This window comes from Nostoc sp. DedQUE04 (assembly GCF_034530995.1).
Classification (GTDB): Bacteria; Cyanobacteriota; Cyanobacteriia; order Cyanobacteriales; family Nostocaceae; genus Nostoc.
On the sequence record NZ_JAVRCA010000055.1, the window covers coordinates 1 to 56,757 of the forward strand.

The 56,757-nt window shown below is 41.7% G+C and carries 53 protein-coding genes and 4 pseudogenes; 26 read left to right on the forward strand and 31 right to left on the reverse strand.

Annotated features, from left to right (window positions below):
* Positions 1-64: 64 nt before the first annotated feature.
* The 4 genes from RM049_RS28820 to ctpB form a co-directional block, all read right to left on the reverse strand.
* A complete protein-coding gene (locus RM049_RS28820) occupies positions 65-760 on the reverse strand; it encodes a response regulator transcription factor (RefSeq protein ID WP_322671518.1) in 696 nt (231 codons plus the stop codon).
* Between the two features lie 362 nt (positions 761-1,122).
* Positions 1,123-3,009 carry a putative bifunctional diguanylate cyclase/phosphodiesterase gene (locus RM049_RS28825; protein WP_322671519.1) on the reverse strand — a complete coding sequence of 629 codons (1,887 nt, stop codon included), beginning with the start codon at positions 3,007-3,009 and terminating at the stop codon, positions 1,123-1,125.
* 657 nt (positions 3,010-3,666) lie between these two features.
* Positions 3,667-4,656 carry a glycosyltransferase gene (locus tag RM049_RS28830; RefSeq protein ID WP_322706615.1) on the reverse strand — a complete coding sequence of 330 codons (990 nt, stop codon included), beginning with the start codon at positions 4,654-4,656 and terminating at the stop codon, positions 3,667-3,669.
* 148 nt (positions 4,657-4,804) lie between these two features.
* Positions 4,805-6,145 carry a carboxyl-terminal processing protease CtpB gene (gene ctpB / locus RM049_RS28835; RefSeq protein WP_322706616.1) on the reverse strand — a complete coding sequence of 447 codons (1,341 nt, stop codon included), beginning with the start codon at positions 6,143-6,145 and terminating at the stop codon, positions 4,805-4,807.
* 312 nt (positions 6,146-6,457) lie between these two features.
* Here ctpB and RM049_RS28840 point away from each other — a divergent pair, with 312 nt between their 5' ends.
* A complete protein-coding gene (locus RM049_RS28840; protein ID WP_322690863.1) occupies positions 6,458-7,156 on the forward strand; it encodes a YdcF family protein in 699 nt (232 codons plus the stop codon).
* Positions 7,157-7,161: 5 nt separating this feature from the next.
* On the opposite strand, the pseudogene RM049_RS28845 reads toward RM049_RS28840, so the two are convergent.
* Both RM049_RS28845 and RM049_RS28850 read right to left on the reverse strand, forming a co-directional pair.
* A pseudogene (locus RM049_RS28845) lies at positions 7,162-7,383 on the reverse strand (Txe/YoeB family addiction module toxin); the annotation flags it as partial.
* A gap of 83 nt (positions 7,384-7,466) precedes the next feature.
* Positions 7,467-7,709, reverse strand: coding sequence for a type II toxin-antitoxin system Phd/YefM family antitoxin (locus RM049_RS28850; RefSeq protein ID WP_409883614.1), 243 nt, complete (start codon positions 7,707-7,709; stop codon positions 7,467-7,469).
* 101 nt (positions 7,710-7,810) lie between these two features.
* Between RM049_RS28850 and RM049_RS28855 the strand changes: the two genes are divergently transcribed.
* Positions 7,811-8,104, forward strand: coding sequence for a type II toxin-antitoxin system RelE/ParE family toxin (locus RM049_RS28855; RefSeq protein WP_322706618.1), 294 nt, complete (start codon positions 7,811-7,813; stop codon positions 8,102-8,104).
* A 13-nt stretch (positions 8,105-8,117) separates the two neighbouring features.
* Positions 8,118-8,423, forward strand: coding sequence for a HigA family addiction module antitoxin (locus tag RM049_RS28860; RefSeq protein WP_322706619.1), 306 nt, complete (start codon positions 8,118-8,120; stop codon positions 8,421-8,423).
* 131 nt (positions 8,424-8,554) lie between these two features.
* Here the strand turns inward: RM049_RS28860 and RM049_RS28865 are convergent, their stop codons facing one another.
* On the reverse strand, positions 8,555-9,757 hold the full coding sequence (locus tag RM049_RS28865; protein ID WP_322706620.1) for a 3-dehydroquinate synthase: 1,203 nt from the start codon (positions 9,755-9,757) through the stop codon (positions 8,555-8,557).
* Positions 9,758-10,230: 473 nt separating this feature from the next.
* On the opposite strand from RM049_RS28865, the gene RM049_RS28870 reads away from it, so the two are divergent.
* The 9 genes and pseudogenes from RM049_RS28870 to RM049_RS28910 all read left to right on the forward strand — a co-directional run bounded on the left by RM049_RS28870 (position 10,231) and on the right by RM049_RS28910 (position 20,053).
* Positions 10,231-11,094 (forward strand): EboA family metabolite traffic protein, encoded by an 864-nt coding sequence (locus tag RM049_RS28870; protein WP_322706621.1) that lies wholly within the window; start codon positions 10,231-10,233, stop codon positions 11,092-11,094.
* The gene (locus RM049_RS28875) at positions 11,091-12,197 is read left to right on the forward strand and encodes a TatD family hydrolase (protein ID WP_322706622.1); all 1,107 of its coding nucleotides are present in this window, start codon (positions 11,091-11,093) and stop codon (positions 12,195-12,197) included. Before RM049_RS28870 ends, RM049_RS28875 begins: the two co-directional genes overlap by 4 nt.
* Before the next feature lie 88 nt (positions 12,198-12,285).
* Positions 12,286-13,218, forward strand: coding sequence for a UbiA-like protein EboC (gene eboC, locus RM049_RS28880; protein ID WP_322706623.1), 933 nt, complete (start codon positions 12,286-12,288; stop codon positions 13,216-13,218).
* Positions 13,219-13,367: 149 nt separating this feature from the next.
* Positions 13,368-14,594, forward strand: a complete 1,227-nt coding sequence (gene eboE / locus RM049_RS28885) for a metabolite traffic protein EboE (RefSeq protein ID WP_322706624.1) — start codon at positions 13,368-13,370, stop codon at positions 14,592-14,594.
* Positions 14,595-14,715: 121 nt separating this feature from the next.
* Positions 14,716-16,089: an alkaline phosphatase family protein gene (locus RM049_RS28890; protein WP_322706625.1), complete on the forward strand. Its 1,374-nt coding sequence runs from the start codon at positions 14,716-14,718 to the stop codon at positions 16,087-16,089.
* Between the two features lie 354 nt (positions 16,090-16,443).
* On the forward strand, positions 16,444-17,937 hold the full coding sequence (locus RM049_RS28895) for a catalase (protein ID WP_322706626.1): 1,494 nt from the start codon (positions 16,444-16,446) through the stop codon (positions 17,935-17,937).
* A 465-nt stretch (positions 17,938-18,402) separates the two neighbouring features.
* Complete coding sequence (locus tag RM049_RS28900; protein ID WP_322690851.1) at positions 18,403-18,828, forward strand: hypothetical protein; 426 nt, start codon at positions 18,403-18,405, stop codon at positions 18,826-18,828.
* Between the two features lie 197 nt (positions 18,829-19,025).
* Positions 19,026-19,270: pseudogene (locus RM049_RS28905) on the forward strand (DUF433 domain-containing protein).
* Between the two features lie 231 nt (positions 19,271-19,501).
* Positions 19,502-20,053, forward strand: a complete 552-nt coding sequence (locus RM049_RS28910; protein WP_322706627.1) for an opioid growth factor receptor-related protein — start codon at positions 19,502-19,504, stop codon at positions 20,051-20,053.
* Between the two features lie 142 nt (positions 20,054-20,195).
* Here RM049_RS28910 and crtR read toward each other — a convergent pair whose 3' ends face one another.
* Positions 20,196-21,095, reverse strand: a complete 900-nt coding sequence (gene crtR, locus RM049_RS28915) for a beta-carotene hydroxylase (RefSeq protein WP_322706628.1) — start codon at positions 21,093-21,095, stop codon at positions 20,196-20,198.
* Between the two features lie 372 nt (positions 21,096-21,467).
* Here crtR and pyk point away from each other — a divergent pair, with 372 nt between their 5' ends.
* Positions 21,468-23,237: a pyruvate kinase gene (pyk, locus tag RM049_RS28920; protein WP_322706629.1), complete on the forward strand. Its 1,770-nt coding sequence runs from the start codon at positions 21,468-21,470 to the stop codon at positions 23,235-23,237.
* A gap of 131 nt (positions 23,238-23,368) precedes the next feature.
* On the opposite strand, the gene RM049_RS28925 is transcribed toward pyk, so the two are convergent.
* Positions 23,369-25,150, reverse strand: coding sequence for a M61 family metallopeptidase (locus tag RM049_RS28925; protein ID WP_322706630.1), 1,782 nt, complete (start codon positions 25,148-25,150; stop codon positions 23,369-23,371).
* 426 nt (positions 25,151-25,576) lie between these two features.
* Here RM049_RS28925 and RM049_RS28930 point away from each other — a divergent pair, with 426 nt between their 5' ends.
* Both RM049_RS28930 and RM049_RS28935 read left to right on the forward strand, forming a co-directional pair.
* Positions 25,577-26,578, forward strand: a complete 1,002-nt coding sequence (locus tag RM049_RS28930) for a MoxR family ATPase (RefSeq protein ID WP_322706631.1) — start codon at positions 25,577-25,579, stop codon at positions 26,576-26,578.
* Positions 26,575-27,849, forward strand: coding sequence for a DUF2201 family putative metallopeptidase (locus RM049_RS28935; protein ID WP_322706632.1), 1,275 nt, complete (start codon positions 26,575-26,577; stop codon positions 27,847-27,849). The genes RM049_RS28930 and RM049_RS28935 overlap by 4 nt, the downstream gene beginning before the upstream one ends.
* A gap of 7 nt (positions 27,850-27,856) precedes the next feature.
* Here RM049_RS28935 and RM049_RS28940 read toward each other — a convergent pair whose 3' ends face one another.
* The 7 genes from RM049_RS28940 to RM049_RS28970 all read right to left on the reverse strand — a co-directional run bounded on the left by RM049_RS28940 (position 27,857) and on the right by RM049_RS28970 (position 37,947).
* The gene (locus RM049_RS28940; RefSeq protein ID WP_322706633.1) at positions 27,857-30,136 is read right to left on the reverse strand and encodes a pentapeptide repeat-containing protein; all 2,280 of its coding nucleotides are present in this window, start codon (positions 30,134-30,136) and stop codon (positions 27,857-27,859) included.
* Positions 30,137-30,281: 145 nt separating this feature from the next.
* Entirely contained in the window at positions 30,282-32,396 is a 2,115-nt protein-coding gene (locus RM049_RS28945; protein ID WP_322706634.1) for a hypothetical protein, read from the reverse strand.
* Positions 32,397-32,505: 109 nt separating this feature from the next.
* Entirely contained in the window at positions 32,506-33,189 is a 684-nt protein-coding gene (locus RM049_RS28950) for a Crp/Fnr family transcriptional regulator (protein WP_322671542.1), read from the reverse strand.
* A 189-nt stretch (positions 33,190-33,378) separates the two neighbouring features.
* Positions 33,379-34,647, reverse strand: a complete 1,269-nt coding sequence (locus tag RM049_RS28955; RefSeq protein ID WP_322706635.1) for a pilus assembly protein PilB — start codon at positions 34,645-34,647, stop codon at positions 33,379-33,381.
* 260 nt (positions 34,648-34,907) lie between these two features.
* Complete coding sequence (locus tag RM049_RS28960; RefSeq protein WP_322671544.1) at positions 34,908-36,095, reverse strand: HetZ-related protein 2; 1,188 nt, start codon at positions 36,093-36,095, stop codon at positions 34,908-34,910.
* A 1,111-nt stretch (positions 36,096-37,206) separates the two neighbouring features.
* Positions 37,207-37,554, reverse strand: coding sequence for a carbon dioxide-concentrating mechanism protein CcmK (locus tag RM049_RS28965; protein WP_322676799.1), 348 nt, complete (start codon positions 37,552-37,554; stop codon positions 37,207-37,209).
* Positions 37,555-37,635: 81 nt separating this feature from the next.
* Positions 37,636-37,947, reverse strand: coding sequence for a BMC domain-containing protein (locus RM049_RS28970; protein ID WP_322690840.1), 312 nt, complete (start codon positions 37,945-37,947; stop codon positions 37,636-37,638).
* 391 nt (positions 37,948-38,338) lie between these two features.
* Between RM049_RS28970 and RM049_RS28975 the strand changes: the two genes are divergently transcribed.
* Positions 38,339-39,232, forward strand: a complete 894-nt coding sequence (locus RM049_RS28975) for an alpha/beta hydrolase (protein ID WP_322706636.1) — start codon at positions 38,339-38,341, stop codon at positions 39,230-39,232.
* Positions 39,233-39,592: 360 nt separating this feature from the next.
* On the opposite strand, the gene RM049_RS28980 is transcribed toward RM049_RS28975, so the two are convergent.
* From RM049_RS28980 to RM049_RS28990, 3 genes are read right to left on the reverse strand one after another with little or no spacing between them, the layout of a single operon-like run.
* Positions 39,593-39,982: a tautomerase family protein gene (locus RM049_RS28980; protein ID WP_322671547.1), complete on the reverse strand. Its 390-nt coding sequence runs from the start codon at positions 39,980-39,982 to the stop codon at positions 39,593-39,595.
* Positions 39,983-40,010: 28 nt separating this feature from the next.
* Positions 40,011-40,652 (reverse strand): hypothetical protein, encoded by a 642-nt coding sequence (locus tag RM049_RS28985; RefSeq protein ID WP_322706637.1) that lies wholly within the window; start codon positions 40,650-40,652, stop codon positions 40,011-40,013.
* A 2-nt stretch (positions 40,653-40,654) separates the two neighbouring features.
* Complete coding sequence (locus RM049_RS28990) at positions 40,655-41,287, reverse strand: ParA family protein (RefSeq protein ID WP_322671549.1); 633 nt, start codon at positions 41,285-41,287, stop codon at positions 40,655-40,657.
* On the opposite strand from RM049_RS28990, the gene RM049_RS28995 reads away from it, so the two are divergent.
* From RM049_RS28995 to RM049_RS29010, 4 genes are all read left to right on the forward strand, one after another.
* Entirely contained in the window at positions 41,274-41,522 is a 249-nt protein-coding gene (locus tag RM049_RS28995) for a hypothetical protein (protein WP_322706638.1), read from the forward strand. The genes RM049_RS28990 and RM049_RS28995 overlap by 14 nt on opposite strands.
* 52 nt (positions 41,523-41,574) lie before the next feature.
* Positions 41,575-42,957 carry a cytochrome P450 gene (locus RM049_RS29000; protein WP_322706639.1) on the forward strand — a complete coding sequence of 461 codons (1,383 nt, stop codon included), beginning with the start codon at positions 41,575-41,577 and terminating at the stop codon, positions 42,955-42,957.
* A gap of 117 nt (positions 42,958-43,074) precedes the next feature.
* Positions 43,075-43,377: a type II toxin-antitoxin system HigB family toxin gene (locus tag RM049_RS29005; protein WP_322706640.1), complete on the forward strand. Its 303-nt coding sequence runs from the start codon at positions 43,075-43,077 to the stop codon at positions 43,375-43,377.
* Positions 43,378-43,570: 193 nt separating this feature from the next.
* Positions 43,571-43,978 (forward strand): transcriptional regulator, encoded by a 408-nt coding sequence (locus RM049_RS29010; protein ID WP_322706641.1) that lies wholly within the window; start codon positions 43,571-43,573, stop codon positions 43,976-43,978.
* Positions 43,979-44,177: 199 nt separating this feature from the next.
* Here the strand turns inward: RM049_RS29010 and RM049_RS29015 are convergent, their stop codons facing one another.
* Together RM049_RS29015 and RM049_RS29020 are read right to left on the reverse strand one after the other, a co-directional pair.
* Positions 44,178-44,852: a PD-(D/E)XK nuclease family protein gene (locus RM049_RS29015; protein ID WP_322706642.1), complete on the reverse strand. Its 675-nt coding sequence runs from the start codon at positions 44,850-44,852 to the stop codon at positions 44,178-44,180.
* A gap of 96 nt (positions 44,853-44,948) precedes the next feature.
* Positions 44,949-45,167, reverse strand: coding sequence for a hypothetical protein (locus tag RM049_RS29020; protein WP_322690835.1), 219 nt, complete (start codon positions 45,165-45,167; stop codon positions 44,949-44,951).
* Between the two features lie 218 nt (positions 45,168-45,385).
* Here RM049_RS29020 and RM049_RS29025 point away from each other — a divergent pair, with 218 nt between their 5' ends.
* Positions 45,386-45,820 carry a hypothetical protein gene (locus RM049_RS29025; protein WP_322706643.1) on the forward strand — a complete coding sequence of 145 codons (435 nt, stop codon included), beginning with the start codon at positions 45,386-45,388 and terminating at the stop codon, positions 45,818-45,820.
* Positions 45,821-45,880: 60 nt separating this feature from the next.
* On the forward strand, positions 45,881-48,472 hold the full coding sequence (locus RM049_RS29030; RefSeq protein WP_322706644.1) for a tetratricopeptide repeat protein: 2,592 nt from the start codon (positions 45,881-45,883) through the stop codon (positions 48,470-48,472).
* Positions 48,473-48,546: 74 nt separating this feature from the next.
* Here RM049_RS29030 and RM049_RS29035 read toward each other — a convergent pair whose 3' ends face one another.
* On the reverse strand, positions 48,547-48,675 hold the full coding sequence (locus RM049_RS29035; RefSeq protein WP_322706645.1) for a hypothetical protein: 129 nt from the start codon (positions 48,673-48,675) through the stop codon (positions 48,547-48,549).
* Positions 48,676-48,901: 226 nt separating this feature from the next.
* On the opposite strand from RM049_RS29035, the gene RM049_RS29040 reads away from it, so the two are divergent.
* Both RM049_RS29040 and RM049_RS29045 read left to right on the forward strand, forming a co-directional pair.
* Complete coding sequence (locus RM049_RS29040; RefSeq protein WP_322706646.1) at positions 48,902-49,156, forward strand: hypothetical protein; 255 nt, start codon at positions 48,902-48,904, stop codon at positions 49,154-49,156.
* The gene (locus RM049_RS29045) at positions 49,144-49,278 is read left to right on the forward strand and encodes a hypothetical protein (protein ID WP_322706647.1); all 135 of its coding nucleotides are present in this window, start codon (positions 49,144-49,146) and stop codon (positions 49,276-49,278) included. The genes RM049_RS29040 and RM049_RS29045 overlap by 13 nt, the downstream gene beginning before the upstream one ends.
* A gap of 24 nt (positions 49,279-49,302) precedes the next feature.
* Here the strand turns inward: RM049_RS29045 and RM049_RS29050 are convergent.
* From RM049_RS29050 to RM049_RS29085, 8 genes and pseudogenes are all read right to left on the reverse strand, one after another.
* Positions 49,303-49,692, reverse strand: a pseudogene (locus RM049_RS29050) (PIN domain-containing protein).
* Positions 49,679-49,924 carry an AbrB/MazE/SpoVT family DNA-binding domain-containing protein gene (locus RM049_RS29055; protein WP_069069158.1) on the reverse strand — a complete coding sequence of 82 codons (246 nt, stop codon included), beginning with the start codon at positions 49,922-49,924 and terminating at the stop codon, positions 49,679-49,681. The pseudogene RM049_RS29050 and the gene RM049_RS29055 overlap by 14 nt, the downstream one beginning before the upstream one ends.
* 122 nt (positions 49,925-50,046) lie before the next feature.
* A complete protein-coding gene (locus RM049_RS29060) occupies positions 50,047-50,475 on the reverse strand; it encodes a hypothetical protein (protein ID WP_322706648.1) in 429 nt (142 codons plus the stop codon).
* A 38-nt stretch (positions 50,476-50,513) separates the two neighbouring features.
* Positions 50,514-52,322 carry an ABC transporter ATP-binding protein gene (locus RM049_RS29065; RefSeq protein WP_322706649.1) on the reverse strand — a complete coding sequence of 603 codons (1,809 nt, stop codon included), beginning with the start codon at positions 52,320-52,322 and terminating at the stop codon, positions 50,514-50,516.
* A gap of 365 nt (positions 52,323-52,687) precedes the next feature.
* Positions 52,688-52,867 (reverse strand): hypothetical protein, encoded by a 180-nt coding sequence (locus RM049_RS29070; protein WP_322706650.1) that lies wholly within the window; start codon positions 52,865-52,867, stop codon positions 52,688-52,690.
* Between the two features lie 191 nt (positions 52,868-53,058).
* Complete coding sequence (locus tag RM049_RS29075) at positions 53,059-53,448, reverse strand: hypothetical protein (RefSeq protein ID WP_322706651.1); 390 nt, start codon at positions 53,446-53,448, stop codon at positions 53,059-53,061.
* An 84-nt stretch (positions 53,449-53,532) separates the two neighbouring features.
* Entirely contained in the window at positions 53,533-53,793 is a 261-nt protein-coding gene (locus RM049_RS29080) for a hypothetical protein (RefSeq protein ID WP_322706652.1), read from the reverse strand.
* Positions 53,794-53,888: 95 nt separating this feature from the next.
* Positions 53,889-54,137, reverse strand: coding sequence for a type II toxin-antitoxin system Phd/YefM family antitoxin (locus RM049_RS29085; RefSeq protein ID WP_322690824.1), 249 nt, complete (start codon positions 54,135-54,137; stop codon positions 53,889-53,891).
* A 285-nt stretch (positions 54,138-54,422) separates the two neighbouring features.
* On the opposite strand from RM049_RS29085, the gene RM049_RS29090 reads away from it, so the two are divergent.
* A complete protein-coding gene (locus RM049_RS29090; RefSeq protein ID WP_322706653.1) occupies positions 54,423-55,259 on the forward strand; it encodes an Rpn family recombination-promoting nuclease/putative transposase in 837 nt (278 codons plus the stop codon).
* Positions 55,260-55,356: 97 nt separating this feature from the next.
* Positions 55,357-55,548 (forward strand): AbrB/MazE/SpoVT family DNA-binding domain-containing protein, encoded by a 192-nt coding sequence (locus RM049_RS29095; RefSeq protein WP_322706654.1) that lies wholly within the window; start codon positions 55,357-55,359, stop codon positions 55,546-55,548.
* A gap of 209 nt (positions 55,549-55,757) precedes the next feature.
* On the opposite strand, the pseudogene RM049_RS29100 reads toward RM049_RS29095, so the two are convergent.
* Positions 55,758-56,757, reverse strand: a pseudogene (locus tag RM049_RS29100) (hypothetical protein); the annotation flags it as partial.

Below are 56,757 nucleotides of genomic sequence, written 5' to 3' on the forward strand. Positions count from 1 at the left end.
CCCAATGCCCAATGCCCAATGCCCAATGCCCAATGCCCAATGCCCAATGCCCCATGCCCAATCCCTATTTAGCAAGACCGTGTTCTAGAGCAAAGCGAACTAACTCTGTACGGCTATTGGTACCGGTTTTACTAAATAAACGGCTGACGTATTTTTCTACATTGCGGACGCTGGTTTCTAAGCGACGGGCGATTTCTTTGTTCATTAACCCTTCTGCGACCAAATTTAAAACACTTTGTTCTCTGGGAGTCAAATCAATTTTAAAAGGGGCTGGCGATTGGGAAATAGCATTTCTTTGAGTTAACAATGCTTTAATTTGGGAAATCTGATTGGCTAGTTCAGCAAGATCGGGGGTTTCAGCATCATCTCCCGTACTCGCAGCCTTAGCAGCGCGACGGGCTAGCAAATTTTCGACTATAGCCACTAACTCGTCTGGATCGAAGGGTTTGGGTAGATAGGCATCAACACCAGCGTGATAGCCTTGAATGCGATCGCCTGTCATACCTTTAGCAGTTAAAAATACTACTGGGAGTGCTTGGAAACGGGGGTCTTCCCGTAGTTGCTTTAGAAACTGATAGCCATCTACTTGAGGCATCATCACATCAGAAATCACTAAATCAGGTGTATTCAGCTGCATCCATTCCCAACCTTCAAGGGCGTTACTGGCGACTTGAACGCTGAAACCGCTCTCTTGCAAATAGTCTTTCACGGCTTCCCGTATCCCTGGTTCATCATCCACCAGTAACAATTGTGCTGACATTTAAAATTCCCTTGAGTTTTCCTTTTTCCAATTTAGCGAAAGTTGGTAAGCATTGAGCAACTTGAATTCACCTCTACCGCCTCTAAAGCTTTTAAAGTTCACAGCTGTGCCTCCATCAACTCTGCTGCTGCATTAACGATTGTGCCTTCATAAGGACGGGGTGTCCGCAAAGTTTTTCAACATTCCCCTATAGCAAGATCCCAACAGTTGATGGTTTCATGTTGGCTACCGCTAAGGAAAGTTGGCTCGTCTTGAATCAAACTAAGCCACCATGTAGTAAGGCAGTCTCTAGTAGCTATGATTCATGATTGCTATGAGAATAAAAAAAGCGTTCTTATCAATTACGAATTTTTTAATAACCCTTACCATTGAGGATTTTCCATAATTAATGCTTCTGCTGCCGAGCTATTTAACGGAACTGAGAAAAAATGTCCTTGGACATATTGACAGTTTAACTTTCTTAGAACTAATAGTTGCTCTTTTGTCTCTACCCCTTCAGCAAGCACATCCACACCTAGCTTGTGTGCCAAAGTGACAATTATCTCAATAATTTCTAAATTCTTACTATTAGTGCCCATCATGCTGATGAAAGAACGGTCAATTTTCAACACACTAATCGGAAAGTTATAAAGACCACCTAATGAAGAGTAGCCTGTACCAAAGTCATCAATTGATAACTCAATGCCCATCTCTCGAAGTTGTAAAATTGCGGCAGTTACCTTATCGCCATTTTCCACAATTGCCTTTTCAGTAATCTCTAGGATTAGAGTACCAGCATCCAGGCCAGTTGAGTGCAAAATTTGCCCAATCTGCTCTATCAAGTCCGGCTGAGAAAATTGCTTGACGGAGAGATTAACACTAATTTTCTTTAGTAATTTAGAACGATGACATTCCCGCCAAACTTGCATCTGGCGGCAAGCTTCATGCAAAGCCCATTTGCCAATGGAGAAAATTAGTCCAGTTTCCTCTGCTAGGGAAATAAAATCTGCTGGATTAAGTAGACCACGCTCTGGGTGCTGCCAGCGCAATAGAGCCTCAAAACCTAAAATAGAGCCATTAGCGAGCGAAACAATCGGTTGATAATAAACCCGAAATTCTTCGCGTTCAATTGCTCGCCGCAAATCAGTCTCTAACTGCAATCTCGCTAGAGCATCAGCATACATATCTGAGTTGAATAGCTCATAACGCGCTCTGCCTATCATCTTGGCTCGATACATTGCTGTATCTGCATCCCTCAACAGTTCTTCTGGGTGTTGATAGTCTACTGTCGAACTCAACGCAATGCCAATACTTGCCGTGATGAAGACTTCTTGTCCGTCAAGTTCAAAGGGTAATGCCAGTTCCTTCTGAATCCGTTCAGCGACTTTGATAGCATCTGACATATCCTGGATTCCTTCAAGCAGGATTGTAAATTCGTCTCCCCCAAGCCGTGCTGCTGTATCTATGGAGCGTACACATATTTGTAGTCTACTTGCAACAGCAAGCAGCAATTGGTCTCCATTTAGGTGTCCAAGGCTGTCATTGATCACCTTAAACCGATCTAGGTCGATAAATAGTACAGCATATAGATAATCTGAATGCCGTTTTGAATAATTTATCGCATGTTTTAGGCGGTTCATAAATGCAACGCGGTTTGCCAGACCCGTCAGTGTATCGTGAAAAGCAAGGTGCAGTAGTTGTGACTCGACTCTTTTACGTTCTGTAATTTCATTTAGCAATTTCTGATTTGCTTTTACCAGTTCCGCTGTCCGTTCCGCTACCCGTATTTCTAACTCACTGTAAGCTCGGTACAACATTTCTTCAGCTTGTTTGCGTTCACTGATGTTGCACAACAGCCAACGCCACCCAAGGTAATTAAACTCAAGATCGTATACTACAGACGCTTTCACATTAGCAGGGAAAGGCTTTCCTTTCCGTGGCTGTAAGTGAATTTCCCAGTTCAGTATCTCTTGCAAATTGTTTATTTGATAGTTAAAGGACTGGCGGTCTTGTTGAGCAATAAAAAGAATTAATGGTTTACCTACTAAATATTTTTGTTGGACACCGAGCAAAGTTGCTGCTATGTGGTTAGCCTCTTGGATTATTCCGTCAGTATCAGTTACCAAGTAACCATCTGGAGCAAACTCGAACAAATCTTGGTAACGCTGGCGCTCTTTCTCTACTGCCGCTCGTGTTACCTTTAACTCCTCGGAAGCTGTCAATAGTTCTTCCATTGCGGTGTTAAGTTCCTCGAAAGCTTCTGTTATCATCTCCGGTTGTGAGTTCAGCTTAGTTCCATAGCATTTTAATAGTTCCTGTATCTGTGAGCACAATTTATCTATCTGTTGATTAAATCCATCCACTTTCATGTTGCTCAACTCACAAAACTATAAAGCGTAAGTGTGAATGAAGAAAGCAGTGAAAGCAAACTCCATGCTTTCTTCAAGACTTCAGACGCTATTGAGCAGGCAAGGAGAGAAGGTTACTTGAAAGAGCGGACACTCTATAAATAAATATTAAAGAAGTTGGTTTTTTGATTTACTAATTTATCTTTCAATAATCACGAAGCAATCAAATTTGTGCAGCCTCAATCAACTTTTAGCCTTATTTAGTGCCAACCAGCCCTACCTAGTGAAATGTTTATTTTATTAAATACAAGGTACTAAAGTTCAAAGATTAATAACAGCATATTTGCTTTACCTACTTTTGAAAATACTTCTTAAGATACATTCGCTTTTGTGAGCTAAAGAAAGCATAAGGTTCTCAGCCAATGCTTCTAGACTGACAAGAACGTTTTTGCTCAGGTGTTACTGAATTCAGCTATGAAAATGATTTTGCGTAATTTCAAAACCTTTGTAGAAACTAGCAATTGCAACGTCTTTATACCAAAATTTACACATCTAAATCAGCAACGCCCTTTTTCTTAATTACAGTCGAGCAATTATCTTGGCATTCTCTGGTAGCTTGGCGTCTCTTTGTCCAGCAGTACGCGCCCTAGCTGTGAATAAACCAATGGGGGTATTTAATAAATCTACAAGGCTGGCTTGACTAGCAATGGCTGCGACGGGCTTCGCCAAAGCCTTTTTAATATCTCTTGGTACTTCCTTCAATAACCAACGTGCCAAGCGATAGCCGTATTCTCTGGGTGTCATCTCTCGCATTAAATCTACACCGTACAGTTCGTGCAGATAGCGATTTGAACGTCCATAACGCCGCCATTGACTTTGCAGTTCTTGAAGTGTAGCGCGGTGGCGGTGCTGAACGATCGCACTTGGAGCAAATTCCAAACGCCCGATGTTTTCTGCCAAAATCCGCCAACAAATATCAGCATCACCACCAGTAGTTAGATAGGGACGAAATAAACCCACTTTTTCAAAAGCAATGTGCCGAATCGCCAAATTAGCTGTTTGACCATAGGGACGAAAGGAATGGTTAAGGGTATGTTTTTGCGATAAAGTTTCTTGACGGTCTGCGTGTTGTTCTAACAAAGTTGTGCCTGGTAGTGCCAAAATTTCACCAGCAACAATTACTACTTCTGCGTTAACAAAAGGCTGAATTAGTGTGTCTAACCATTGCGGTTGTGGGCGACAATCTGCATCGGTAAAAACCATAATTTCACCCGTAGCGGCGCGAATCCCGGTATTACGAGCAGCGTAAGAGCTTTGAATTTGGGTTTCGCTTAAGGGGCGAATTGTAATTGGGGAATTTTCGGCAGATGTTTTCAGGATGGTGAGAGTGCGATCGCTACTGTTGTTGTCCACCAACAAGTATTCTACCCGGTCTTTTGGGTAAGTTTGAGACAACAGACAATTGATTAACTCTGGTAAATCTGCCTCACCGTTATAAATAGGAACAACCACCGATACCATTGGTAAAAAGCTGGTGGCGGTGGTTGCATCAACTGGTTGATGATTCATAAATCTGAGATTTTGGAGATGGGATTAGTAGTTAGTATTCCCAAATCAAAATCCTGGAACGGCATATCAAGCAGTTTTCATAACTCCAAAAATCTGGATTTGGGAATACTACTATATAAACACCTGGTAACAAATCATTCGCGTCAATTTAAAATTTCAGGTTATCGGCGCGGCTCATGGGTCGAGTCGGTTGATTTGCTGGTGGCTGGGCAAAGTTATTATTTGATAGAATTGCGATCGCTCGAGCATATTGGGGATCGCTCTTAGTTCCAATTAAATTGGGATTAGAAGCCAATTGACGCTCTTGTGCCTCTGTCAAGTCTAGCTTGATATCAGGTGTAATTCCTTTGTGGTTAATATCTGTTCCTGCTGGGGTGTAGTAATGGGCAATGGTGACAGCCAAGCCGGAACCATCTGCGAGTTCATGAACTGACTGGACTAAGGCTTTGCCAAAGGTTTGACCGCCCACAACTACCGCCCGTTTATTATCCTTGAGCGCCCCTGTAAGGATTTCACTAGCACTAGCTGAATTGCCATCCACTAAGACTGCCAAAGGACGATTTGTTAGAGCAGTGCGATTGGCTTTAGTTTCTTCGCTGCTGCCTACACGGTCTATTGTCTTGACAATTCCGCCGTTGTCATACCACATCCGAGCAATTTCAATGCTTGCCTGCAACAAACCGCCAGGATTTCCCCGCAAATCCAAGACATAAGAATCAACTTTCTTAGTGTTCAAATCGCGGATGGCTCGTTGCATTTGGTCTGCGGCGTGGGCGCTAAATTCCCGCAAACGGATATAGCCAACGCGGCGATTCCCTTCTTGTTTGAGGGTATAGCGTACCGTTGGGACTTCAATACTTGCCCTTGTCAGCTTCAAATCAAAGGCATTTTGGCCTGCGCGTCCTAATCTTAGCTTAATCGGAGTACCCGCTTTGCCACGGATGAGCTTAGAAGCATCATCCACTTTCATTTTGAGAGTGGATTTGCCGTCAATTGCCAAAATTTGATCGCCTGCTTTGATTCCAGCTTTCAGCGCCGGAGAGTTTTCTATGGCTTCGACAACGGTGAGCTGCTGAGTTTTTTCGTTCACTTCCATCCGAATGCCGATACCAGAGACTTCCCCAGATGTTTGGCTAGTTAGAGCTTCAAATTGTTGGGGGTCCATGAACCGAGTGTAAGGATCTCCTAACTTTTGTAAAGCTTCGCGGATGGCAGTGTATGCTTCTTCCTTAGAAGAGTAGTCTTTGCTCAACAAGCTTTGCCTGGTTGCTTGCCAATCTTGTTGATTAAATTTGCCATCTACATATTCATGATTTACCAGTTGCCAAACTTGGTCAACTATCACTTTTGGGCTGTCTTGGAGGGCTAGAGCAGCACGGACACCACGAGTCCAAGCGGGGCCGAATACAGACATGGTAGCAGTTGTGGCGATCGCTCCACCAATCAAGGCTACTTGGAGCGGTGAGTAACTTTTCGCAGATTGGTTCATGTATACTTAGCTGGAATAATTGTGTTGTTGACAGTTTAGCAATCAGGCTTTCCAGAAATTTTTAAGTTTTTATACCCCAGAATCAACTATGTTCCTTCATCATTTTTATCCTTAAATGATGCCAAAAATGCCGCATTAGTTATTAACAATCATTTCTCAGTTTGTTAGTCTACTCCGGAAGGCTATACTGAGCGTGTGACACTTTAATTAGCGTCATCTTTGCATTCTAGATTACTTTTATAAGATAGCACTTTGCTCACTGAATTGCAGTACTGTTATACAGCAATAAAATCAGTTTTTCTTACTTAAGTCATGAAACGCAAATTTACCAACAAATCATTAATTTCTATTAAAAAAAAATCTGCTAATCTGTGGCAATTGTTACAAAAACTCAGTGGTGGATTGTATGTTGTCCTGGGTGTTTGGCTGATTTTTACTACTATAACCTTAGTTTTTGCGTCTTCGCAGCCAGTAGATGCGTTCTTTGTGCTTGGTGGCAGTATTCGTCGAGAAACTTATGTTGCCCAACTAGCAAAACAATACCCGCAAACCCCAATTTTAATTTCTCATGGTTCCCCAGATCCCTGTATACGGTTAATTTTTGAGGCAGAATTAGCAGAGTTACAAAACGTTTGGTTAGAAAAATGCGCGAATTCTACCTTTGAAAATTTTTATTATGGTATTCCAATTTTGCGCCGTTGGGGAGTGCATAAAGTCATGTTGATTACCTCGCCAAGTCATTTACCCAGAGCTAAATGGATGGCACAGGTTCTTTTTGGCGCTCATGGTATTTGGGTTGAGCCAGAAATTGTTCAGGAGTCGGGTATTCCTGGTAATCGGGAATCTTGGACAAAAACTGGATTAGATGTAACGCGCAGCTTATTTTGGGCGATTTTAAGTCAAATTATTCAACCGCAATGCTCAAATGTGACAAAACTTACTGATGTGGATATGCAAGCTTGGGAGCATCGAGGTTTCCATTGCGAACACCAAGGAGGGTTGAGGAGGTAACTTACTCACTCGTAATGCGTCCACATCCGAATTATCTTGACTACTTGCTCGGATTCAATGACCTCATATACCAATCGATGCTGTATATTTATCCTACGAGAATAAGCACCTGATAAGTTACCAACCAGCTTTTCATAAGGTGGAGGATTTTGAAAAGGATTTTCTTTAAGGACTGCGAGTAATTCCTCGGCCTTTTCCTTTAAGTTACTAGAAGCTAATTTCTTTGCGTCTTTTTGCGCTTATTTTGTGTAAATCAACCTCCAACTCGCTCCTTCGGGATTTGCAAGTGGCTCCTCAGAAGCTTGCTGACTCACCAATCTAACTCCCCATCACATTCTTGGATCGGGGTTGCTAGTCCTTCTTTTATAGATTCTCGCATTCCAGGGACAGATAATAAGTAAAGAGTCTCTTGAATTGCAGACCAATCTTTTTCCGCTAGCAGAATTGCATTACCACGATCGCCTCGAATGATCACAGGTTTACCCTGCTCTGCAACTTGGTCGATGATCTCTTGCAAATTATTTTGAGCGTCGTTGACAGGAAGCGAAGACATCATAACTTTTTTAACTCACGATAACTTTAATTTAGTTTACTCATCCTACAAAAAATCACTTTGTTTTTTGATAGCATGATAACCGTGTCATCATGCTAATTATGATAGTATCATTTAAGGATCGAGGAACCGAAGATATTTTTGATGGCAATGACTCAAAGGAAGCTCGAAAGCAATTTCCTATATACTGTTGGGAAGTTGCACGGAGAAAATTAGATCAAATCAATGCAGCGTTATCTCTAAATGATATTAAAGTTCCACTGGGTAACAGGTTAAAAGTACTAAAAGGCGCTCGTAGAGGTCAGCATAGCATTCGGATTAATGACCAATATCAAATTTGCTTTATATGGACACTCCAGGGTGCATCAGAAGTTGAAATAGTCGATTACCATTAGGAGGTAACAACAGATGAGAGTTCCAAAGTATAGACCTCCATCACATCCAGGTGAAATATTACTTAAAGATTTTCTAGACCCAATGGGAATCACCCAAAGAGAACTTGCAAATGCACTTCACGTTCCTTATCAGCGAATAAATGAGCTTGTAAATCAAAAGCGAGGTATTACACCTAGTACGGCAATAAGGTTATCAAAATTTTTCGAAAATAGCTCAGAGTTTTGGTTAAACCTCCAACAAAAGTGGGAACTTTACCACGTTTTCAAGGAAGAAGAAGAGGAACTAAAAAGTATTTTGCAATTTGGAACCACGAAGTAGCAATCGCTTTAAAAACTAAGCGGTATATTTGCATAAAATAACCACAATTAGGCAAAGGTGAAGAAAATCTTACTCTCCACTTCTGGGCTTGTTGATAGACATCGCTTCTGCTGATTGCATCCAATGGAGAATCAATGCAAAAGTTCCCAATCTTGCAGCATCAAAATAGCATCTCTATACAAAGACAAATCTACCTGGTTAACTTCTATTCCCTCTCCGATTCCTTGTAGAAGGGTAATTGTCAATTTTCCTCCCAAATGTTCGCGGAATTCCGTAAGCCCCCTAAATAGACAATGCGGATGGTCTAGTCGATCTAATTGCTCTGTCAATGCCGATATGTACAAAGTAAAGCCTAATTTTTTGAGTGTAGTTAGAACCCTTTGCCACTCTGATTGCAAGAGTTGCCCTGTTAAATATGAATAGGTTGTATCTAAAGCGATGCCGATCGCTACAGCTTCACCATGACGTAGGCTGTAATTAGTTAAATGCTCTAGTTTGTGAGCAGCCCAGTGTCCAAAGTCTAAAGGACGCGATGAACCCATTTCAAAGGGATCGCCGCTACCAGCAATATGCTCTAAGTGCAACTGAGAACAGCGATAGATCAGTCTTTCCATTATGTCCATGTCTCGATTAGCCAATTTATCGGCATTAGTCATAATGAAATCGAAGAAATCTGCATCTTTAATCAGCGCTACTTTCACTGCTTCTGCAATGCCCGATCGCCAATCTCGATCGTCGAGGCTAGTGAGAAAATTAAAGTCATTCAAGACAGCATAAGGTGGCATGAATGTACCCAAAAAGTTTTTCTTACCGAAGGCATTGATTCCGTTCTTTACTCCTACACCCGAATCATTTTGCCCTAATACTGTTGTCGGTACTCGTAGCAGCCGAATTCCTCGGTGAGCCGTTGTTGCTGCATATCCTGCCATATCTAGGACGGCTCCACCTCCAATTGCTAAAACGTAGGAGTGACGGCATAATCCAGCTGTATTGATCCGCTGATGAATTTGCTCTATAAATCTAGAATCGTTCTTGACTGCTTCTCCACCTGGAACTACTATCGGCTCACCGCTCAGTGTCAATACATCTTCATAACATTGGGCATAGGCTGATAATTTTTTTAACAGCCCATCTTGATACTGTAAAAATCCTCCATCTACCACTGCTAGTACTTGTTTTGGGGTTGTTTCCCCATCTGTGGCGATCGCTTGTGCAAGTAAAGGATTATCTAAGTGAAACAGACCTCTAGTGAAGTGAACATCATAATTGAAGCTAACACGAACACATTGGTTAATTGGTTGGAGATTAAGAGCGTTTTTTTGTTGAATAGCCATTTGAATATTATTACTTTCTAAGTAATTGTAAATCTATACACTATCGCAATTAAATTAACAGCAATATAAACAGAATAAATCCATCAAGTAATTCAAAATTTCAATGAACTACTAAACGAATCTATTTACTAAACTAATCATACTTTTGAAGGATTTCACCTAATAGATAAAGTTTAAAATAACATGAATTTACAATTTATATTAATGCCTATCCTTTATATATGAGGTTAGTAATGGAGATCATTATTACATAAAATTCTAATTTTTTTCCGTAAGATAAATTGAGTATTTATCTAATCAAAATGGTATCTTTACAGTATCTTCTTTAAAGTCAGGAGATTTTTATAGATTCAGTGAAGTTATGATCCCAGTAGTATATTACCTAACTGCTTTAAACCCAAAATATCAAGTTTAGTGCTATATTTTATACTTGGTTGTCACAAAGAAGTTGGGCAACTTATCCTGAATTTATCATGAGTAAAGTAAACAAATTACTGCATCACTGGCTGTTAAAGTCTGTTTCAGAGAAAGCTTTTACTTGGTTGGAACAGAAACAAGCACAGATTGCTAGCGGCACTGCTGAACGAGTGTTTTTTACGGCTTTTAGTGCTGTGCCGCGTTATCTAGGTAAACAGGATTTGCAGCTAACATTCCAGGACTTGGAAGCAGCAGAGGATCTGATCCCCGGCTGGTATCCTGGTAATTGGAGTGTAGATCAAGCGGGTCGCACACTTTTGCTTTTAGCTTTGCCCCACGATGATGCTGAGGTCTATGTGCGATCGCTCGATCGAGTCTTCTCCACTGCCGATATGGGGGAGTTAGTTGCCCTTTATCAAAGTTTGCCACTCTTACCACACCCAGAGTTACATCGCCATCGTACTGCTGAGGGAATTCGCAGCAATATGAGTAATGTATTTCAAGCTATAGCACTGCGTAACCCTTATCCAGCAAATTACTTAGATAATGCTGCTTGGAATCAGATGGTACTGAAGGCTGTGTTTGTCGGCAGTCCGTTACATCTAATTTGGGGTCTAGATCGGCGTGCTAACCCAGAATTGGCGAGGATGTTGGCAGACTATGCCCATGAACGTTGGGCAGCTAAACGCAAAGTTACGCCAGAACTTTGGCGACCTGTAGGACGATTTGCCGATAGCGCCATCATCACAGATTTGGAAAAAGTACTAGCTAATGGGGATATACACGAGCAAGAAGCAGCAGCCTTGGCTTGTGCTGAGTCTCCTTTACCGCAAGCGCAAGCATTACTTTCTCATTACCCAGATTTACAGTCATCCATTCAACAAGGTAATCTGACTTGGAGCAGTTTTAGCCGCAAATGAAGGGAGTGGGGACTGGGGACTGGGGAAGAAGCAAGGGAGCAGGGGAGAAATCAATTCAAAATTCACGCATTCAAAATTCAAACATTGTAGAACTTCTGCCTCCTGCCTCGTCTTTCCCAATGCCCAATCCCCAATGCCCAATTCCCAATTCCCAATCCCCAATCCCCAATCCCCAATCCCCAATTATTAAAACTATGATGTTTATCGATCCTCACATTCACATGTGTTCCCGTACTACTTACGATTACTTAGTAATGCGGGAATATGGAATTGTTGCCGTTATTGAACCAGCCTTTTGGTTAGGACAACCCCGAACTAACGCTGGCTCATTTAAAGACTACTTCAGTAGTCTTGTGGGCTGGGAACGGTTTCGTGCTAGTCAGTTTGGCATCCAACACTACTGCACAATCGGCCTAAATCCGAAAGAAGCTAACAATGAAGCGCTAGCAGCTGAAGTTATGGAACTGCTACCACTTTATGCCTGTAAAGAAGGAGTTGTTGCCATTGGTGAAATTGGCTATGACGATATGACAGAAGCAGAGGATAAGTACTTTTGTCGACAGTTAGAATTAGCCAAAGAACTCGATACATTGGTACTAATTCATACTCCTCACCGTAATAAAAAGGCGGGTGCTAGTCGGAGTATGGATCGCTGTATTGAATATGGCTTAGATCCTTCACAAGTAGTTATCGATCACAACAACGAAGAAACTGTTGAAGAAGTATTAGGGCGGGGTTTTTGGGCGGCTTTCACGATTTACCCACAGACGAAGATGGGTAACGCCCGAATGGTAGAAGTTGTCCGCAAATATGGATGCGATCGCATCATTGTAGATAGTAGTGCTGATTGGGGTATTAGCGATCCTTTAGCAGTCCCAAAAACGGCTCAGTTGATGTTAGATAGGGGTATTCCTGAAGATCATGTGCGAGCAGTTTGTTATGAAAATGCCCTAGCTGCTTACAGTCAAACTGGGCAGATGAAAGCTTCAGACTGGCTCAATCCTCAATCTATCGATCAACGTCAAATGTTCAGTGGTAATTCTGTGCTACGGGGACAAGAACCAGGAATTAAATCAGTTTCAGATTTTGTGTTGATTGAGTAGAAAATTGGCAGTGAGGAGTGTATAAATATCTGGTTCATTTGTAATATGCGGTTTATTTTGAGAAATACTTAGGCACGGAGGCAGATAAGTGAATGTTGCAAGCTTAAATTTTCAAAGCTGGCGGGGTTATCTGGAATTGATGCGTCCTGCTAATATTGTTACTGCTTGGGCGGATATTCTTCTTGGTTTTGCTGCTTCTGGTTCTGGGATTATTTTTGTTCAATTAATAAATGGAGAAGCAAGTTTTTCCATACTAATTCCATTAGCTTGGTTGTTATTAGCTACAACTGGCTTATACGGAGGCGGTATAGTTTTTAATGATGTTTTCGATGCAGAATTAGATGCAAAAGAGCGCCCAAATAGAGCAATTCCCAGTGGTCGGGTATCTCGTCAAAATGCTACTTTATTGGGGAGTATATTATTTGCAATCGGGATTATAGCTGCTTTTCAAGTATCGTTGTTGAGTGGTGCGATCGCTATTTTTATCGCTCTTTCATGCCTCCTTTATAACTCACTCGCCAAACATCATCCTTTTTTCGGCCCTTTAAATATGGGTTTGTGCCGTGGCAGTAACTTATTATTAGGTGTAAGTGCTGTACCCGAAATAATCGGTGAACGTTGGTATTTAGCACTGATTCCTGTTCTTTATATTGCTGCTATTACCGCAATTAGTCAGGGTGAAGTTCACGGAGGAAAGAAGATTACGGGAGTACTCGCGCTACTTCTAATTGCAATAGTTTTGACAGCAGTTTTAGCTTTAGGATTATTAGAAGAGTATAGAGCGATCGCAGCCCTACCATTCGCTATTTTCTTAGCTATCAGAATCTTGCCTAACTTTATCAAAGCAGCGCGCGAACCGATAGCTGAAAATATCAGAAATGCTGTGAGAATAGGCGTTTTATCTCTAATAGTATTAGATGCAACCGTTGCATCTGGTTTTGCTGGTTTGTATTACGGTTTATTTGTTTTAATTTTGCTACCATTTTCTATGAAGTTAGCAAAGGTATTTGCTGTTACTTAAATTTGAATGTATACACCCAGTAATACCATTAATCGGCTGTAGGGGCGCACATCTATGCGCCCCTACCCATGAATATGTAGCAAGTATTTTGTGAAATAGTTGAAGCCAAAGAAAACAGATTAAAAATATACAAGGCATATAACTAGAAAATGAAAATTACAAAAAACAATAATCTTCACTTAACTTATTGCAGCAATATTCATCCTGGTGAAAGTTGGCTAGAGGTTTTCGCCAATTTAGAGAAGTATATTCCCGAACTCAAATCACGTTTATCGCCTACAGAACCTTTTGGGATTGGCTTGAGGTTAGCAGATGTTGCAGCAAAAGAACTTTTAGAAAAAAATAACTTGGCTCAATTCCAAACTTGGCTAACTCAACAAGATTTATATGTTTTCACCTTAAATGGATTTCCTTATGGTGGATTCCATCGACAGGTGGTAAAAGACCAAGTTTATGCACCAGATTGGTCTACACAAGAACGGGTTAATTATACATTAAATTTGGCACACATTTTAGCTAGTCTATTACCCCAAGGACTTGATGGCGGAATTTCTACACTACCATTATCCTATAAACCTTGGTGGATAAAAGACCAAGCAACTTTTGAGACAGTTATAAAAAAGAGTTGTTTGAATATAGCATCAGTTGTTATAGAAATGATTCGCATCCATGAAGAAACAGGCAAGATCCTTCATATTGATTTAGAACCTGAGCCTGATGGTTTAATTGAAAATACTTCAGAAGTAATTGACTTCTATCAAAATTGGTTATTGCCAATAGCTGGTAGTTATTTATCAGACAAGTTAAATATTGAGCAGGATTTAGCAGAGACTAAATTGCTAGAACACGTTCGGATTTGCTATGACACCTGCCATTTTTCCGTTGAATATGAGCAGCCAAACTCTGTATTTGGACGTTTGCAATCGGCAGGAATTAAAATTGGCAAAATTCAAATCAGCGCTGCAATTCAAGTAAAAATACCTGCTGAGGTTGAAAAGCGGAGTTTGATAGTTGAACGCTTACGTCCTTTTGCAGAATCTACCTATCTTCACCAGGTAATAGAACGTCGTAGCGATGGTACACTCCACCACTATTTTGATTTAATAACTGCATTGCCACATTTAGAGCAATCTCTAGCTGAAGAATGGCGCACTCACTTTCATGTCCCAATTTTTATTCATGATTATCAAATTTTGCAATCTACGCAAGATGATATTGCTACTGTTTTACAGCTACTTCAGACAAATAATGCTTGCTCACATTTAGAAATTGAGACTTACACTTGGGATGTATTGCCATCAGAAATGAAGATAGATATGCTGACTTCTATTCAGCGAGAATATGAGTGGGTATTAAAAATAATTCGTAATTTGTAATTCGTAATTCGTAATTAATAAATTAAGATTTTCACTGGTTTTTCTGGTTGAAATCTGTAGAGATATACCATAGCGCATCTCTAGTTATTTCTTCAAATTGGTATAAGAGAGAATTGAATGTATGCAGAAAACAGTTGTTTTAAATGTCGTGGGATTAACGCCCAGTTTATTAGGAGAAAATACGCCGTTTTTATCTTCTTGGGCGGCTAAAGGGCAAGTGCTTCCTATCAAAAAAGTGTTACCTGCTGTAACTTGTTCAGTTCAAGCTACTTATTTAACAGGAAAATTGCCTGATGAACATGGGATTGTCGCTAATGGTTGGTACTTCCGCGATGAGTGTGAAGTGAAGTTTTGGCGACAATCTAATAAACTAGTCCAGGCTCCAAAAGTTTGGGAAATAGCGAAATCAATCGATCCAAACTTCACTTGTGCCAACCTTTTTTGGTGGTACAACATGTACTCTACAGCAGATTATGCGATTACACCGCGCCCAATGTATCCCGCAGATGGGAGAAAATTACCTGATATTTATACCCATCCTAGTGATGTGCGATCGCAAATTCAATCTGATTTAGGAAATTTCCCTCTGTTCGATTTTTGGGGGCCGAAAACTACCATTAGTTCTAGCCAATGGATTGCCAATTCCGCAAAATGGATTGAGGAACGTTACAGCCCGACATTATCACTAGTTTATCTACCACATTTAGATTACTGTCTGCAAAAATTTGGTAACAATCAAACACAGATTCAAGCTGATTTGCGAGAAATTGATGCTGTTTGTGGCGATTTAATTGAATATTATCAAGCACGAAATACTCAAGTAATTATTCTTTCTGAGTATGGCATTACTCCAGTCTCTAAAGCTGTGGATATCAACCGCGTACTACGGGAAAATGGTTTAATTGCTGTGCGGGAAGAATTAGGGCGAGAACTGCTCGATTTTGGTGCTAGCATTGCCTTTGCCGTTGCCGATCATCAAATTGCTCATGTATATGTGAACGATCCGGCGTATATCCCGAAAGTGCGATCGCTTTTAGAAGCGACTGAAGGCGTGGCGCAAGTATTGGATGAAGAGGGTAAACAAACGTACCATCTCGATCATCCTAGATCGGGAGAGTTGGTGGCGATCGCACAATCTGACGCTTGGTTTACCTATTATTATTGGCTCGATGATGCGAAAGCACCTGATTTTGCTAGAACTGTAGATATCCACCGCAAACCTGGTTACGATCCTGTAGAACTTTTCCTCGATCCGCAAATAAAATTTCCTCAAGGAAAAATTGCTCTCAAGTTACTTAAAAAACAACTGGGTTTTCGCTACTTAATGGATGTGATCCCTCTGGATGCTTCGCTGGTGCGTGGTTCTCACGGTAATATCACCACTTCTGTTGCTGAAGGGCCTCTATTTATCACCCATCAAACTCACCTAGTTAATGAACATCAAATTGAGGCGACAGATGTTTGCTCGTTGATTCTCAAACATTTAAATACCTGAAAGGCAGTATAGAGGCGATATATCGTCTCTACATCTTACCAAAATACAAAAAGATTTCTTGTAATTCATAATCATATCGAGTATGCTTTATATATAAACTCGTTATGACTATGAATTAACTTGAGTTCGACAAGTCTTATTTGACCTCTCCCCCAACCCCTCTCCGACACGGAGAGGGGAGCAAAAAGCTGAATTTTTCATTGCTCCTCCCTTTCCGTTTCGGAGAGGGAGGCTGGGAGGGAGAGGTTCATCGAACTCACGTTGAATTAGATTGTTCTATCAGTAGATAGATACCTACTGACTAAAATGTACTGTGGGCAATCTGAGTAACTTACATGGAGAGCTTCTTGAACCATGACTGAACCCCAAAACTTGACAACTGCTGAGGGTATTCCTGTTGCTGATAATCAGAACTCACTCACGGCTGGATCGCGTGGGCCTGTATTAATCCAGGATTTTCATCTCTTAGAAAAGCTGGCTCATTTCAACAGAGAACGTATTCCTGAAAGAGTTGTCCACGCTAAAGGTGCGGCCGCTTTCGGTACTTTTACTGTCACCAATGACATCACCCGCTACAGTAAAGCTAAACTTTTTTCTGAAATTGGCAAGAAAACTGAAGTTCTCCTGCGTTTTTCTACAGTCGGGGGAGAAAAAGGTTCAGCAGATGCCGAGCGCGACCCTAGAGGTTTTGCTATCAAGTTTTATACTGAAGAGGGCAACTGGGATATCACAGGCAACAATACCCCGATTTTCTTCATCCGTGACCCCCTGAAGTTTCCTGATTTCATCCATACCCAAAAGCGCAATCCTCAAACTAATTGCAAAGACCATAATGCAAGATGGGATTTTTGGTCACTCAGTCCAGAATCGCTTCACCAGGTGACGATCCTGTTTTCAGATCGGGGAATACCCAAAACCTATCGACACATGGATGGTTTTGGTAGCCACACCTTCAGCTTAATTAATGCTCAGGGCGATCGCGTCTGGTGTAAATTTCACTTTAAGACTTTGCAAGGGCATCAAACCTTGACAGAGGAAGAATCAGCTAAGATTAAGGGTGAAGATCCAGATCATGCGACTCACGATTTGTTTGAAGCGATCGCTAACAAAGATTATCCCAAATGGCGGATGTGTATTCAGGTGATGACCGAGGAGCAAGCGGCCAAACATCCTGATAATCCTTTTGACTTGACCAAAGTTTGGAAGCACTCAGATTATCCTTTAATCGAAGTCGGGATATTAGAGCTAAATCGTAACCCTGAGAATTATTTCGCCGAAGTAGAGCAAGCCGCTTTTAGCCCTAGTGCGGTGGTTCCTGGCGTTAGTTTCTCTCCAGACAAAATGCTTCAAGCTCGAATTTTTTCTTACCCAGATGCTCAACGGTATCGCTTGGGTGGTAACTATCAGCAACTACCAGTCAACCAGCCCAAATGTCCAGTGATGCATTATCAGCGAGATGGCTTTATGGCATCGGGGAACAACCACGGTAGCGCTCCTAACTATGAACCGAATAGTGCTGAGGGTACGCCTAAAGAAAATTCAGCTTATGCAGAGCCACCTAACCATTTGGGCGATGTCACAGTCGATCGTTACAGTCATCGTCAAGGAAACGACGATTACACCCAAGCAGGTAATTTGTATCGGTTACTAACTCCTGAGCAGCAAGAGCGTCTTGCTCATAATATCGTCGGCAGTCTCTCTCAAGCGAGACAGGATATCCAAATGCGCCAACTTTGCCACTTCTTCCGGGCAGATATTTCTTATGGTCGTCGTGTAGCTGAAGGATTGGGCATTTCAATCGATCCCTCAATGTTTTCTCCAACTGCTCAACCTGTAGGTAATTGGTAGCCTTATCCAAAATTTTGTGGGGTGGGCATCCTGCCCGCCCAGAAATACAAGGGACGGGCTTTTCGGCCCATCCCACAAAACTAGTAAAATCATCCCGCAATTATGCAACGCCCTAAAACGAATTCGTGTAGCGATGCATCTAAATACGCATTAATAACGAATCAGGCGTGGAAGGATTAGGCGATACTTACAAGTAGAAGCACTCCAAGTCACCTACCCGGATGCAGAAGTTCAGTTGTAGCGTGAGGATGAACAGACGCTCGTTACGAAAGTTTATGCTTATGCACTTTGCCAAGTGAGAGTATCTTAATAATGTAAGAGTTTGCATTCATGATATTCAAAAATTTTTTAGACAAAATCCATCCAAAGATATGGATAGTAGGAAATCAAAGCATTTTTGCTACACGCAACTGTTCACCTAAGTTGAGAGAAAAATTAAATAATTATTCTGTGGATAAGTAAGATATGAATATTAGTAAACATTCCGATTTAGAAATAGAAATTTTACTTTTGGGAAAATGGCGTTTTAATACTGGTTCGGAAAAAATAACTATTGAATTTAAAGATGATATGACATATGAACAAACCAGGATTCAAACATTACTTTTATCTAAACCTAAAGAACTTCTAACAGGTAATAAATTTACTGGAGTATGGTACGTTAGTCAAAAAAAGTTGTATTTAAATGTTAAAACTATGCCAAAATCATTTTTTAATTTTAAGGTTCCATTAGTATTTAAGATTTCTATTGCAGATATGGTAGCTACTTTAGGTTCAGTGTTTGTGGCAGAAATGTATGAGGTTATTAGAATTAATAGCTCTAAATTTCTCATAAAAGATAAAGAGCAATCAATTCTTGGGACAAAAATAAATAATACTAGGAAGTACTAGAGAATCTTGACAAGCGCGAGCAGATTCGATGGCATATTTATTTGATAATACATTGTCATACCCTATGTTTAATTGTAATACTAATTATTTATGAAGCTGCGCTAAATAAGGCTTCAAGAATATGGAATATATGCTGAGATTTACGAGAGAATCAAAGCTAGGATCGGAAGGTTATCTGTCGCACGCATACTAACTATATGACATCTACATCGCGTGTTGTTCATAGTGACCCTGATATATTGGGGTAACCCCTGTTTTTGTTGATACTCGTGTGCCGATAAAAACCTTAGTCGATTATCTAGAAGCGGGTGACTCACTAGATGAGTTTTTAGATCGCTTTCCCAGTGTCAGCCGTGAGCAAGCGATGTCTACGACGGGCTACGCCTACGCCGCTCTCGAATTAGCAAAGGAAATGCTGACTGCCTATGCTAATTCTGCTTGATGAATGTGTTCCACGACCCTTGAGGCGTGAACTCACTGATTATATTGGTATTAGAGCGATGTAAATTTTATGGCTCAACGCTTAGATTTCAGAGTAGATATTGAAGAAGCTATAAAAACGCTAAACCTTTCTTCTGAGTCTATGACTGAAAAGATACAATTTTTATTCTAAGGTCATTGGTAAGGCGATCGCGCCCAAAATCAAGATATTGAGTTGTAAAGGGAATTTGCAATGAATCATCAAAAACAACTCACTGCAATGCTTGTTCCGTTCTACTTAGGCGAGCAACGCGATTCAGAAGGTCGGACAATTCAAGAGATGTGGACTTGGGATTTTGAACAATTGGAGTGTACCCATGATTACATTCAGTGGTTGTTCCCTTTGTCTGAGCGAAGTGCATTCAATTCTAATGCACCCATCGTTGATGAGGAAGTAATTCAAGCATTTCAAAGCAACCCACACCTACGTCAAAATTTGCTGCGTTCCTTCACAGTTATGCTTAAGTTTTATGGGTTGCAACGCCACGAGAGTAATGACGGAAAAATACTTATCAGCCAGTCAGAAGACTATCTGAATCGTAAAGGCGAATGGGTATATATTTTTAACCACAATTATCTTCGCATCACCCGTATTTTAAAGTGTTTAATAACATTTGGATTGGAGAATGAAGCCCAAGCGTTTTATGAATGCTTGCGGCAAATTTACCGTGAGGATAGCGATCGGATTGGGGGAAAAACATTTCAGTATTGGACAATTGCAGTTAAACCCAATGCGACATCTTAAAGTATCTGCCAGCAAGCTAAATCTTGGGCAGGGCAGTATAGGTTATCGATCCAGTCTAATCTGAAAATTCCTTCGGGGCGGATGTTGTCAAAGATAAGTTCTTATACATCAATTTCAATAGCGATCGCTTTATGCAATAACTCTATTGTTTTTGATGATGAAATCTAATTCCTAAAAAGATGTCATAAACAAACTCAAAAAAGTCCTTTTTCTGCAACAATCCTGAAGTTTGATAACATCCTTTTTCATCTAACAGAGGCTTCATCACATAGTACGCAGGTTGGTAATTATACCAAGGAATGGAAGGCCACAAATGATGAATTAAGTGGTAATTCTGTCCCATAATCAGAATATTGAGAACTTGGTTCGGGTAGACGCGAGCATTTTTCCAGCGATCGCGCTCCGCAAAAGGACGATGGGGCAAATAATCAAAAAATAATCCTAGTGCTATTCCCACCACAAAAGCTGGTATAAACCAAAAATTCAAAATGTAACCTAAAAAGTGGTATTGCACTGAGATATAAACAATCACACCGACAATTAAGCGGCTAATGAACCATTCTAATAGCTCATATTTACGCCACAGTCGCCGTTGAAAGAAAAACACCTCGTGATACAAAAACCGCACTGCAATCAACCACAACGGCCCGCCTGTAGAGACATAATGATCTGGATCGTCTTTGGGATGATTGACATGACTATGATGCTGTAAATGCACTCGCGTAAATACAGGAAAAGCAAAAGCTAGCATCAGAGCGCTGCCATGCCCTAATATCGCATTTATCACCCGGTTGCGATGGGCAGATTGGTGACAGGCATCATGAATTACGGTTCCAGCACAATGCAAGGCAATAGTGTTTACGATAAAGCATAGCCAGTGCGGCCATTCCCAAAGCCAGTAACCAAAGTTAGATAACACCAGCATTGCTACAGCTACCAAAAACAACAGTAGCGTGGGATTAAAATCACCAGGAGGCGCTAAAAATTCCTTTGGCGGGATTGTCAGTGGCTTTTTTGCCTCCGATGCGATCGTCTCCAACATTGTCTCCTTCTTAATCAAACATTACGAATATACGATAAATATTAGGGACGAATAAAGTTTTGTAAACTTTTGTATAGCAAGATTTATCGACAGCTTTGCATATCAGCAGATGAATAACGCTATGATTCCAGACGAAGCCTAGTCTTTACTGATAAGTGGGGTATGACAATCGGCAAGAAGTTGATGCAATAAACTCCTTCGTTGGGAGGATAGATACAAGATTGATGTACTATATCTAGTCTATCCCACAGCCCCCACTCTCCCATAAACCCTCATCTAACTGCTTATATCTAATTGATATAGCAGTGACTGAAAAGGAGATGCCACTTAAGTTACGATGACTTCCCAGATAGCTCCCTAACTTCAGCCCTTATGCAATTACGAGATTCTCTGCGCCGGACAAAAATTGTCGCTACTATTGGGCCCGCCACTAGCAGTCCTGAAATACTCAAGGCGATTATTGAAGCGGGAGCCACGACGCTGCGGCTAAACTTCTCCCACGGAACTCATGCCGACCATCAGCGTAGTATTCGCTTAATTCGGCAAACCGCTTTTGAATTAAATCAGCCAGTGGCTATTCTCCAAGACTTGCAGGGCCCAAAAATTCGCTTGGGGAAGTTTGATAACGGGTCTATAGTTTTAGCAAAAGGCGATCGCTTCACCTTGACAAATCGTCCAGTTGTAGGCACGCAGGAAATTAGTTGCGTCACCTACGATTATTTAGCTGAAGAAGTCCCAGTTGGGGCAAAAATTCTCCTTGACGATGGACGAGTAGAAATGCTGGTGGAGGAAATAAATCGGGACAAAGGTGATTTGCATTGTCGCGTCACCGTACCTGGTAAACTTTCTAACAACAAAGGCGTAAACTTTCCCGGCGTTTACCTGTCAATTAAGGCAATGACCGACAAAGACCGAGAGGATCTAATGTTTGGTCTAGATCAGGGTGTCGATTGGGTGGCACTTTCCTTTGTCCGCAATCCCCAGGACATGATCGAAATTAAAGAACTAATTTCTAGTACAGGCAAGCTAGTGCCAGTGGTTGCCAAAATTGAAAAGCATGAAGCCATCGAACAAATGGAAGCGGTTCTGGCTTTGTGTGATGGCGTGATGGTTGCCAGAGGCGACTTAGGGGTGGAATTGCCAGCAGAAGATGTTCCGGTGCTGCAAAAACGGCTAATTGCCACAGCAAATCGCTTGGGGATTCCGATCATCACCGCTACTCAAATGTTAGATAGCATGGTGAGCAATCCCCGTCCCACTCGCGCTGAAGTTTCGGATGTGGCAAACGCGATTTTAGACGGCACAGACGCGGTGATGCTCTCAAATGAAACCGCCGTGGGTAGCTTCCCTGTAGAAGCTGTGGCGACGATGGCACGAATTGCCGAGCGGATGGAGCAGGAAGAAGCCCAACACTTAAACTTACGTTCTTTGAGAGATTCCCGCCGCTCCATTCCCAATGCGATTAGTCAAGCTGTTGGTCAAATTGCCGAGCAACTAGGTGCAGCAGCAATTATGACCCTAACGCAAACTGGGGCAACAGCTCGCAATGTCTCTAAGTTTCGTCCTCACACACCAATTTTGGCAGTGACACCCCATGTAAATGTGGCGCGGCAGCTACAGATGGTGTGGGGAGTCAAACCGCTGTTGGTGCTAGGATTACCTTCTACTGGTCAGACATTTCAAGCTGCGATTAACGTGGCTCAGGAACTTCAGTTACTGTCCCAAGGAGATTTAGTAGTGATGACCGCTGGTACACTCCAGGGGATTTCTGGCTCTACAGATTTGATTAAAGTAGAGGTGGTGACGGCAGTACTAGGTCACGGAATTGGACTAGGACAAGGTTCAGTAAGTGGTCGCGCACGGGTAGCTAGTACTGGTATGGATGTGAGTAACTTTAATCCCGGAGATATTTTGGTTGCACCCCGCACTAGTGCCGATTTTGTTGAGGCAATTCGGAAAGCTGCCGGGATTATTACTGAAGATGAAAGTCTTACAAGTCACGCAGCAGTGATTGGCTTGCGTCTCGGTGTACCAGTCATTGTCGGCGTGAAGCAGGCAACACAGGCGATTCGGGATGGAGCGATTATAACGCTAGATTTGCAACGGGGTTTGATTTACTCTGGGGCGGTGAGAACGGCTTAGAAGTGGCGAAGAAGCAGGGGGCAGGGGAGCAGGGGAGCAGGGGAGCAGGGGAGCAGAGGAGCAGAGGAGAAGTTCAGTAAGTTTTTCCCCTCTGCCTCTTCTGCCAATGCCCCATGCCCCATGCCCCTTAATTAAACAGTTGCGATCGCAGCCCCAAGCCATCCAGCAAAGTTTTGTTGCTGGGTGGAGTTAGGATAATCAACAGGCTTCACCTGATATCGAATGGGGCGTGGTGACGTTAGGGTGATGGAATAGGTACGCAGTTCGTCTTGGTGGAAAACTGCTACTTGAATGGTATCGTTTGGTTGGTAATCTTTGAGGCGATCGCTTAAGCTACCTGCTGTTATTTTAATCCCATCAATTGCTAACAACTCATCACCTGTATCTATTCCCCCTACTTGTGCAGGTGAACCAGTTTCCACAAACTTAATCATCTCCCGCCCATTTTCTGTATTTATTCTCACGCCCAGGTAAGGTTCTTCTTGCTGTTCCGCTACCAACTGCAAGCCAAAGGGTTCTAAATACTGATTGAAAGGCAAATCATCAGTACTATCAATGTAGCGTTTAAAGAAATCAGTCAAATCGATTCCAGCAACAGATTCGATAACTTCTTGCAACTGTTCTGGGGTATAGCCGATTTCATCTTGCCCAAATTGCTGCCACATTTTCAGCATCACGTCATCAAGGGAGCGCTGATTGTTGTGAGTAGAGCGAATCAGCAAATCCAGCAATAACGATACCATTTCTCCTTTTAAATAGTAGGAAATTTGGGAATTACCGCTATTGGCATCCGGGCGATAAAGTTTTATCCAGGCATCAAAACTCGACTCGGAAACGGGTTGCACCTTCCGCCCTGGTGTCATTTCATATCTGGTAATTTCCTTACCTAAGTTATTTAAATACGACTGAACATCAAAAATTCCCGCCCGCAAAGGAATTAACAAGTCGTAGTAACTAGTAGTACCCTCACAAAACCATAATGATGGGGTGTAATTTTCTTGGTCGTAATCAAAAACCTCTAATGCTTTTGGGCGAATACGCTTCACATTCCACAAGTGAAAAAATTCGTGTGCTACCAATTGCATAAAGCGATCGTATTTTTCCTGAGCGCGAAATCCAAAACGCTGGTAAATTAAGGAGCAAGAGTTTTTATGCTCCAAACCGCCAAAAGCTTGGTTAAATAAATGTAGCAGAAACACATATCGTTGATATGGCAAACCGCCGAACATCTGCGCTTCTACTTGAATAATTTTTTGGATATCAGCAATCATTTGCTGAACTTGGTAATTACCTTGTCCCCAGATTGCCAATTCATGAGGTTTTCCTAATACCTCAAATTTATACAATTGGTGGGAACCAATTTCAAAGGGAGTATCCACCAGAGTATCAAAATCGCTAGCCAAGAAAGTATTTGTTTCCTCGGCAACGGGTGGTAAGGCAGTAGTTACCTGCCATTTTGGCTGTGGTGGTACAATAGTGACGCGAATGGGTTGCTTATCCCAGCCAGGTATTCTAAAAAATAGTGCCGCACCGTTAAAATAACCGTGAGTGATATCTAAGTGATTTGTTCGTACCGATAGCTCATTCGCAAAAATGCGGTAACGTACAGTTAATTCTGAAACATCTATTTTGTCTATCTGCCAATGATTTTTACCAAGCTTACGCCAAGTTAAAGGCTTATTCTCTGCAAAAGCCTCAAAATCTTGTAAATTCTTGGCGTATTCTCGGACTAAATAGGAACCTGGTGTCCAAACGGGCAATTTTAAATCAAGAATCGGTAAGGGATAATCGACAAGGTGTAAAGTCACCTCAAACAGATGGGTTTCTGGTTGAGGCATAGCCACCAGGTAATGAATCATTGGCCCAGTTCCCTCGATGTAGGTATTGGGACGAGTTGCTGTTGCTTCAGTCATCTTGTTTGCTGAGATAATTGTTAATAGGCTACGAGATGCAGTGCGATCGCACTGCATCTCGTAGAAAAGACAGTATTGTAAGTTTTGACTCCACGGATAAATCCGCTTTTTCTCAAATAAAGATTACACTTTATTTCTTTTGCATAACTAATATACTACTTATGCATTGTACATAATTACTACAGGCTATTTGAGTATTTCAGCCATATTCAGCAGTCTGCGATGTCTACAATGAGCTACGCCAACGCACCAAAAATCCTTACTGGCGGAGATTCTCTGATTAGAAAACCCATTTGTAATAAAACACTTTTAAAATCTAGTTTCTAGGTTGTACCTGGAAATGCTCAAATATAATACCCGTATCCTTTACTTCTCGTTAGAAGCTGAGGTTCTATCTTCTGAGCTTTGACCGAAAATCGAAAATCCATGACACCTGCCGATCTAAAAGCATATTTAGACAACCTGATCCGTAAAAACTTGCAAATTAGTACGATGATTTGGGGGCCTCCTGGCATTGGCAAATCCAGCATTGTCGGACAGATAGCTCAAGAGTATGATATCGAGTTTGTGGATGTCCGCCTCAGTCAACTTGCGCCCACCGATTTGCGCGGTTTACCTGTTGCCGAAGATGGTATCTCCAAGTGGTATCCACCAGAATTCCTCCCTCGTGACGGTAAAGGCATCTTGTTTTTAGATGAACTAAATATGGCACCGCCAGCAATGCAGGGAGTCGCTCAACAGTTGATTTTAGATCGAAAAGTCGGCTCTTACGTTGTACCATCAGGTTGGTTTGTCTGGGCTGCTGGCAACCGTAAAGAAGACCGTGCAGCTGTATTTGATATGCCTACGCCTTTAGCAAACAGGTTTTTACATCTAGAGGCACAAGCTGATTTTGATAGCTTCAAAGCTTATGCTTTAGAAACAGGCGTACACGAGCAAATAATAGCCTTTCTTTCCTTTCGCCCCACATTGTTGCACAAAATCGATCCCCAGCAACCCGCTTGGCCTTCACCTCGTTCTTGGGAAATGGCAAGTGTCCTACACCACGCAGAATTAGATATCACTCCGGCGGTGGGGGTGGCTACAGCAACTGAGTTTCAGGCTTTTATTCAACTTTACAAGACACTACCGAATCTGACACCTATTTTGGCAGGTAAAGGCGATCGCATTCCCTGGCCTGAAGAACCAAGTACTAAGTATGCCACAGCAATTGGTTTAACAGTGCGGGCTGCTGACGCAAATCAAGCTTACAACGCTTTTATTTGGCTAAGTCAAGTTGCAACAGCCGAATGGGTGCAGTTGTTTGCTGTGGATTTATTTCGAGTCATGCGGAGTAGAGGACATCTGGGTGTTTTGGCGCAATTAGTCCAGAAAGACGCAAAATTGCAGCAGTTTATGAAAGATTTTCAACAGCTAATGGGTTTGTGAGCGAGACAGAACAGATGAATTATGAAAATAGCTCCCGGATTATCAGTGCTTCTGTGCTGCGTTTGCGGATGAAGTCGCCATTTTTCGCTACCCTGGCATTGTTTGCTCGCTTCATTCCTTCGCAGCAATTACCAACTGCTGCCACTGACGGTAAAGATATCTTTTTTAATCCAGAGTATTTGCTTTCTTTACCCACCACTCAACAGGATGGACTGCTACTGCACGAAGTGTTACACGCTGCACTGCTGCATGTGCCGCGCCGGGGTGTGCGGGAAGCGGAACTGTGGAATATTGCCGCAGATATTGTAGCCAATGGCATTATTAGCCAACAGGGTGTATTTGAATTGCCTCCAGGAAGATTGCGAGAACCTAAGCTGGAGCATTTGAGTGTAGAAGAAATTTATGAATTACTATTAAAGAATACTAATGAGTCCGTAAAACTACTGCATCCCGATCTACTCAATGAAGCCCCTTTTGATGCCTCATCCTTTTCAGATGTGACTAACAATGACACCAAAAATCAGGCAGGAGATGCTCAGGAAGCAGGAAAGACAGCACACCCTAACGACTTTGCCCGTCCGGCTGCTGAAACTTCTTCCACAAACAGCGATAGTCTGTCAGAAGCAAGAAAAGCAGCTTTAGAAGCACACTGGCGCAATGCTTTGCAACAAGCTGCTGTTATTGCTCGCACAGTTAATCAAGGCTTACTACCAGCAGGGATAGAACGGGAATTGGGAGCATTAACTACTGCTCAAATTAATTGGCGTAGTTACCTTTGGCGTTATTTAGTACAGACACCTACTGACTTTGCAGGATTTGACCGCCGCTTTATTGGGCGGAAACTGTATTTGGAAACTCTACAAGCAGAAAATGTCGAGGTATATGTAGCTGTAGATACTAGCGGTTCTATTGATAATGAGCAATTGTGGATGTTTTTAGGCGAGGTGCAGGGAATTTTGAGTGCTTATCCTCATTTAAAATGTGAGCTTTATTACGTTGATGCCGAAGCTTACGGCCCCTACAAACTCAATCTTGATTTGACTCTACCAAAACCTCAAGGCGGCGGCGGCACATCATTTGTACCGTTTTTTGAGAAAGTTGCAGAAAGTTGGGATGGGCAAACTCAAGGCGTTTGTATTTATTTAACAGATGGTTATGGTACTTTCCCCGATAAAGTACCGGAATTACCTGTGTTGTGGGTGGTAACTCCTGGTGGTTTGACTTTAGCGGAGTTTCCATTTGGGGAAGCGGTGCGGTTATTGTCGGTTTGAAAAATGCCTATAATTGCGATGTTCGCGTCAATTTCCACAATCGAAGGCTGTTTTTGTTACTACTCCCTAACAATTTGCTGTCTGGACTAAATTTTAAATTGATTAGGTTATCCATCATTGTTTGTTGATCGCTTTTGAAGCTGTGGATTTCTTCCATTGTCTCCAAGTCCCAGAGTCTGATGGTACCGTCGCTACTGACACTAGCTAAAATTGTCTGTGATGGACTGAATGCTAAATCCATAATGGAAGAATATGTTTCCAAAGTTTTGATCTCACAATTTGTCTGCACATTCCACAGCTTAATTTTACCGTTGTAAGCCCCACTGGCAAGTATGCGATCGTCTGGGCTAAATACAATTTGTTTCATCCAATTAGAGTGAGGTGTAAAAGTGTAAATTATTGTGTTTGTTTTTACATCCCACAGGGCAATTTTTCCCTCATACCCAGCTGCAAGAATATCTCCAGTCGAGCTGAGTGCTAATGGATTGGCATATTCAGCACCTAAATTTACAACACCCAATTCCTCACCAGTTTGTAAATTCCACAGTTGTACTGGTTGCTGGTCATAGCGTCTTGCCAGTAGTTTTCCATCTGCGCTCAGAGTAACATTAGCAGCAGAAGATGAACCTCCTCCTTGAGAGTTCCACTTCTGTCTGTCGTTTTCACTTAAAGTAGCATCTCTACGTCTAAATTCACCGTAGAAATCGCTGCTGATTAAAACTGGATTGGATTGATTATTCGGCTGGGTAAAAGCAATAGTAGGGTAGTATGTGCGTTGCGATCGCAAACAACTATATGTTTCCTTTCTCTCTGTAACTTGCCACAGCTTAAAATCTTCAGCGCTTTTGCTGGCTAGGGTCTGACTATCAGGGCTAAAAGCCAGAGATTGCACTGCTGCTCTGTGTCCGATGAGAAGGCAAATTTGTTTACCAGTTTGTCTGTCTAACAGTTCAATCTGACCGTCTACATCCGGCGCACTTCGGGCGGTGAATTGCCCATCTGGGCTATGTGCTTGAGTGAGGATACCGCTAGAATAACCCTTTAAAGTCCGTGTTTCATGACCAACGTTAATTAACTCAAAGGGTTCTCCTGTACCTATCATGCCTATACTTTGGGCATTGCCATCCAATACAATAGAAGTAAGATTAACAGAATGGTTTTTGAGATTTTGAATTAACTCACCTGTCAACGGATTCCATAATTTCAACTCATTCACATAAAAACTTTCATAAAGCTTTTGTCCATTCGCATTAAAAACGACTGAGACAACTGGTTCTGATTGGATATTTATCTGACTAATTTGCTGGCCAGTGTTGGAATGAACCAAGGTAATCTTTTCATTCGACTCAGTATATGCCAGCATCTCACCATCGGGACTGAAGGCAAAAGATGACCCGCATAGCTTTAGCTCTAAATGTAGAGAGTGTTTAATTACTTCATTCAGTTCGCCCAAAATTGCCAATTCCAAGTCCGCCTGCTTTGCTTGAGCAATTTCTGCTCCTCGCAGGTCAGCCCGTGTTAAAATTGCTCCTTCTAGTTCAGTCTTAGATAAATCTGCTTTCTGCAAGTTGGCATTTGTAAAGTCTGCTGCTTGTAATTGACCTTCCTGCAAATAAACTTTTTGGAGACTAGCTTGTTGTAGTTGCGCTTTTCGTAGTCTAACTCGCTTTAGATTAGCCCGATCTAAAACACATTGTTCTAAATTAGCTGCTGTTAAATCGGCACGTACTAATTCAGCTTCTCGGAGGTCGGCTTGCACTAACTGAACACAAGGCATATAAGCGTAACAAAGATTAGCTCCTACCAAAACTGCACCTTTCAAGTTAGCTGCATCTAACTTTGCTTCGTTGAGATTGGCCTCACTTAGATTGGCTGCACTCAAATCAGCGCCCTGCATATCAACTCTTGCTAAATTGGCTCCTCTCAAGTCTTGTTCGCTGAGATTTGCCCAACTGAGATTAGCTCGATACCAATCAACTTCTTTGATTACTGCGTGGCGTAAATCACTACTATTGAGATGAGCGCATCTTAAGTTGGTTTGAGTCAGGTTTGCACCACGCAAGTCTGCTTCTATCAAATTGGCTTTGCTCAGATTTGTCTGGTAAAGATTTGCATTTTTGAGATTAGCTTTTTCTAGATTAATTCCTGTTAAGTTGGCTTGACTAAGGTTAGTATTTTCGAGGTTAACCTGAGTGAAATCACGCTCTCCAAGTTGATAAGCTGCTAGTAATCCCTCAGCACCGCCAATTTCTCGGAATGATGTTAAAGTATGTTTTTTTGGAAGCATAATAATGTTTGAGTGTGAAGATAAAATGGCGTTGCTGATTAAGAGGGTAAATTTATTTTCACGCAGAGGCGCAGAGAGTTAGAGGAGATTTAGAAAAGGTAGAGGGTAATTCCTGGTCTAAAATCTCAAATGGATGGTATGAATTTTAAGATGAGGAGAGATCCTGCAATCTATCTTTTGCTGCTGCCCGAACTAGCTGATTGCTGTCTTGTGCTAGTTGAGTGAGAATTTGTTGAATAGCTTGGGGATTTTGAGCTACGGCTAGCCGTTCTAACCAGGAGATAGAAAGGCTTTTTTCTTGTAGTAATTCCTGTGAAATCTGGGGTTGATTTAAAGCAATAAAGCTAACTAAGGGAAACTCGGACTTGGCATAATAATTGAGCGTCACAGCAAGGCTATCAGGATGACGAGATAAAAAATCAGGATTCAGTTTCAAATAATGTGTAGCATATTCCCCACAAAGAATACGCTCTACAGCCTCTTTTGGTAAGCTGGGATTCAGCATTGCTTTTTCACGCACTTGGTCTGAGTACTTACTACCCGCTAGTTCTTCTAAAATCTCTGGTGATAGGTTAGTTTTTTGTGCAATGTGCAACAGAACATCATAGTTCTTATCTTTGCTTAGTTGTTCCAGTATACTAATTGGCGTATTCGGGTTTTGGGCTACTGCTTCACGAACTTTTGTTGCTGGTGATTGAACTAGTTTTTCTAAGCAGGTTACAGGGGTGTTGAGGTTTTGTGCTACACCCTCACACACATTCACTTCAGTTGATTCAGCAAACTGTGTGAGAAAATTAACAGGCAAATCAAAGCGTCGAGCGAGAAAAAGACGAGCCGCTTCTCCTCCCTCCTGTGCTAATCGCTGCAAAATGGTTTCGAGGGGACTGGTACTTTCTTCTGCTAGGATATCTAAGATACTCTCTGCTTCAGGGTATTTACCATATTTTTCACTTGACATTCGATAAGCGATCGCACCACTTACCCATGCATCTCTAGCTAATTCCTTAAACAGAAGATTTATTGGTGTATTAGGATTTTTGGCAACCCCACAACGAACCATAGAAGAGTCATCCTGAGCTAACTCTTTTAAAATGCTGACTGATGCATTGGGGTTTTCAGCAACAGATTCACGCAGTCGTTCATCAACGCTTTTGGAAAATTTTAAGAGCAGTTCTGGCGGTGTATTTGGATGTTCGCCAACAGTCCGGGGGTCTTTTTGCGCTAACTTTTCCAACACATCAGGAGGGGTTTTAGGATTCTTCCTAACCGCTTCAGCAGTATATTCCCCTTGTAGTTCTCCTATTACCTTAGTCGCAGCATTAGCAACGTGTATATTTAGATCGTTTGCTAGGTCTTTCAACACATTTAGCGGTGTATTAGGATGTTCAGCGACTTTAATACGAATTGTTGGGTTTTGATCTGTACTCAAGCTCTCCAGAATATCAGCAGGTGTATTGAAATTACAAACAAGAGAAAATGTAACTTGGTTTTCAGTGGCTAATTTTCGTAGAGTCTCTGTTGGAGTATTGGGATTTTCGGCTGCTTTGCCCCTTGTCCAACCATCACTATGGTTGGCTAGGTGTTTGAGAAAATTAGGAAATGTGGCAGGAGAATTAGCAAGTTTTCTACATAAAAAGTCTTTGTAGCTAAAGTCCTTTATGCAATGTTCAACGATAAATTCTGGGATTGGGCAAATCTGAGCTAGAACTACAAGATCGCTAGTATCGGCTTTGTAAGCGTTAGGGATGATTCCTTGAATTACTTCTTTTATTCTTTCTTCGTATTTCTCTGTTAATTCTCCAGCCAGATTGATGTGTAAACAAGCAGATTCCACAACTTGAGGATGTCGGCTTTGAGTTAATCGATTCAATACACCTTTAGGAGTTTGGACATTGTTAACTAGTGCCAGTTGCACTTCCAAGTCCGCCTTCTCTGCTACTTGTTCCAAAATATATACTGGAACATTTTCATGTCTAAGAATACTTCGCAAAGTATTTAAGGGAATTTCTGCAACTAAATTGAGATTTTCCAAAAGTAGTAATGGAAATACAGGATTATCTAGCAATTGGGACGGAAATTCTGCTCCCAAACGCAATAGGACATCAACTGGGGTGTTAGGATTGCCTGCAACGGACTGACGGGTTATTTTGTCGGTAGATAATGCCAGTTCCCGCAACAGTTCCGGGTCAGTACTAGGTTCTGCTGCTAATAATTGTGCCTGTGTGACGTTTTTTGTCAGGGGTGGAGTGGTGTGATCCATTGGTCTAAATTTGTGAACTACTTACACCTCTAATAAGCAAGTCAACCGAAGCATCTTGTCGGTTGACTTACTTAATACCAAAATTTGTATCCCTGAATAAATAAAACAATTACACTTTGCCAGCCAAGTTCATCAACTGTTTGAAGTTCACAAGATAAGTGATGTTGTTGGCGCTATCAATTTTGATCCATCCTTTTTCATGCAGCTTTTCCATGATTTTGGTAGTTTCTTCAACACCAATTTCTGTCACCTCTGCTAAATCTTTAAAGGGAATGTTAAAAATTTCTTTTCCTAAGTCTGATTCCTGACCATAACTTTCGCCTAAACTCACTAGGGTATGGGCGAGTTTAACTGCTGGTGGTGAAGACCGCATTTGTAGGCGCAGGTTAATTTGTCGCAATCGCCGCACCATCAGTTGCAACATCCGGTGATGTAACTGTGGGTCTTTAAACAATATTTGAATAAACCGCTCTCTGGAGATACTAAGCAATTTCACTGATGAAAGGGCAATGACATCGGTTGAGCGTGGAGATTCATCCAAAATTGCCATTTCTCCAAAAAAATCGCCACGACCAAAAATTGCCAGAGCTACTGAATCGTCCCCGACGGTACGCCGGACTTTGACCCAACCAGAAACCACGAAGTAAACGGCGTTACCCCAAGCATCTTCCATCACAACGGCTCGCCCAGATGGATATTCATGTTCAATTGCAACGTTAAGTAGCCATTCCAATGTCTGTGGATTGGCTGTACTCATTAAGGGGAAAAGTTCACTAAAAACCTCAGTTAGCATGAAATATTTGCAACAATAGGATTCAAGAGCGGGTAACTAACTTTGCTACTATTAAGTTTGTCTAAACCGTAATCTTACTCAGAATACGATCGCAAAATTTGTATTTATTTAGAGATGAATCTCTAAGCTTTATCAGTCTAGGATTCCATTACAACATAACAATTATGTATGCGAACGAAATCAGCGTTTTCACCTACTGACTGATGATTTACTCTTTGTTGGTAGATTGCTATCTAGTGCCAGTATTTTGATCTGTTGGTCTAAATTTTTCACTAATTGATTCAGGGTAACTAAAGCCTCTAATTGCTGAGAATCAAGGCTAGGATTCAGTAAAAGTTGTTCTTGTAGTTCATGTAACTTAATGCTTAGTTGTTGAGAAATTCCTAAAGCATCGCGGCCTATACGCGTCAATTGTTGTTGTTGATAGAATTTTAATGCTGCTCCCCGCAATACTTGGAGTGTTGCCTCTTCGCCGTAGATTCCCGGCATGACTCGCAAGCGTAATAATAAGCGGTTTTTTTGATATACGTATTCCTTTTCTACCTGTTTTGGTTCTGCAAGCGTGGTTACAGGCAGGGAAGCAAACCGCTTTAATTCATTCAATACTCCTTGAAAAACTGAGAGCGGCAGTTTGTCTAATACAGACTGCAAAACTCCATTGTCACTCCACAATATTCTGCCTTCGTAAGCTTGTCTTTCTAAGTACAGCCGACCAATTCCCCCAGCAAAAATTCGCCCTAGTAATTCTTCTAGTAATTTTTTTGGTGGCAGTGTTGTTAGCAACTCAATCGGATTCAGTAGTTGGGAAGCTTGTGTGGGAAAAATAGGTAAATTGTTGGATGATGTGGGTTCAGAATCCTCTCCCGACTGAGTTCTGGAAATAGGGGTGAAGAACGTCGTAGTTTGAGATGATTGGTCTAGCTCTGGGATAGGAGGCAAGTCTACCCGCTGTCCAGAATTTTGGCGCTTTTGTGTCTGAAACACCGTCAATACTGGTTGTTGATTTGATTCTGAGTCGGCATCTAGAGAAGGACTGGGTATGTCAGTAATCGTAGCTGGGCTATTTGTTGGGGAAAAGTCCACTGTTGGCTGATGCACTTGTTGGGCATCTAGCTGGGATATATTCTTATGATTGAGGTAGGCTGATAGTATTCTGCGGTGAGCATCGGCTGCGATCGCCTCAATCACCATTGTGCAATTTATATAAGACAAAATGCGACCAACATAATCTAGGGCTTCGCTCTCTTCTGGATAAACCATACCTAGCAAGAGGTTTTTGTCTTCTAATCTAAAGGGTAAAATCTGGTGGTAGAGGCAAGCTTCAAAGGACAAAAGATGATCGATTAGGTGGAACATTTGTTCGCGATCGCCTTCTTGCTCCCACCTAGTTTGAGCGGCAGTTGGCATTTGCTGTCCATTTGCTACGGTATCATTTAGTTCGCCCTTTGAAGACAACATAGATTTGATTCGTTGGTGTTTACTTATATTTTGCCTCTAATTCAATAGGTAGTTAATAAAGATACTTTGTTAAATTGTTAAAATTCCAATTATATATACTTAAGTAAATGTAAGTAAAGTATGAATTTTAGATTAGGGACTGGGGATAATACTGAAGATTGGGCATTGGGCATTGGGCATTGGGCGTTGGGCATTGGGTATTAATTATTCTCCCCTGCTTCCCACTCCCCACTTCCCTATGCTCCATTTTCCACTACAGGCTACTCTTGGGTTCTTAAAGCTTGGGCTGCAAGATAGACTTTCGTCCATTCGCCTAGCACTTGATGGGTTTTGAGTTTTAACTGTTCGGCTATGGCTTCTATTGAATTACCTGCTCTGCGCAAATCTAAGATTTGCCGCCCTAGAGGAGTCAATTTTTCATCAAGTTGCTGCCATTGGTTTTGGGTTAATCCCAAGTTATGTTCTTGCAAGGAAATTGAGAGCCAGTTGTCTACGAGTTCTGGATTGCCTTTGAGGGCAAAAACACGTACAGCATGGTAACTAATTTTTTCTCGCAAACGGTAAACTTCTTTAGTCTGCTTATTCAGTTTTTTGGCGATCTCTTCTTGGGACTTACCTTGTAGATACAACCGTAGCCATTCCACTGCTTCTGTGCCAAGATTTTCTTGTAAATAATTTTCAAATTCTTTTTGTACTGACTGGCGCAGCCCCTGTTGTTCCTCTAGTTGTTGTGCTTCAATATATTCTGCGATCGCCTGACTATCGACTAAGTTAACTCGATTGTCACTGTCGTCTGTAAGAACTTCTTCTGAGACTAGGCGAACCAGATCACGCCCTGGCACTTGGGTTAAACCACCGCGCTGAGTGCGACGCAAATAATTTACAAATCGATAAGCTAATAGGGGTTGATTCCTTACTGGCCGCAAACAATATTCTTCTAAACTAGCAAATAGCAGAGCATCTCCCAATCGTCTATCACTTGTATATTTGGCAATATCAGCCATTTGCTGTTGCATCTGGCTGTCGTTTTGCAGTAACTCTTGGAGTACTTCTTGTAATACATCCATTACACTACGCTGGCGATCGCGGCTGAGGGAAACCCAAGTCTGAATTTTATTCCGTAATGTTACTAAACTCCCCAATCGGGTTATCAAGTTGCGATAAGCACGTTCTCGCCCCAACCCCAAGTAGCGTTGACGTAAAATCCTCCAGCGATATTCCATCGCTTGCTTGGCGATATCTAGTTCTTTAGGATTATACAGATCGAACCGTTTTGAGTCAGATCCCAGCAGCCAGAGAATAATGCTTTGCCTTGCGGCTTCATTTTGGTCTGGACATTCCACAGCCAAGCGCTTTTGCCAATCTAGAGCCAGTTTTTCCACATCTATTGTCATAATGAGATTGCATTCCTCGAAACTCAATTTTGAAGTTTGCATTACAACCCCCATTCGTCCCACCTAATTGTTTAACTGGCAGCTGCCCCAGATTTCATGAGTTTCATGAAAATAGCTCAGTGATTCTACTTTTATTACGTCTAGATTCACTAAAATTATGCAGAAATTTCTACATTGATGTTTTACTTTTACTTTAAAAAGTCCAAACCTACTATGTATCAAGCATTTGGGGCATTCTGCCAATTTAAATTTTTTGTAAAGTTATGTTTTTTTAGTTGAGAACAGAAATCTGCTTAAAGTGTGGAGGATACACCTTTCACAAAATGGATCGGGTAAATCTGACATTTTGTAACAGATCCGAGGAACGAATCTAATTTAACTCAAAGTTGGACGTTATTCCACTAGTATAAGTTTCGACTCTGTACAAACCCTTACTTCATATAATATTTAGTTTAATCTCAATATACTTAGAGGTTGTTTGAAAAGTCGCAAAGTATACTACAAACCCCACTTCCAAACCTCTCCCCGTTGGCGTTAGCCTGCCGTTAGGCAAGCGGAGAGAGGCTTTGAAACCCGCATTCCCTTGTAGGGAAGGGGGGCTAGGGGGGTTAGGTTTCTGAGACTTAAATGTTACCAAAAATACTTTTTAAACATCCTCTTAGTGTTGATGAGATTTTGCCTTGGAAGATTCCCTAATCCCTCTGAAAAAATTGGCTGAATTCCCTACTTTTGAAAGAGGATCGGGCTTTCACTGAATCGTATTAAGTTATATTTTGTAAAATTTATTGATTTAATTAAGTGTATATACGGTAATTAGCGCTTCAAAGGATTTTTGGAAATTTGTTGTATAAAATGATAGCAGGGATTTATAAGTAAATTTATCTTTTTTAAACTAGCTTCAGTCACAACTACACCTTTCATATTGGTAAGTTATTCTTAAAGCTTTTATATTTCTAAAAATGAACAGTCAACAGTCAATATTGGTTTTGACTATTGACTCTGACTGTTGCTTTCTTTCTGCTTCAAAATTCAACTTATGCAAAATCTAAAAACAGAAGGAATGTAATCCTCTAAAGTTTTGATAGTCAGAAGCCTGACAAAAAACTTCTCTTTAAATTCATTTATGGGAAGTTTTTGTTTTGAATTCCCCCGCAGGAAGTTAAATCTATCGATTGTTCGATCTAACAATGGGATTTTCTACAGATTCTCGATAACCTTGGACTTGTTCTGTATAACCAATTGGTAGAACAGCTTCAACGTTTTCATGGGGACGAGGAATAATCACCCAAGATTCAAGTGTACCGCCGTAAACATTTTCTGCGGCTTCAACACCGGCAGCCATAGCGGCTTTTACTTCAGAAACATCACCACGAATATTAACTGTAAAACGAGCGCTACCTACTCTGATATAACCAACAAGGGTAACTCGACCAGCTTTTACCATAGCATCTGCTGCTGCTAGCACCGCAGGAAAACCTTTAGTTTCAAGTGCTCCAACTGCCTGTAATGACATTATTAATCTCCTGTATGAACAAACTGGGGGCTACAAGTTAATTGTACGAAGCTTCGCTACAGATTTTGATAGCAAAATTGCTTAGAAGATGCGGAAAGGTTCTGATTCTTCGGTGAAATGGATTGGTAATATGGTTTCGACATTTTCTGGGGGATTGGGAACGATGTAGTAGGTAATTACTGTACCAGCTTTTACTTCCTCACCCGCTACGATTCCGGCTTCAACAGCTCTATTTACTTCAGAAACCTGTCCCCGGACGGCGACTAACAAGCGAGCGCTCTCCGCTTGACCATAATACACAATTGTAACTGCGGCAGCTTTGACCATTGCATCTGCTGCTGCTAAGACACTCGGAAAACCTAAAGTTTCAATTACGCCAACCGCCATTGGCATGGCATTAGCTCCTGGATTAAGGGATAAGCGATTTTAATTGTACGTGGCTTTAGTCCCAATTTTGACATTTTGGGAAACTTTCTTTGATGCCATATTTTTTGGGGGAGTAGAGACGCGATTAATCATGTCTGTTGGGAGTTAGAATATTTTGATAGTCCCTGCCTTATGTTTTATATATATATTACAAATAATATATTACAAATAATACTTCAGCATCTTAGGTTGTGTAACTTTATTGTTTAACAAAATTAGTTATGGGTGGAAGCAAACTAGTACCGCAAGGCAGAATTAAAAATTAAAAATTAAAAATGAATACAGTATAAGCATTTCATTGATTTGGAATGGGTGGTTTATTTCCACCGTGTTGTACTAGTACGATAAACTGAAATTTATGTTTCCGAATTTTCTTCCTACGGCAGTTGGGCAACTTACAGAACCTACTTCGATCGCACTAGCTCGGAGTATTCAAACAACTGCGATCGCTACTCCTTTAACTAATCAAGCAGTTACCACAACATTTGTCAAGCAAGGGTGTGGTGGAACTCCAATTTTATTAATTCACGGCTTTGACAGTTCTGTATTAGAATTTCGGCGGCTTTTGCCACTACTTTCTGAAGATAATGAAACTTGGGCAGTGGATTTGTTGGGTTTTGGATTTACAGATAGACTTTCAGGAATTGCCTATAGCCCAATTGCAATTAAAACCCATCTTTATTATTTCTGGAAAAGCCTAATTAACCAACCTGTAATTTTAGTAGGCGCTTCGATGGGCGGTGCCACAGCGATTGATTTTACATTGGCTTACCCAGAAGCGGTAAAAAAGCTGGTGTTAATTGATAGTGCGGGGTTAGCGGGTGGTTCGCCATTGAGCAAATTCATGTTTCCCCCGTTGGATTATTTAGCAACTCAGTTTTTGAGTAATATGAAGGTGCGCGATCGCGTTTCTCGCATTGGATACAAAAATCAAACTCTTGCCTCTATTGATGCACTATCTTGTGGCGCATTGCACTTACAAATGCCGAGTTGGAATCAAGCTTTGATTTCTTTCACTAAAAGTGGTGGTTACAGTGCTTTTAGATTCACAGCCATATCAAAAATTGTGCAACAAACACTAATTTTGTGGGGCGATTCTGATAAAATTTTGGGTATTAAGGATGCCATGAGATTTAAAAGGGCAATTCCACACAGTACTCTTAAGTGGATTCAAGATTGTGGTCATCTCCCACACTTGGAACAACCACAAATAACTGCCCAGCATATTTTAGATTTTCGAGTTGAAAGATAGCCCAACTTTCAATAATTTTTCTCTAACGCCGATCTAGAAAGTTTTTCATCTGTTGCTAATGGCTTCTGTCATAGCTACTATTTTTCTCTTTAATTGTGTTATACCAATTCAATTAATGATTGCAACACATCCTGGGGTAAAGACGCGATGAATCGCTTCTCTACAGACGATCTATTTGTCGCATTTTTTTTCAAATTGGTATTACTTTTACAGAATTTTAGGAAACTCTGTAGCTACGATCGCAAACCTGTTTTGTAAAAAGATAGCAGTTTATTACTTAGTAGGTAGACATGAGATTTTTATATGAGTAAATCAGATTAGTATGGGCATCACAATACATGCCTTACAAGCTCAAAAGATTTATACTTGCACTTGGTAATTTAGGTTTAATTCATCTCCTGTTGTTCCCCGGATACCCCAGTTGTGTTTTGGGGTTTCTGTAATCGTGATTTCTATATCTATAGGTGCAATTGCAACTTGTTCAGATAAGCAAGAAAACAACAACCTAATTAGTTTCTTTTTCGTTTCAATAGTGCGTCCCTCAAACATACTAATCTCAATGATGATGTATTTCTCTGAACGTCCTAAAGGGTAGATGAAATCATCGGTTTCTAGAGGAAAGAACCGATGGACACGCTTATCTTGAGGATATACTAGAGCTTCAACAACACAAGAATGAATTGCGTCAGAAATGGCACTGCGATAATGACGGATAAATGAAGCAGTGCCATAGATTTTGATTTGTACCATTAACCTTTAACTAAGTGATGAACTGACTCTAGTCAAGTAACCACATCTCATTAGAACTATCAGGATACTCATTCGGCTGATTTTGTGGTTGATTTTGAGCGAGTGTTTCTGATGACCGATGTGATTTTTTGTAGTTAAGTGGATTGTAGTGGTCTTTTACTGGTCTGATCGCGCTAGTTTCTTTGACAACAAGTTTAGATTTCTTTTGTACTTTTTGTTCTACTTTTGGCTCTGCTTTTTGTTTTAAAGAATTAATTTCTTCTATAAGCAGGGAATTTGCTTCTGCAAGTTGCAGTGCTGTTTTTTTGGTCTCATCAAGTTCTTTTGTTAGCTGTTCTAGTAATGATTTTTGTTCTGATACAAATGTTTTTTGTTTAGATAATTTTGATTGCAAATCAGCGACTTCTTGTTCAAGAGATGCTTCTTTTTTGTGGCTTGTTTCTAGATTACTTGTCAACTCTTTGACATTTGCTTCTAAATCAGCTTTAGTGGGACTTGTGCGCTTAGTAGAAGTTGGCTCAAGTGTTTGTGCTGACGATTCTTCATCAGATGCAGCCTGTTCTTCGGCTATTTTTTCGGCTGTAACCTCGATCGCAGATTCACCTTCTGGGGGTGTAAATTTTTGTGCCTCTTCTTGTAGTAAGTCAGAGAGACTTTGTTTCCTAGCCATTATTATTTTCTCCAATCACGCTGTAATTCATCAGCTGCACGGCGGTAGTCTAATTCCGCCTCCCGTGCATTTCCGCCTCGCCATTGAGTAATCGCTACACCTTCAAGTGCTGCTCGTTCATGAGCTTTATAGGCACGGATGAAGGTATTACAAGTAGGAATACCTAAGCGAGTCAGAGTGTTTTTTGCTTCTTGTGCTTCCCCCAGACTGCGCGTATCGACTTTGGTGAGCAATACCCGATGGGGGGTTCCCACAGGGATGACGGCTTCCTTGACTGTTTCCACGAGGATTGCTAAATCCATTGCAGATGGGGGTGTCGGCAAAACTAGATAATCTGCGATCGCAACTACCGCCACTAATGCTTCAGAGCGTAGCGCGGGAGGTGTATCCACCACTACTAAATCGTAACCTGTTATCTTTGCTAAATCACCTAAAAGTGCGGGATCTGTTTCTTGAGATAAATCAAATCCCATTCCCTGCTGACTGCGCCCAAACCACCAACTGGCAGAACCTTGAATATCTGCATCAATCAGCAGCACCTTTTTTTTCTTCGCAAAGTTTGCAGCCAGATTGACTGCGGTAGTCGTTTTACCGACTCCTCCTTTACCGTTGAGAATAGCGATGATTTTTGGCACTGCTTACTTCCGATGCTGCCTTTTGTTAGCGGTAGCGGGGCGTTTAGCCCGTGCTGAGTTAGGAGTGCTGAGTGCTGAGTTAGGAGTAGAGACGCGATTAATCGCGTCTGTACAAGAGCGATTAATCGCGTCTGTACAAGAGTTATTATTATCCTCTTTATCTTCTTTTTCAGTTCCCAGTTTCCAGTCTCTAGTCCCCAATGATGAATATACCGCTTTCTGTAACCTTAAGTAACATGAAAAGTCGTAACAATAAAATTCAGAAGCCATCAACTCCACAAAATTCTATGACAACAACTTACAATCTGCCCGATGGGCCTCAAATGCCACGCTGGTTACGGATGATCAAGTTTATTACTCAGCCAGTGAAATATGTGGATGATTTTGCCCAAATCTACGGTGACACTTTCACGATCAGGAGTAATCGCTCTGATAACCATCTTGTGTATTTTAGTCAACCCCAAGCGCTTGAGCAGATTTTTACTGCCGATTCCAGGCATTTTGAGGTTGGCAGGGGGAACATAGGACTAAAATTTTTACTTGGCGATCGCTCTTTTATGTTAGCGGATGGCGATCGCCACCAGAGGCAACGGCAATTATTAGCTCCTCCCTTTCATGGCGAAAGAATGCGGGCTTACGGCGAGGAAATTCGGGAAATCACCCGACAGGTGACTAATGAATGGCAAATTGACAAGCCTTTTAAGATCCGTGAGTCGATGCAAGAAATTACCTTGCGTGTTATTTTACGGGTTGTATTTGGTTTGAATGATGGAGAACTGTTTGAGGAACTGAGGCGATCGCTAAGTGACTTACTAGACTTCATCACTTCGCCCATAATGTCCAGCGCCTTCTTTTTCCAGTTCATGCAAAAAGATTTCGGTGCGTGGAGTCCGTGGGGTTGGGTTCTGCAACAACGGCAAAAAATCGATCGACTGATTTATGCTTTACTTCGAGAACGTCGGGCTGAATCTGAACAAAATCGTCAAGATATCCTAAGTTTGATGATGGCGGCTCGTTACGACGATGGTCAAGGGATGTCAGATGAAGAATTACACGACGAGTTAATGACGCTGCTAGTTGCGGGACATGAAACCACCGCTTCAGCATTGACGTGGGCTTTTTACTGGATCGATCGTTTACCAGAGGTGCGTGAGAAGTTGCTAAAGGAACTCAACACCATTGGAGTTAACCACGATTTGAGTAGTGTAGGTAAATTGCCGTATTTGACAGCAGTTTGCCAAGAAACACTACGACTTTACCCAATTGTCATGACTGCTTTCCCTCGGATTGTGAAAACCCCAATTACAATTATGGGCTACGAACTGCGAGAGGGAACGGTAATAATCCCCAGTATTTATTTAGCGCATCATCGGGAAGAAGTTTATCCCCAATCCAAGCAGTTCAAACCAGAACGCTTTTTAGGAAGACAATATTCACCTTATGAATATTTACCCTTTGGTGGCGGTAATCGTCGTTGTATTGGAATGGCATTTGCCCAGTATGAAATGAAAATTGTCTTGGCAACTGTTTTATCAGAATTTCAAGTTTCGCTAGTGAATAAACGTCCCGTGCGTCCTGTGCGCCGTGGGTTAACTTTAGCTGCACCAGCCGGAATGCGGATGGTTGCAACACCTCAAGTTAAGCGTGCAAATACAGCAGCGTTAGTTTAGGCAACTAGGGTGAGCATTAAGATGCCCACCCTAACTTCGCAATTTGCTAAGATTATCAAACCATCTCGTATCGACCAAGAGACACTTACATGAAAAAATACTATGTACTAAAAATTTATGCACATTATCAGTCGTGCAAGACTTGTTGAGTTTTGGGAAAAGCACTCTAATGCACAAACTAGCCTGCGGTTATGGTACAAACTGACATCTGTAGCGGAGTGGCAGAACTTGGTAGAGTTACGCCAAACTTTTCCCTCAGCCGATCCAGTCGGTAATTTCACAGTTTTTAACATAAGTGGTAATAATTATCGACTTATTACTTTAGTAGATTACAAATGCCAAAAAGTTTTTATTCGCCATATATTGACACATGCCGAATATGACAAAGATGAATGGAAAAACGATTATTGGTTCGCTTGATGATAACTATTCTTTTGGGGTAACAATTTTACAAATCATTTTTAGGCATTGAAGCCCTCAGATATAATTAATTAAAATCCCCTATTAAGGACTGAAACTCTCAGATATCTGAATACTAATATGAGCATAAGTGTTTGAATTCCAATTAATCAAAATCCCTATTAGGGATTGAAACAATCAGATATCTAGCAAAATGACTCCTAAAACACCTGTTACTAAAGCGTATATTGAATTACTCAAATCATTTCCTCCTCGTCCCGTAACTTCCGAGGAAGAATTGCTGGCTACGCAAGAAGTCATTGATTCCTTAATTGATAAAGTTGAATTAACACCAGATGCACAAGATTATCTCAATGTTTTAGGTACTCTGGTTTACGAGTATGAACAAAAACATCATTCTATACCTGATATTCATGGTGTAGAATTACTTCAAGCAATGATTGCCGAATTTGGTTTGCGACAGAAAGACTTAATTCCTATCTTTAAAACCGAGTCTATTGTATCTGAAGTCTTGAGTGGACAGCGCAAGCTAACAGTTAATCACATTAGCAAACTTGCAGAGTTTTTTCACATTTCGCCAGCTGCTTTTTTTGAATCATAAGAGGAAAAAATTTACAAATTCTCATTGCATTCCAACTTTACAGCAAGGCAACTGATGTAGCAAGATGCATTTAAGTTCCTTTCGTCCCCCATCTCGAAGTGGGTAGGAGGCAATGCATAATTAGCAGTATTTCTTTAACGGCGATCGCAGCAATTTAAATCAAAGCACTTACCGCATCTTTGAACCAGAATCCCACTCATCAACTCCAAACACTTCTACGTTCCCAATATTCGGCGACTCTTTTTTCCCATTGCTGCCAGTAATCTTTAATCGCTGCTGGTTCAAACCAAAATACCTCAGCTGGCATCTCTGGAATTGCGACTACTAACAAAGCATGATTTAGCTGAATGCCATAATCTCGATAATAGTTGTTAATTGCTCCAATGTATGCTGTAATTTGCAGTGGATGTTCGTATAAATGCTCGATTGAACCTTTAGGTTTGTCTGCTGTTTTCCACTCGCAAATACAGGGAATGCCTTGATAGCTGGCAATACAATCTACTTTGCCAGAATAGCTCAAATCGTAATGAAAAACGGAGCCTTCTACAAGTTTCACTGTGTCGATTTCTGCTAAAACTGGCTGAATACTTTCCCAGTAAGGGCGACTGTTTTCGGGACAAACAGGATTTTGTCCCAGGAGGTAGCGCTCAATTTGTTTGTGTGTTTGGGTTCCCCGACGACTGGCGTTTGTAGATATGCGGGTGGCTTCTTCTGTTCCTACACGCGCTTTCCAATTTAATAATCTGTCTCTGTCTGCTTGGGGTTTGGTGACATTAAGTATTGTGGTGACGCTAGGGAAGCGGTTTCCCTTGGCATCTACATAATATTGTTTGCCATTTTCTCTCAGGGATTTACTATTAATTTGAGGTAGCATTTGTAATTCGTAATTCGTAATTCGTAATTAAGAAAGTAGCGATTAGAAATCGCAGTTCATCTTGCACACAAGTAAAACTTTGGATAATCGCTCTTGTTATAGTTGTGCTAATGCTTCATCAATATTTAGAGGTATTTCATGTTCTACTGCCTTCATTGCTAAGATAAGTCCTTGATCCTCAATAGCTTCTAGCAAGCGTAGATAGTCATCAAAATCTATGACTACTTTGCGGATATTACCTTCCATATCAGTAATCAGTTCTTGAGCAAAAGGGTATTTATCAGCTTGCATTTGGGTTGTGATTTTAATAGTCATACTATGACTTTAGCGTTATTAGCGTAACGCATCAGTTAAAGGTTTTGGTGCTTTAGGCTAGGCCATAACACAACGCCAGTCCGCTCAAGTCAAGAAACCCACTCTTAGCAGAGGGTTAACGTTAAAAACTGTGTCTGCACAGACAAAATCAAGAAATGTGATGATCGGGCTAGGCTAGAATAGCTTTCAGTGGAATTTCGGTTGTTATTCATAAAATTATGGAACCTGTAACACTAACGGCTGTTGCAACTGCGATCGCTACTATAGTTTTAACTAAAGCCTTAGAAAAAACTGGCGAAAAGCTTGGGGAAGCAGGGTTAGAAGCAAGCGGTAAATTAATCGCACAGCTACGTAATAAAAATAAATTGCCTTTGTTAGCAGAGGCGACACCAGAAAATACACAGCAGCCGTTAGATTATGGCAAAGCGGTACTAGAGTTGAAAGCCGCAGCAGAAGCCGATACCGAAATTGCTCAATCAGTGCGGGACGTGGAAGCAGCAGTAAACGCCGATCCTCAAGTAGCGTCAAAAGTCCAAGCTTTAGCAAATGGGCTGAACTCACAACCAGCAACCATCATTAATTCTACAAAGTTAGCTGAGTCTATTAAAAACGTCTTTCAAGGAAATACTTTCACTGGTACTAATATTTTCTGACTGCATTCGCCTGGAGGAGAACAGGTAAAGTCAAATCTCGCTACCGAAATACCGCAAAATTTGCCCTTAAGTGGGGTGGTGGAGTTTGTTGGACGTGAAGTGGAATTGCAAAATCTCCACCAGCTTTTACAGGAAAACGAACAGGTGGCGATAGCTGCTGTTGCTGGGATGGGTGGAGTTGGTAAAACGGAACTTGCCCTACAATATGCCAGGAATCACCGCGAAACTTACAAAGGTGGAATTTGCTGGTTGTTGGCAAAAGTTGGTGATGTGGGCACTGAAGTTGTGGAGTTTGCCAGAACTCATCTTGATTTAAACATACCAGAAGGTTTGGATGTCTTTGCCCAAGTGCGATACTGCTGGCGGCATTGGCGTGAGGGCGACGTGTTGCTAGTGTTAGACGATGTTGGGGAATTTCAGCAGGTTAAGCCTTACTTACCCTCGTCATCTTCCAGGTTTAAAGTGTTGATTACCACGCGCCAATATTTAGGAGCATCTATTAAGCAATTATCTCTGGATGTATTGCAACCAGAAGCGGCGCTGGAGTTATTAAAGTCATTTTTTAAAGAAACACCACAGCGAATTGAGCAAGAATTAGCTGTGGCAAATCAGTTGTGTGAGTGGTTGGGATATTTGCCTTTGGGTTTGGAATTAGTGGGGCGATATCTCAAGCGCAAAGTAGACCTTTCTTTAACAGAAATGTTGCGACAGTTGGAGAAAAAGCGACTAGAAAAACCCGCTTGGGATAAACCAGAAGGCGATATGACAGCACAACGGGGTGTGTTAGCAGCCTTTGAGTTGAGTTGGCAAGAATTAAACGACGATGAAAAGCAGTTGGGCTGTTTATTGAGTTTATTTGCCGCCGCGCCTATAACTTGGGATTTGGTAGAACAGTGTTTACCAGAGGAAGACGAGGAAGAGTTAGAGGAAATTCGGGATGATAAGTTATTGAATTTGCATTTACTCCAGCGCAAAGATGAGGGAATTTACCAATTGCATCCACTGTTGCGCGAGTTTTTCCAATATAAGCTTACAGATTTAGAACAGGCAGAGGAATTAAAGCGATCGTTTTGCGGGCTAATGGTAGCAGTTGCTAAAGATATTCGTCCAGAACCCATACTTGAGCAAATTAAGGCTGTCACTCCAGCAATACCTCATGTGGCAGAAGTGGCAAACAATCTCATTCAATACGTCAGCGATGATGATTTAACTTGGGTATTCACTGGCAACGCTTGGTTTTACAATGGTCAAGGATTGTATGATAAAGTTGAACCTTGGTATGAACGGTGTCTAGAAATTACTAAAAAACGCATCGGGGAAGAACATCCCGATGTCGCCTCTAGCCTCAACAACCTCGCAGCACTCTACCAATCCCAAGGTAAATATAGCAAAGCTGAACCCTTGTACATCCAAGCTTTAGTACTCACACGCAAACTGCTGGGAGAAGAACACCCAAATGTTGCAATTAGCCTCAATAACCTAGCGGAACTCTACCGTTCCCAAGGCAGATACAGTGAAGCCGAACCTTTGTACATCCAAGCTTTGGCGCTCAAGCGCAGTCTGCTGGGAGAAGAACATCCCCATGTTGCACAATGCCTCAACAACCTCGCTTTACTCTACAAATTCCAAGGCAGATATAGCGAAGCCGAACCCTTGTACATCCAAGCTTTGGCGCTTAGGCGCAGTCTGCTGGGAGAAGAACATCCCCATGTTGCTTCTAGCCTTAACAACCTCGCGTTCCTATACGAATCCCAAGGCAGATACAGCGAAGCCGAACCCCTTCTCATCCAAGCTTTAGTACTCAGGCGCAAACTACAAGGGGAAGAACATCCTCATGTTGCCTCTAGCCTCAACAACCTCGCGGGACTCTATGAATCCCAAGGTAGATACAGTGAAGCTGCATCCTTGTACATTCAAGCTTTAACACTCAGGCGCAGTCTGCTGGGAGAAGAACATCCCGATGTTGCCACTAGCCTCAACGACCTCGCGGTACTCTACTACTCGCAAGGCAGATACAGCGAAGCCGAACTCTTGTACATTCAAGCTTTAACACTCAGGCGCAGTCTGCTGGGAGAAGAACATCCCGATGTCGCCTCTAGCCTCAACAACCTAGCGAACCTCTACTGCTCCCAAGGCAGATACAGTGAAGCTGAACCTCTTTTAATCCAAGCTTTGGCGCTCAGGCTCTGTCTGCTGGGGGAAGAACATCTCTATGTTGCACAAAGCCTCAACAACCTAGCTTTACTCTACTGCTCCCAAGGCAGATACAGCGAAGCTGAACCTCTTTTAATCCAAGCTTTGGCACTTACGCGCAAGCTACTGGGAGAAGAAAATCCTCATGTTGCCTCTAGCCTCAATAACCTCGCGGGACTCTATGGATCCCAAGGTAGATACAGTGAAGCTGAATCCTTGTACATTCAAGCTTTAACACTCAGGCATAAGCTCCTGGGGGAAGAACATCCCGATGTTGCTACTAGCCTCAACAACCTCGCCGCATTCTACTACTCCCAAGGCAGATACAGCGAAACTGAACTATTGTACAGCCAAGCTTTAGATATTTTTGAGCGATGCTTAGGAATGAATCATCCTCATACTGTAACTGTGCGTGAAAATTTAGCATATTTACGCGATTCTTTTACCTCAGAACAGTAAAATTCATGTTCCCAACCTCATCAATTAAGCTTTTATCTGCAAGTTTCGCGTTCTAAACGAGAACATTCCTGTTTTTAGTGAGAACGTTTCTGTTTCAAATGAGAATGTTTTTGTTCTAAACGAGAACGTTCTTGTTTGAAGTGAAAATGTTCTTGTTCCAAATGAGAACGTTTTTGTTTTAAGTGAGAACGTTCTTGTTCCAAACGAGAATATTCTTGTTTTGAGGTGGAATGATGGTGTTATGAGGGCGTAGGCGTAGCCCGTCAAAGACATCGCTCTTAATTTAGATTGTAAACCGAGAGGCGATCGCCTTTAATAGTTGAGAGATAATTGTGATCGCGATCGCTTTTTGAGCCACAATGGATAGAACGATAGGGAGTCCATAGAAGAAACAATAGCTAAAAAGAAACCAAATCAGGAGAAGGCTTGATGCAATCAGCATTACGCATTGAAACTAAAGTGTTACCAGGCAACAAAATTGAAATCACCTTGCCTGACGATACACTCTCAACCTCTGTAGGACAAACTATTGAGGTAATTGTCCTGATACCACAAAAAACGATACTAGAAGGACAATCGATTATCCACCTGCTTGAAGAAATCCACAAACAGCGTCCTGTTGGCAGAAGTGTAGAAGAAATCAATCAAGACCTCGAAGCAGAACGAGATGCATGGGAGAACTAATTCTACCAGTTGTGATTCTAGATGAGGTACTGACATCATTCGTGAGCGATCGCTTTTATGTGTTCGTTGATAATGGAGAGCGATGTCTGCGACGGGCTACGCCTACGCCGATTACAAAATAAGCATTATTCAAGTAAATTAAATTTCTATTCGCTTCTTAACTTTCTGTCAAAAGTTACTGTTGGACTACAACTATTATGTTGAGCGATGCCTGCGGCGGGCTGCGCCAACGCGCCGATTAAATAGTCGGATAAATCTGCCTTTCCCTGATGAAATCGCTGTCATACTTGATAAACTAAAGAGCGATTTTCTAACTCAAACACTGAACATTGCAACATTAACTCTATAGTGTTGCTAATTTCTTCCTTACTAAATTCATAGGGCTTTCCCCGTAAAACCCAAACCAACTCACAAAGAACTATATTTGCTACAAAACATTGCTCTCCTGATTCGATAATTTCAGCAGCTTGTTTCCACTGCTTTTCATCATCTTTTGTGAGGTAGCGCACTAAAATATTCGTATCAACTCCAATCACTTGCGCCTTCTTGGATTGCTGCTTCCATTTCTTCTAAAGTTGCACTTTTCATCGCCGGACGATGTAAAATGCCGGACAGAGTTTGAACAGGAACATTGAGTGGAATTAGTTTAACTGTCCCATTTTCATCAATGACAAAATCAACCTTACTACCTATATCAAGATTAAGATAATCCCGAATTTCTTTAGGAATAATTACTTCTCCTTTGGTGGTGATGGTGACGCTAGCCATTACGTTTCCTGACATAAATTATTTACCTAAATATAACGTTTATTGGCAGATCAACACAGCGAGCGGTATAAATAGAGTCTTTTCTCCGCGTTCCTCTGCGCTTCCCTCCGCGTCCCTCTGCGTTAAAAAACAATCTCCTCCCTCATCCTCTCTTCCAGCACATCCAATAACCCATCCACATCCTTCCCAACTTGCTCAAAACAAATCGGTGGCGCTGGTTCCGGTGCAAACTGAATTAACTTAATTTCCCCCTTCCCAATCCCAATCATCACAACTTCCACATCCGGCTTGTGATTCTCAACAATTCCCAAAATTTCCTGAAGCCGATTATCAACCTTAATATTTAAATTCTCTATCTGCTCTTTCGGACAATAAACAAAATGCGGCGTTGGTTGCAAATCAATACCAACAGTACCCTGACTGTCACCATTTGCTAACCACAATCCCCAAAACAGCGCCGCTAACTCTTGCTGATTTGCTTTGACAAACTTATCCAACTGGCGACGCCACTTAGTATCACCTGATTCTGGTTGACTATTACCAAAAAACATAAATAATTCGTAATGAAGACACAGACAATAGGCGAAATTTATCTCAAACCTGACTGTACGCGCCAGAGGCCGGAATAAATACCGTCTTTCTCTAGCAATTGTTCATGGGTTCCTGATTCTACTAATTTCCCATGTTCCATGACATAAATGCAATCAGCATTGCGGATGGTGGAAAGACGATGAGCGATCGCAATTATAGTTCTATCTACTGTAATCCGTTCTAGCGATCGCTGGATTGCTGCTTCTGTTTCATTATCTACTGCCGAGGTTGCTTCATCTAAAATCAGAATTGGGGGATTCTTTAAGACTGCACGGGCGATCGCAATCCGTTGTCTTTGTCCACCAGATAACTTTTGTCCTCTTTCCCCGACAATTGTCTCATAACCTTCGGGCAATTCAACAATAAATTCGTGCGCCTCGGCTATCTTCGCTGCCGTGATAATTTCTTGCTCTGTATTCTCAAAGCTACCATAAGCAATATTCTCTGCTACAGTGCCATGAAATAGAAAGACATCTTGACTCACCAAACCAATACAACGGCGTAAATCTTGCAAATTCAAACTTTGCAAATCAATGCCATCAACAGTAATGTTTCCAGCTTGCACCTCATACAACCGCAATAAGAGTTTGACTAAAGTGCTTTTACCAGAACCAGTAGAACCAACAATTGCAATAGTTTTCCCCGCCGGAATATCCAAAGACAGATTTTTAATTACTGGAAATCTATCTTTATAAGCAAAATAAACATTGTTAAATTGCACTTCCCCGCGTACTTCATTTACAGGTAACGCCACATCACCTGTATGAATGGCGATAGGAGTATCTAATAAATTCATGACTCGATTAGTAGAAGCCATTGCCCTTTGATATTGGTCAAAAGTTTCGCCTAATCTAGTTAAAGGCCACAGCAAGCGCTGGATTAAAAACACTAATACGCTGTAAGTACCTACAGACATGGCTCCCGAAACTGCTGCCATTCCGCCATATAAAAGTAATGCTGTAAAACCCACCAAAATCAGCATCCGAATTAACGGCACAAAAGCAGCAGAAAGAGTAATTGCTTTAGAATTACTGTGACGATAAGCGTCACTATCTAATTCCAAACGATAGGCTTCATAAGCTTCAGATGTGAAGCTTTTAATAGTAGTAATTCCGCTGATATTGTTTGACAACCGCGAATTGAGAAAACCTACCTTTTCGCGGACATCAGCATAGCGAGGCGCAAGTAGCCGTTGATAGGCAAAAGAACCCCAGAGGATAAATGGCATCGGAGACAAAGCCATCCACGCTACACTAGGAGCCAGAATAAAGAAAGCAGCGCCAATAATTAGAACCGTTGCAGAAACTTGGATGATATCATTTGCTCCCCCATCCAAAAACCGCTCTAATTGGTTAATATCATCACTGAGGACAGACATTAAACCGCCAGTGCTGCGTTCTTCAAAATAAGCCAATTCCAACTCTTGCAAATGTTTGTATGCATCCAAACGCAAGTCATGCTGAATATTCTGAGCCAAATTCCGCCAAAGTCGAGCGTAGGCGTACTCAAAAACCGATTCTAGTATCCAAATGATGACAGTCAGGAAGGAAATAATCAAAAATTGTCCAAAGACATCCCGCACCCCTAACTGTGCAATTATGGAATCCTGTTGCTTAACTACTACATCCACCGCGATACCAATTAAACCGGGTGGTGCTAAGTCGAAAAACTTATTGAGGATAGAATAAATAGTCGCCAGCCAAATTTGTTTACGATACTGGTGTCCATACTCAAGCAAACGTTGGAGAGGATGCGCTGAATGTTTACGCCTTCTTGATGCCCGATGAGATTTTAATGCAGTAGCCACGGTTTTTTGCGGTTTCGTGTGACTGATATTACCACGGAACAAAGTCTTGAGTCCTAAGTCCTGAGTCTGAAGATTGATTCAGACAGACTAATGAGAAACTAGTAACTGAGTTTATTCAAAAGCTAGCTGGGGCGCAGGGGGAGAATAAGAAATAACTAATGACAAATGACAAATAACAAATGATACCAATTTTATATGAAGCGCTATGAACTCAAAGCAACACTGAAAGTACCTCGGCCCATAAGCAAAAACCAGGTGTAGCCGGCTGTGAGCCTTTTTAAAAAACATTCTGGAAGTTCGTAAAAGTCCAGGACAACCAAAAACAATTTCCCCAGAGGTGCGATCGCTCATTGCCATCACTTCTTCTAACTCAGTAGAAATATATAAAATTGCCGCACCGCGATCGCTATTTTAAATTCTTCAGCACCATTCGTTGTTGTCGCTGTTGGTGTTGTCTGATTACTGCAAGCTTGCAGCAGTAAGCTGGTAGTAAACCCTGCTGAACCTAGCAAGATAAATTCACGCCGACTAAAGTTTGTTGTCATACCTCGCCTTCAGATAGCTATTTGAGTTATTTCAACACTCTAAAGTCGTAGGTGGTACTTTGGAAACAATTTCTGTGGGATTTCTTTAAGACGTGATAAATCGCCGTCTCTACAATAATCAGACGCAATAAATCGCCGTCTCTACAATAATTAGTTTTTTGTAAAAACGGCGATTCATTGCGCTTCTTACCTTATCCTGCATTTTCATCAGATGCTTGTTCTGCAACATTTTTCAAGCGGCTCGATCTGATTTTGCGGGTGCGATCGCTATAGCGAACACCACCCGCCATCCCATATTCGCGGCTGTCTTTGCCGTACTTGATCGCAACCACCATCAGCATTTTTTCAGAAAGCTCACTCAAGTTTTTTTCCATCTCTTCAATTTCAGTTTTAGAAGAGTCAACCACAGACAGAGCAGTATTATAAACATCAATTTTGCTGCGTAACTGGTCGATTGACTCAACTAATTTTTCTAGACTATAATCTTCATCAAATTTGACGCTTGGAACAATCGATTTTAGTCCGGCGGATCTTAACTGAGCTTTTTCTAAAACACGGGATGTGCGTTTTTTACGAGACATAAAATTACTCCTTTAAGATGCTCTTAGAGCTAGCTTGCCTCAATTAAACTGCGTTTCGGTTCAGTAAAACTCGCATTTTTTTTACTAAAGTTTTTGATTGATAACAGTAATTTTTCGGGACTTAATTACTAGATGTAAGTATTTATAAGCTCCCATAAGTTCTGTAGCAGCTTCCATAAGTTCTGTAGCAGCTTCCATAAGTTCTGTAGCAGCTCCCATAAGTTCTGTAGCAGCTCCCATAAGTTTTGTAGCAGCTCCGGTAAGTTCTGTAGCAGCTCCGGTAAGTTCTGTAGCAGCTCCGGTAAGTTCTGTAGCTGCTTCCATAAGTTGCGAAGCTGCTCCCATAAGTTGGGGAGTGCGTAGGCAAAAATCTTGTAAGCGATCGCTTTATTCTATAAGAAAGACCGATATAGGCGATCGCAGTCTGTAGAAAGTCATTATTAAACGAGGTTAGAATTTTCAAAATCACTCAAGATTTCTTCTGGTAAAGGATCGTTGAAATCTGGTGCAATAAACACTTTACCTTTATCTAAGCCTGGAATGCGAGGAGAACTGGTATTCGTAAGAGCAACTAAACGTGCAACTGGAATCCCCTGTTCAGCAATCACGACTTCTTCACCGAGCAATACCTGACTCAGAAGTTCGCTAAATTTGGCAGTTGCTTCGGCAACGTTGACAGTAATAGTCATCTGCCTTGGTAATTAATTCCTAATATTCTTTACGATAACACTGGATGAGTGGGCGATGCCTACGGCGGTAAACTACGCAGTTTATGGAAAAGCGATCGCCTAGTATTATGTAGGAAAGACCGATATAGGCGATGCCTACGGCAGTAAACTACGCAGTTTGTGAGAGATAGTGCGATCGCTTATTGTGGAAGGGCGATTGCCATTATCATACGAAGTGAGAACTTTCAAAATCACTCAAAATTTCTATGGTAGTGTGGACTCGGTTCAGCAAAATAAGAATACTTTATGCGCCGAGACTCGATATTTTACAAACTATTTCAACAATCTCCCACGTTATTATTTGAATTATTGACCAATCCGCCAACAAATGCTAGTGCCTATCGATTTGACTCAGTAGCAGTTAAAGAACCGAAATTTGAAATTGACGGCGTATTCCTCCCACCAGAAAATGCAGGTGCAGGAGTAGTGTATTTTTGTGAAGTCCAATTCCAAAAAGATGAACAGCTTTACGAAAGAGTATTTGCTGAGTCCTCACTATATTTTTACCGCAACCGTGAGAGATTTAGCGATTGGCAAGTAGTCATAATTTACCCATCTCGCAGTCTGGAACAAAGCCAGATTTATCCCCATCGCTCATTGCTTAATGGCGAACAAGTGCATCGAATATATTTAGATGAATTAGGGGATATTCGTACCTTACCTTTATGGGTAGCGCTGATGGTATTAACGACAATTAACGAAGAACAAGCACCAGAACAAGCCAGATATTTATTAACTAGAACTCGGCAAGAAGTATCATCACCCACAAGTCGCGCCATAATAGAGATGATTACGACGATTATGGTGTACAAGTTTGAGCAATTAAGTAGAAGCGAGGTAGAGTCGATGCTGGGAATCACACTCAAGGAAACGCGAGTTTATCGGGAAATTAAGGAAGAAGGGCGCGAGGAAGCAACAGTGAATCTAGTTATGCGACAGCTAAAAAAGCGATTTGGCGAACTGACTCCAGAAATGCGTTCTGCCATCACTGGTTTACCTTTACCTGTTCTGGAAGACTTGAGTGAAGCATTGTTAGATTTTACCAGTGTGGCTGATTTACAGTCGTGGTTAGCAGAACGATAAGTCCACTCTTCTGTAGGTGCTGCTAAGATAGAAGCGATCGCATTGCTTAACTTTTAGATAGTCGCTTACATCTATAGTTTAACGATGAGCAACTGCAATGCCGAAAAGTAATATCATGAACACCGCCAAACTCAGCACTGATGGCATTCACCAAGTTGTTATTTTACCGGAAGATTGTCAACTTACTGGCACAGAAGTCTATATCAAAAAAATTGGTAACGCGATCGCTCTCATTGCCAAAGATAACCCCTGGCGATCGCTCATTGACACTCTAGACAATTATCTGTGATGATTTTATGATTAATTGCGATCACTAACTCATCGACACCAGAGAGAATTGGGTTGAGTAGTTGTAAAAGGCGATCGCACTTCGCTTAAAACTGTAGATCCTGCATCCCCTTATACCAATTGACCAAAATCACGCTACAGATGCAAGTTAAATCTAACTCTCTTAAATTACAAATTACGAATTACGAATTACGAATTACGAATTAAAAATTATTTCCACCATCGCGCCACATCCACAATCGCACGAGCAATTTCTACCGTTGCTGCTTTACCACCTAATGCAAAGATAACTGGAAACAATACCTTGATATCTTGCAGCAAATTAGGGCGAGTGCGAAGGGATAGCTCATGAAGTGTATCTTGCCAAAGGGGAAAAAGTTTCGTAGATGGCATTTGTGATAAACTGTCAGCTAAGGCACTCAAGGCTTCGGCACGAGAATGCTCATGCTGAATCGCCCTGGCAGCAGCAAGGGCTTCTGGCAATAACTCTGGTGGCAGTTTCTGGGCTAAGACACTCAAGGCTTTGGCACGATTTGACTCAGACTGTATTGCCCTGGCAGCAGCAAGGGCTTTTGGCAACAACTCTGGTGGCAGTTTCTGGGCTAAGGCACTCAAGGCATAGGCACGATTTAACTCAGACTGCATTGCCCTGGCAGCAGCAAGGGCTTCTGGCAACAACTCTGGTGGCAGTTTCTGGGCTAAGGCACTCAAGGCATAGGCACGATTTAACTCAGACTGCATTGCCCTGGCAGCAGCAAGGGCTTCTGGCAACAACTCTGGTGGCAGTTTCTGGGCTAAGTCACTCAAGGCATTGGCACGCTTTGACTCAGACTGTATTGCCCTGGCAGCAGCAAGGGCTTCTGGCAATAACTCTGGCAGTTTCTGGGCTAAGGCACTCAAGGTATAGGCACGAAAATCGTCATAGTGTATTGCCCTGGCAGCAGCAAGGGCTTCTGGCAATAACTCTGGCAGTTTCTGGGCTAAGGCACTCAAGGCATTGGCACGAAAATACTCATCCTGAATCGCCCTGGCAGCAGCAAGGGCTTCTGGCAACAACTCTGGTGGCAGTTTCTGGGCTAAGTCACTCAAGGCATTGGCACGCTTTGACTCAGACTGTATTGCCCTGGCAGCAGCAAGGGCTTCTGGCAATAACTCTGGCAGTTTCTGGGCTAAGGCACTCAAGGCATTGGCACGAAAATACTCATCCTGA

What these genes read in the sequence shown, in the direction of transcription:
- RM049_RS28820 (WP_322671518.1), bottom strand. Translation starts at nt 760, where the DNA reads ATGTCAGCACAATTGTTACTGGTGGATGATGAACCAGGGATACGGGAA.
- RM049_RS28825 (WP_322671519.1), bottom strand. Translation starts at nt 3,009, where the DNA reads ATGATAACAGAAGCTTTCGAGGAACTTAACACCGCAATGGAAGAACTA.
- RM049_RS28830 (WP_322706615.1), bottom strand. Translation starts at nt 4,656, where the DNA reads ATGAATCATCAACCAGTTGATGCAACCACCGCCACCAGCTTTTTACCA.
- ctpB (WP_322706616.1), bottom strand. Translation starts at nt 6,145, where the DNA reads ATGAACCAATCTGCGAAAAGTTACTCACCGCTCCAAGTAGCCTTGATT.
- RM049_RS28840 (WP_322690863.1), top strand. Translation starts at nt 6,458, where the DNA reads ATGAAACGCAAATTTACCAACAAATCATTAATTTCTATTAAAAAAAAA.
- RM049_RS28850 (WP_409883614.1), bottom strand. Translation starts at nt 7,709, where the DNA reads ATGTCTTCGCTTCCTGTCAACGACGCTCAAAATAATTTGCAAGAGATC.
- RM049_RS28855 (WP_322706618.1), top strand. Translation starts at nt 7,811, where the DNA reads ATGATAGTATCATTTAAGGATCGAGGAACCGAAGATATTTTTGATGGC.
- RM049_RS28860 (WP_322706619.1), top strand. Translation starts at nt 8,118, where the DNA reads ATGAGAGTTCCAAAGTATAGACCTCCATCACATCCAGGTGAAATATTA.
- RM049_RS28865 (WP_322706620.1), bottom strand. Translation starts at nt 9,757, where the DNA reads ATGGCTATTCAACAAAAAAACGCTCTTAATCTCCAACCAATTAACCAA.
- RM049_RS28870 (WP_322706621.1), top strand. Translation starts at nt 10,231, where the DNA reads ATGAGTAAAGTAAACAAATTACTGCATCACTGGCTGTTAAAGTCTGTT.
- RM049_RS28875 (WP_322706622.1), top strand. Translation starts at nt 11,091, where the DNA reads ATGAAGGGAGTGGGGACTGGGGACTGGGGAAGAAGCAAGGGAGCAGGG.
- eboE (WP_322706624.1), top strand. Translation starts at nt 13,368, where the DNA reads ATGAAAATTACAAAAAACAATAATCTTCACTTAACTTATTGCAGCAAT.
- RM049_RS28890 (WP_322706625.1), top strand. Translation starts at nt 14,716, where the DNA reads ATGCAGAAAACAGTTGTTTTAAATGTCGTGGGATTAACGCCCAGTTTA.
- RM049_RS28895 (WP_322706626.1), top strand. Translation starts at nt 16,444, where the DNA reads ATGACTGAACCCCAAAACTTGACAACTGCTGAGGGTATTCCTGTTGCT.
- RM049_RS28900 (WP_322690851.1), top strand. Translation starts at nt 18,403, where the DNA reads ATGAATATTAGTAAACATTCCGATTTAGAAATAGAAATTTTACTTTTG.
- RM049_RS28910 (WP_322706627.1), top strand. Translation starts at nt 19,502, where the DNA reads ATGAATCATCAAAAACAACTCACTGCAATGCTTGTTCCGTTCTACTTA.
- crtR (WP_322706628.1), bottom strand. Translation starts at nt 21,095, where the DNA reads ATGTTGGAGACGATCGCATCGGAGGCAAAAAAGCCACTGACAATCCCG.
- pyk (WP_322706629.1), top strand. Translation starts at nt 21,468, where the DNA reads ATGCAATTACGAGATTCTCTGCGCCGGACAAAAATTGTCGCTACTATT.
- RM049_RS28925 (WP_322706630.1), bottom strand. Translation starts at nt 25,150, where the DNA reads ATGACTGAAGCAACAGCAACTCGTCCCAATACCTACATCGAGGGAACT.
- RM049_RS28930 (WP_322706631.1), top strand. Translation starts at nt 25,577, where the DNA reads ATGACACCTGCCGATCTAAAAGCATATTTAGACAACCTGATCCGTAAA.
- RM049_RS28940 (WP_322706633.1), bottom strand. Translation starts at nt 30,136, where the DNA reads ATGCTTCCAAAAAAACATACTTTAACATCATTCCGAGAAATTGGCGGT.
- RM049_RS28945 (WP_322706634.1), bottom strand. Translation starts at nt 32,396, where the DNA reads ATGGATCACACCACTCCACCCCTGACAAAAAACGTCACACAGGCACAA.
- RM049_RS28950 (WP_322671542.1), bottom strand. Translation starts at nt 33,189, where the DNA reads ATGCTAACTGAGGTTTTTAGTGAACTTTTCCCCTTAATGAGTACAGCC.
- RM049_RS28955 (WP_322706635.1), bottom strand. Translation starts at nt 34,647, where the DNA reads ATGTTGTCTTCAAAGGGCGAACTAAATGATACCGTAGCAAATGGACAG.
- RM049_RS28960 (WP_322671544.1), bottom strand. Translation starts at nt 36,095, where the DNA reads ATGGGGGTTGTAATGCAAACTTCAAAATTGAGTTTCGAGGAATGCAAT.
- RM049_RS28965 (WP_322676799.1), bottom strand. Translation starts at nt 37,554, where the DNA reads ATGTCATTACAGGCAGTTGGAGCACTTGAAACTAAAGGTTTTCCTGCG.
- RM049_RS28970 (WP_322690840.1), bottom strand. Translation starts at nt 37,947, where the DNA reads ATGCCAATGGCGGTTGGCGTAATTGAAACTTTAGGTTTTCCGAGTGTC.
- RM049_RS28975 (WP_322706636.1), top strand. Translation starts at nt 38,339, where the DNA reads ATGTTTCCGAATTTTCTTCCTACGGCAGTTGGGCAACTTACAGAACCT.
- RM049_RS28980 (WP_322671547.1), bottom strand. Translation starts at nt 39,982, where the DNA reads ATGGTACAAATCAAAATCTATGGCACTGCTTCATTTATCCGTCATTAT.
- RM049_RS28985 (WP_322706637.1), bottom strand. Translation starts at nt 40,652, where the DNA reads ATGGCTAGGAAACAAAGTCTCTCTGACTTACTACAAGAAGAGGCACAA.
- RM049_RS28995 (WP_322706638.1), top strand. Translation starts at nt 41,274, where the DNA reads ATGATTTTTGGCACTGCTTACTTCCGATGCTGCCTTTTGTTAGCGGTA.
- RM049_RS29000 (WP_322706639.1), top strand. Translation starts at nt 41,575, where the DNA reads ATGACAACAACTTACAATCTGCCCGATGGGCCTCAAATGCCACGCTGG.
- RM049_RS29005 (WP_322706640.1), top strand. Translation starts at nt 43,075, where the DNA reads ATGCACATTATCAGTCGTGCAAGACTTGTTGAGTTTTGGGAAAAGCAC.
- RM049_RS29010 (WP_322706641.1), top strand. Translation starts at nt 43,571, where the DNA reads ATGACTCCTAAAACACCTGTTACTAAAGCGTATATTGAATTACTCAAA.
- RM049_RS29015 (WP_322706642.1), bottom strand. Translation starts at nt 44,852, where the DNA reads ATGCTACCTCAAATTAATAGTAAATCCCTGAGAGAAAATGGCAAACAA.
- RM049_RS29020 (WP_322690835.1), bottom strand. Translation starts at nt 45,167, where the DNA reads ATGACTATTAAAATCACAACCCAAATGCAAGCTGATAAATACCCTTTT.
- RM049_RS29025 (WP_322706643.1), top strand. Translation starts at nt 45,386, where the DNA reads ATGGAACCTGTAACACTAACGGCTGTTGCAACTGCGATCGCTACTATA.
- RM049_RS29040 (WP_322706646.1), top strand. Translation starts at nt 48,902, where the DNA reads ATGCAATCAGCATTACGCATTGAAACTAAAGTGTTACCAGGCAACAAA.
- RM049_RS29045 (WP_322706647.1), top strand. Translation starts at nt 49,144, where the DNA reads ATGGGAGAACTAATTCTACCAGTTGTGATTCTAGATGAGGTACTGACA.
- RM049_RS29055 (WP_069069158.1), bottom strand. Translation starts at nt 49,924, where the DNA reads ATGGCTAGCGTCACCATCACCACCAAAGGAGAAGTAATTATTCCTAAA.
- RM049_RS29060 (WP_322706648.1), bottom strand. Translation starts at nt 50,475, where the DNA reads ATGTTTTTTGGTAATAGTCAACCAGAATCAGGTGATACTAAGTGGCGT.
- RM049_RS29070 (WP_322706650.1), bottom strand. Translation starts at nt 52,867, where the DNA reads ATGACAACAAACTTTAGTCGGCGTGAATTTATCTTGCTAGGTTCAGCA.
- RM049_RS29075 (WP_322706651.1), bottom strand. Translation starts at nt 53,448, where the DNA reads ATGTCTCGTAAAAAACGCACATCCCGTGTTTTAGAAAAAGCTCAGTTA.
- RM049_RS29080 (WP_322706652.1), bottom strand. Translation starts at nt 53,793, where the DNA reads ATGGGAGCAGCTTCGCAACTTATGGAAGCAGCTACAGAACTTACCGGA.
- RM049_RS29085 (WP_322690824.1), bottom strand. Translation starts at nt 54,137, where the DNA reads ATGACTATTACTGTCAACGTTGCCGAAGCAACTGCCAAATTTAGCGAA.
- RM049_RS29090 (WP_322706653.1), top strand. Translation starts at nt 54,423, where the DNA reads ATGCGCCGAGACTCGATATTTTACAAACTATTTCAACAATCTCCCACG.
- RM049_RS29095 (WP_322706654.1), top strand. Translation starts at nt 55,357, where the DNA reads ATGCCGAAAAGTAATATCATGAACACCGCCAAACTCAGCACTGATGGC.